Origin of the sequence: Paenibacillus lutrae (assembly GCF_009757775.1) — a bacterium.
In the GTDB taxonomy this organism is placed as follows: Bacteria; Bacillota; Bacilli; order Paenibacillales; family NBRC-103111; genus Paenibacillus_F; species Paenibacillus_F lutrae.
Genome location: NZ_RHLK01000014.1, coordinates 57,672 through 115,342, shown reverse-complemented (window position 1 = coordinate 115,342; position 57,671 = coordinate 57,672). Strand labels below are relative to the sequence as shown.

Annotated in this window: 45 protein-coding genes and 1 riboswitch (2 of these 46 cut by a window edge); of the genes, 11 read left to right on the top strand and 34 right to left on the bottom strand. The window is 53.3% G+C overall.

Annotation, left to right across the window (positions count from 1 at the left end):
• From EDM21_RS19585 to EDM21_RS19490, 20 genes are all read right to left on the bottom strand, one after another.
• Window positions 1-457: the 5' end (the start) of a BMP family ABC transporter substrate-binding protein gene (locus EDM21_RS19585; protein ID WP_157338158.1), read on the bottom strand. Its footprint begins 596 nt before the window's first position; only the first 457 of its 1,053 coding nucleotides appear in the window; its start codon is at window positions 455-457; the stop codon falls past the left edge of the window.
• Between the two features lie 271 nt (window positions 458-728).
• Complete coding sequence (gene ilvA, locus EDM21_RS19580; protein WP_157338129.1) at window positions 729-2,015, bottom strand: threonine ammonia-lyase IlvA; 1,287 nt, start codon at window positions 2,013-2,015, stop codon at window positions 729-731.
• Window positions 2,016-2,121: 106 nt separating this feature from the next.
• Window positions 2,122-2,322 carry a DUF6199 family natural product biosynthesis protein gene (locus EDM21_RS19575; RefSeq protein ID WP_235918280.1) on the bottom strand — a complete coding sequence of 67 codons (201 nt, stop codon included), beginning with the start codon at window positions 2,320-2,322 and terminating at the stop codon, window positions 2,122-2,124.
• Window positions 2,323-2,527: 205 nt separating this feature from the next.
• On the bottom strand, window positions 2,528-5,911 hold the full coding sequence (locus EDM21_RS19570) for an efflux RND transporter permease subunit (protein WP_166542097.1): 3,384 nt from the start codon (window positions 5,909-5,911) through the stop codon (window positions 2,528-2,530).
• 205 nt (window positions 5,912-6,116) lie between these two features.
• Window positions 6,117-8,432, bottom strand: coding sequence for an S-layer homology domain-containing protein (locus EDM21_RS19565; protein WP_157338128.1), 2,316 nt, complete (start codon window positions 8,430-8,432; stop codon window positions 6,117-6,119).
• 211 nt (window positions 8,433-8,643) lie between these two features.
• Window positions 8,644-9,591, bottom strand: a complete 948-nt coding sequence (gene uvsE, locus EDM21_RS19560; protein ID WP_157338127.1) for a UV DNA damage repair endonuclease UvsE — start codon at window positions 9,589-9,591, stop codon at window positions 8,644-8,646.
• Window positions 9,592-9,892: 301 nt separating this feature from the next.
• Complete coding sequence (locus tag EDM21_RS19555) at window positions 9,893-10,201, bottom strand: hypothetical protein (protein ID WP_157338126.1); 309 nt, start codon at window positions 10,199-10,201, stop codon at window positions 9,893-9,895.
• A gap of 277 nt (window positions 10,202-10,478) precedes the next feature.
• Complete coding sequence (locus EDM21_RS19550) at window positions 10,479-12,572, bottom strand: ABC transporter ATP-binding protein (RefSeq protein WP_275938798.1); 2,094 nt, start codon at window positions 12,570-12,572, stop codon at window positions 10,479-10,481.
• Window positions 12,573-12,578: 6 nt separating this feature from the next.
• Window positions 12,579-14,333 carry an ABC transporter ATP-binding protein gene (locus EDM21_RS19545; RefSeq protein WP_157338125.1) on the bottom strand — a complete coding sequence of 585 codons (1,755 nt, stop codon included), beginning with the start codon at window positions 14,331-14,333 and terminating at the stop codon, window positions 12,579-12,581.
• Between the two features lie 607 nt (window positions 14,334-14,940).
• The gene (locus tag EDM21_RS19540; RefSeq protein ID WP_157338124.1) at window positions 14,941-15,972 is read right to left on the bottom strand and encodes a cytochrome d ubiquinol oxidase subunit II; all 1,032 of its coding nucleotides are present in this window, start codon (window positions 15,970-15,972) and stop codon (window positions 14,941-14,943) included.
• Complete coding sequence (locus EDM21_RS19535; RefSeq protein WP_157338123.1) at window positions 15,969-17,342, bottom strand: cytochrome ubiquinol oxidase subunit I; 1,374 nt, start codon at window positions 17,340-17,342, stop codon at window positions 15,969-15,971. Before EDM21_RS19535 ends, EDM21_RS19540 begins: the two co-directional genes overlap by 4 nt.
• Window positions 17,343-17,475: 133 nt before the next feature.
• On the bottom strand, window positions 17,476-18,012 hold the full coding sequence (locus EDM21_RS19530) for a hypothetical protein (RefSeq protein WP_157338122.1): 537 nt from the start codon (window positions 18,010-18,012) through the stop codon (window positions 17,476-17,478).
• A gap of 135 nt (window positions 18,013-18,147) precedes the next feature.
• On the bottom strand, window positions 18,148-18,978 hold the full coding sequence (locus EDM21_RS19525) for an aldo/keto reductase (protein ID WP_157338121.1): 831 nt from the start codon (window positions 18,976-18,978) through the stop codon (window positions 18,148-18,150).
• 181 nt (window positions 18,979-19,159) lie between these two features.
• The gene (locus EDM21_RS19520; protein WP_157338120.1) at window positions 19,160-19,432 is read right to left on the bottom strand and encodes a hypothetical protein; all 273 of its coding nucleotides are present in this window, start codon (window positions 19,430-19,432) and stop codon (window positions 19,160-19,162) included.
• Between the two features lie 114 nt (window positions 19,433-19,546).
• Entirely contained in the window at window positions 19,547-20,896 is a 1,350-nt protein-coding gene (locus EDM21_RS19515) for a sodium-dependent transporter (protein WP_157338119.1), read from the bottom strand.
• A gap of 298 nt (window positions 20,897-21,194) precedes the next feature.
• On the bottom strand, window positions 21,195-22,034 hold the full coding sequence (locus EDM21_RS19510; protein ID WP_157338118.1) for an ABC transporter ATP-binding protein: 840 nt from the start codon (window positions 22,032-22,034) through the stop codon (window positions 21,195-21,197).
• Window positions 22,035-22,158: 124 nt separating this feature from the next.
• Window positions 22,159-23,214: a FecCD family ABC transporter permease gene (locus EDM21_RS19505; protein WP_157338117.1), complete on the bottom strand. Its 1,056-nt coding sequence runs from the start codon at window positions 23,212-23,214 to the stop codon at window positions 22,159-22,161.
• The gene (locus EDM21_RS19500) at window positions 23,211-24,218 is read right to left on the bottom strand and encodes a FecCD family ABC transporter permease (protein ID WP_157338116.1); all 1,008 of its coding nucleotides are present in this window, start codon (window positions 24,216-24,218) and stop codon (window positions 23,211-23,213) included. Before EDM21_RS19500 ends, EDM21_RS19505 begins: the two co-directional genes overlap by 4 nt.
• Before the next feature lie 213 nt (window positions 24,219-24,431).
• Window positions 24,432-25,319: an ROK family protein gene (locus EDM21_RS19495; protein ID WP_157338115.1), complete on the bottom strand. Its 888-nt coding sequence runs from the start codon at window positions 25,317-25,319 to the stop codon at window positions 24,432-24,434.
• Between the two features lie 143 nt (window positions 25,320-25,462).
• Window positions 25,463-27,952 (bottom strand): S1C family serine protease, encoded by a 2,490-nt coding sequence (locus EDM21_RS19490; RefSeq protein WP_157338114.1) that lies wholly within the window; start codon window positions 27,950-27,952, stop codon window positions 25,463-25,465.
• A 201-nt stretch (window positions 27,953-28,153) separates the two neighbouring features.
• Between EDM21_RS19490 and EDM21_RS19485 the strand changes: the two genes are divergently transcribed.
• Window positions 28,154-28,519 carry a LysM peptidoglycan-binding domain-containing protein gene (locus tag EDM21_RS19485; RefSeq protein ID WP_157338113.1) on the top strand — a complete coding sequence of 122 codons (366 nt, stop codon included), beginning with the start codon at window positions 28,154-28,156 and terminating at the stop codon, window positions 28,517-28,519.
• Window positions 28,520-28,626: 107 nt separating this feature from the next.
• On the opposite strand, the gene EDM21_RS25095 is transcribed toward EDM21_RS19485, so the two are convergent.
• The 7 genes from EDM21_RS25095 to EDM21_RS19455 form a co-directional block, all read right to left on the bottom strand.
• Window positions 28,627-28,806 (bottom strand): N-acetyltransferase, encoded by a 180-nt coding sequence (locus EDM21_RS25095; RefSeq protein WP_235918279.1) that lies wholly within the window; start codon window positions 28,804-28,806, stop codon window positions 28,627-28,629.
• An 8-nt stretch (window positions 28,807-28,814) separates the two neighbouring features.
• Entirely contained in the window at window positions 28,815-29,015 is a 201-nt protein-coding gene (locus EDM21_RS25090; protein WP_235918278.1) for a GNAT family N-acetyltransferase, read from the bottom strand.
• Between the two features lie 312 nt (window positions 29,016-29,327).
• Window positions 29,328-30,182, bottom strand: coding sequence for a DUF72 domain-containing protein (locus EDM21_RS19475; RefSeq protein WP_157338112.1), 855 nt, complete (start codon window positions 30,180-30,182; stop codon window positions 29,328-29,330).
• A 195-nt stretch (window positions 30,183-30,377) separates the two neighbouring features.
• Window positions 30,378-30,596, bottom strand: coding sequence for a hypothetical protein (locus EDM21_RS19470; protein ID WP_157338111.1), 219 nt, complete (start codon window positions 30,594-30,596; stop codon window positions 30,378-30,380).
• A gap of 137 nt (window positions 30,597-30,733) precedes the next feature.
• The gene (locus EDM21_RS19465; RefSeq protein ID WP_157338110.1) at window positions 30,734-32,008 is read right to left on the bottom strand and encodes a DUF445 domain-containing protein; all 1,275 of its coding nucleotides are present in this window, start codon (window positions 32,006-32,008) and stop codon (window positions 30,734-30,736) included.
• 204 nt (window positions 32,009-32,212) lie between these two features.
• On the bottom strand, window positions 32,213-32,899 hold the full coding sequence (locus tag EDM21_RS19460) for a metal-dependent hydrolase (RefSeq protein ID WP_157338109.1): 687 nt from the start codon (window positions 32,897-32,899) through the stop codon (window positions 32,213-32,215).
• Window positions 32,900-33,572: 673 nt separating this feature from the next.
• Window positions 33,573-34,859: a YeiH family protein gene (locus EDM21_RS19455; protein ID WP_235918277.1), complete on the bottom strand. Its 1,287-nt coding sequence runs from the start codon at window positions 34,857-34,859 to the stop codon at window positions 33,573-33,575.
• Between the two features lie 222 nt (window positions 34,860-35,081).
• Here EDM21_RS19455 and EDM21_RS19450 point away from each other — a divergent pair, with 222 nt between their 5' ends.
• The 3 genes from EDM21_RS19450 (at window position 35,082) to EDM21_RS19440 (ending at window position 39,002) form a co-directional block, all read left to right on the top strand.
• Window positions 35,082-35,981, top strand: a complete 900-nt coding sequence (locus tag EDM21_RS19450) for a LysR family transcriptional regulator (protein WP_157338108.1) — start codon at window positions 35,082-35,084, stop codon at window positions 35,979-35,981.
• Between the two features lie 220 nt (window positions 35,982-36,201).
• On the top strand, window positions 36,202-37,761 hold the full coding sequence (locus tag EDM21_RS19445; RefSeq protein ID WP_157338107.1) for a phospholipase D family protein: 1,560 nt from the start codon (window positions 36,202-36,204) through the stop codon (window positions 37,759-37,761).
• A gap of 182 nt (window positions 37,762-37,943) precedes the next feature.
• Complete coding sequence (locus tag EDM21_RS19440) at window positions 37,944-39,002, top strand: permease (protein ID WP_166542095.1); 1,059 nt, start codon at window positions 37,944-37,946, stop codon at window positions 39,000-39,002.
• Between the two features lie 134 nt (window positions 39,003-39,136).
• On the opposite strand, the gene EDM21_RS19435 is transcribed toward EDM21_RS19440, so the two are convergent.
• From EDM21_RS19435 to EDM21_RS19425, 3 genes are all read right to left on the bottom strand, one after another.
• Window positions 39,137-40,798 carry a glutamine--tRNA ligase/YqeY domain fusion protein gene (locus EDM21_RS19435; protein ID WP_157338106.1) on the bottom strand — a complete coding sequence of 554 codons (1,662 nt, stop codon included), beginning with the start codon at window positions 40,796-40,798 and terminating at the stop codon, window positions 39,137-39,139.
• A gap of 360 nt (window positions 40,799-41,158) precedes the next feature.
• The gene (locus tag EDM21_RS19430) at window positions 41,159-44,377 is read right to left on the bottom strand and encodes a S8 family serine peptidase (RefSeq protein ID WP_157338105.1); all 3,219 of its coding nucleotides are present in this window, start codon (window positions 44,375-44,377) and stop codon (window positions 41,159-41,161) included.
• Between the two features lie 152 nt (window positions 44,378-44,529).
• Window positions 44,530-46,062, bottom strand: coding sequence for an NAD(P)H-hydrate dehydratase (locus EDM21_RS19425; RefSeq protein WP_157338104.1), 1,533 nt, complete (start codon window positions 46,060-46,062; stop codon window positions 44,530-44,532).
• A 419-nt stretch (window positions 46,063-46,481) separates the two neighbouring features.
• On the opposite strand from EDM21_RS19425, the gene EDM21_RS19420 reads away from it, so the two are divergent.
• Complete coding sequence (locus EDM21_RS19420; RefSeq protein WP_157338103.1) at window positions 46,482-47,453, top strand: MerR family transcriptional regulator; 972 nt, start codon at window positions 46,482-46,484, stop codon at window positions 47,451-47,453.
• Between the two features lie 125 nt (window positions 47,454-47,578).
• Complete coding sequence (locus EDM21_RS19415) at window positions 47,579-48,274, top strand: class I SAM-dependent methyltransferase (RefSeq protein WP_157338102.1); 696 nt, start codon at window positions 47,579-47,581, stop codon at window positions 48,272-48,274.
• A 231-nt stretch (window positions 48,275-48,505) separates the two neighbouring features.
• Here EDM21_RS19415 and EDM21_RS19410 read toward each other — a convergent pair whose 3' ends face one another.
• Both EDM21_RS19410 and EDM21_RS19405 read right to left on the bottom strand, forming a co-directional pair.
• Complete coding sequence (locus EDM21_RS19410) at window positions 48,506-49,948, bottom strand: NAD(P)/FAD-dependent oxidoreductase (RefSeq protein WP_157338101.1); 1,443 nt, start codon at window positions 49,946-49,948, stop codon at window positions 48,506-48,508.
• 78 nt (window positions 49,949-50,026) lie between these two features.
• Window positions 50,027-50,126: riboswitch (purine riboswitch) on the bottom strand.
• A gap of 178 nt (window positions 50,127-50,304) precedes the next feature.
• Entirely contained in the window at window positions 50,305-50,499 is a 195-nt protein-coding gene (locus EDM21_RS19405) for a hypothetical protein (protein WP_157338100.1), read from the bottom strand.
• A 212-nt stretch (window positions 50,500-50,711) separates the two neighbouring features.
• Here EDM21_RS19405 and EDM21_RS19400 point away from each other — a divergent pair, with 212 nt between their 5' ends.
• Both EDM21_RS19400 and EDM21_RS19395 read left to right on the top strand, forming a co-directional pair.
• On the top strand, window positions 50,712-52,088 hold the full coding sequence (locus EDM21_RS19400; RefSeq protein ID WP_157338099.1) for a peptide MFS transporter: 1,377 nt from the start codon (window positions 50,712-50,714) through the stop codon (window positions 52,086-52,088).
• Between the two features lie 65 nt (window positions 52,089-52,153).
• Window positions 52,154-52,777 carry a DUF3298 and DUF4163 domain-containing protein gene (locus tag EDM21_RS19395; RefSeq protein WP_157338098.1) on the top strand — a complete coding sequence of 208 codons (624 nt, stop codon included), beginning with the start codon at window positions 52,154-52,156 and terminating at the stop codon, window positions 52,775-52,777.
• Between the two features lie 274 nt (window positions 52,778-53,051).
• On the opposite strand, the gene EDM21_RS19390 is transcribed toward EDM21_RS19395, so the two are convergent.
• Together EDM21_RS19390 and EDM21_RS19385 are read right to left on the bottom strand one after the other, a co-directional pair.
• On the bottom strand, window positions 53,052-53,582 hold the full coding sequence (locus EDM21_RS19390) for a helix-turn-helix transcriptional regulator (protein ID WP_166542094.1): 531 nt from the start codon (window positions 53,580-53,582) through the stop codon (window positions 53,052-53,054).
• A 79-nt stretch (window positions 53,583-53,661) separates the two neighbouring features.
• Entirely contained in the window at window positions 53,662-54,825 is a 1,164-nt protein-coding gene (locus tag EDM21_RS19385; RefSeq protein WP_157338097.1) for a YhgE/Pip domain-containing protein, read from the bottom strand.
• Window positions 54,826-55,122: 297 nt separating this feature from the next.
• Here EDM21_RS19385 and EDM21_RS19380 point away from each other — a divergent pair, with 297 nt between their 5' ends.
• The 3 genes from EDM21_RS19380 to EDM21_RS19370 all read left to right on the top strand — a co-directional run.
• Entirely contained in the window at window positions 55,123-56,460 is a 1,338-nt protein-coding gene (locus EDM21_RS19380; protein WP_157338096.1) for a condensation domain-containing protein, read from the top strand.
• Window positions 56,461-56,792: 332 nt separating this feature from the next.
• Window positions 56,793-57,149 (top strand): group I truncated hemoglobin, encoded by a 357-nt coding sequence (locus EDM21_RS19375; protein WP_157338095.1) that lies wholly within the window; start codon window positions 56,793-56,795, stop codon window positions 57,147-57,149.
• Between the two features lie 136 nt (window positions 57,150-57,285).
• On the top strand, window positions 57,286-57,671 hold the 5' portion of the coding sequence (locus EDM21_RS19370) for a deoxyguanosinetriphosphate triphosphohydrolase family protein (RefSeq protein ID WP_157338094.1). Its footprint extends 931 nt past the window's final position; 386 of the gene's 1,317 nt are visible here — the first part of the coding sequence; the start codon lies at window positions 57,286-57,288; its stop codon lies beyond the right edge, outside the window.

Below are 57,671 nucleotides of genomic sequence, written 5' to 3'. Positions count from 1 at the left end.
CGGCAAAAGTCACGGACTGGACGTTCGGCGCTTCCACCACGTTATCGATAATAGCAAAGTTCGACTTCGGATTCTGGTCGGCAACTTTCTTCATCGCATCCGCAATAACGAATCCGATTCCCCATGTCAGGTCATACTTGCCCTGAACAAACTGGTTGAGGTTCGGAACGTAATCGGAATCCCCTTTACTTTGTAAATATTTCGTCGTAATACCGTTTTCTTTTTTGAGCTTCTCAAGTGCTTCCCAAGCGGATTGGTTAAAAGACTTATCGTTAACGCCGCCTACGTCCGTTACCATTCCGATCTTCGCTTCGGATTTCTTCGTTTCGCCTGTGTTTCCTGCGCTGCCGGCTGGAGTTTGTCCTTGGCCCTCGTTACTAGGCTTATTACCGCAACCCGCCAATACAAGTGAGAAAGCGATCATCATCATTAGTGATAGCTTAAACATTTTCTTCATCATTTGTTACCCCCTATTGAAATTTGTTTGTGGCTTCCTGATCCTGAAATTAGTATGAGGCAAATGACGAATAAAAATGTAAATCCGGACCAGATTTAGCATTGCCGCGTTACGATTATACCTCTTGGCTGGTTCAAAATCTATAATTAATTATACTTAGGTTAATTAATTATTTATTGCGTAAATTAAGTACCTGAAAAGTTTCTCTCATCGCATACACAAAAAGAAAAAGGAGCTGAGCCAACGGATGTTGACTGGGCTCCCTTTTATTTTAGATCAGCAGGTTAAAAAGCTTAGGATCCTCGTTAATTTCGATGTAAGGATAATCTTTCTGAGATAACCTGGCGATTAACCCTTCATAATCATCTTTATTCTTCAATTCAATGCCGACCAGTGCCGGAGCATTGTCCCTGTTATTCTTTTTCATATATTCAAAACGCGTGATATCATCCGTAGGCCCGAGCACCTCCTCAAGAAATTCACGAAGAGCGCCGGCACGCTGCGGAAAGTTCACGATGAAATAATGCTTGAGTCCCTCATAAATAAGCGAGCGTTCTTTAATTTCCTGCATACGGTCAATATCATTATTACCGCCGCTGATAATGCACACCACATTCTTACCTACGATTTGACTGCGGTAAGCATCGAGTGCGGCCACAGACAGCGCCCCTGCCGGCTCGATGACAATGGCATTGTTATTGTAAAGATCCAGAATGGTCGTACATTCTTTGCCTTCCGGCACTAATACAATGTCATCGAGAACGCGTTTGCAGATCTCAAACGTAAGCTCACCGACCTGTTTAACCGCAGCCCCGTCCACGAATCTGTCCACCGTATCCAGCGTGACCACGTGCCCCGCTTCCATCGAGCGCTGCATACCCGCGGCCCCTGCGGGTTCGACACCGATAATAGAAGCTTCGGGAGCCACGCCCTTGATATAGGTGCCGACGCCGGCGGCAAGACCGCCTCCGCCGATAGAGGCAAACACATAATCCGGGGTTACCGGCATCTGATTCAGCACTTCAAGCCCTACCGTTCCTTGCCCTGCGATGGTTCGCAGATCGTCGAACGGATGAATAAATACTTTGCCTTCGCTTTCGCAATATACCTTGGCCTGGGCGGAAGAATCGTCGAAAGTATCGCCGATCAGGACAACCTCCACGAACGGGCCTCCGAACATATTGACCTGCGAGATTTTCTGCCGGGGGGTAGTGGTGGGCATGAAGATCTTGCCGTGAATCCCGAGCAGATTACAGGAGTAAGCGAAACCTTGAGCGTGATTGCCTGCACTGGCGCACACCACTCCTCTGCTCCGCTCTTCAGCCGACAAGCTCTGAATCACGTTGTAAGCTCCTCGAATTTTAAAAGAACGGACGACCTGGAGGTCTTCTCTTTTCAAATAAATATTGCAGTCATACTGTCTGGACAAAAGTTCATTACGCTGGAGCGGCGAAGGCTCAATGACCCGGCTCAGCGCATGGTGCGCGCGGATGATATCTTCAAGGATTCTTACATTCTCAGTACTCACGTCGGCTATCTCCTTTTCTCCTGTGGTCATGCTTATCAGACCATTGTAGCACAACTTCCGTTGAAGAGGAGAACCTTCTCCTCACAAAATAATAGAGGCCCGAAGGCGGTAACGAACCGCTTTTCAAGCCTCCCTCTCACAATAGAATATCAACCAAGAATACGGCAGAGCCTACGAGAGTAAAGATTGCACCTCCTACGCGCGTGTTAAGCATATATAAGTCCGAGGGCTCTGTACCGTCATTGGATTTCCACTTCTCTGTCAGCTCCCATAGCAGCTGCGTCTTAAAAACCATCAATCCCCCCATAAGTACAAGAAACAAACCCATCCATAACATTGTTTATGCCCCCTTCAGACAAATGGAAAAATAGTGCTTATTTGCTAATACGTTCACCGCATCACCTTTGTTTCACTGGGCTGTACTTTGGCCAACTGCCATTCATACGGAGAGCGAAAGTTGAACTTGTTAGTGAATGCCCCCTTATTCGGCCAATGAAAAAAGCCGCTTCTCAGCGGCTTTCTCGTTGATATTCAGTCTTGCATTACTCTTCCGTATCCAGGATCGGACGCTTACGCCGGAACCTCGCCAGGAATTCATACACCAGGGGTACGATAATCAAGGTGAGCAGCGTGGAGCTGATTAAGCCTCCGATAACGGTCACGGCCAGCCCCTTCGAGATTAGGCCGCCGCTCTCAAAACCGAACGCCAGCGGCAGCAAAGCCCCGACTGTAGCCAGTGCAGTCATCAGAATAGGGCGCAGCCGCGTTCCGGCCGCTTCCAGCAAGGACTCCCTTGTTCCAAGCCCTGCCTTCTCGTTATGAATAACACGGTCGAGCAGAACGATAGCGTTGGTCACTACAATTCCGATGAGCATCAGTGCCCCCATCATAGCAGACACGCTCAACGTCTCTCCGGTTACCAGCAGGGCGACAATAGCCCCGATAATCGTGAACGGCAGCGAGAACAGAATGGCAAACGGCGTCAATGCCCCGCCGAAGAACATCACCAGCAGCAGGTACACAATCGCGATAGCCGCAATCATAGCCAGTCCAAGCTGGGAGAAAGTCTCGTTGATCTGCTCGGTTACTCCGCCAAAATCAACACGGACCGTGGAAGGCAGGCTGAGCTGATCAATCTGTTCCTTGAGCTCCGTTGAAGCTGCCCCTACGTCCTTGGCCGTAATATCCGCCGTTACTTCCGCATACAGCTTCATATCGCGGTGCGTGATCGTATTAGGTGACTCGCCTTCCTGCACCTCGGCCACATCTTTGAGCGGCACTTGAATACCAAGCGGCGACTGAATGGTTGTATTCTCAATGGCGGATATATCCGCGAAGGTCTTCTTGTCCGCCTGAACAAACACTTCATAGTCTTTGTCTTCCACACGGACTGTCGTGAGAACAGGACGTTCCCGTTCCTGGCTGAATGCCATTGCCACCTGTCCCGCGGTAAGGCCGAGCTTGCTCAGCTTGGCAGGATCTGCCACAATTTTATACTGCTCATAGGCTTCGGAAAGACTGGAGTCCACTTTATCGAAAGTGGGATTCTTCGTCATCAGCTGCTGAATCTGATCCACTGCGCCGTGAATTTCATCCAGCTTCTCTCCGTATACGAACAAGCTTAATTTGCTTCCGCCGAAACCACCGCCCATATCCAGCGGTTTCCACTCACCCGGGGAAGCCTTGGCAATCCCCTCTACAAGTTTCTCTTTTTCCGCTGCAAAATTTTTAAAAGAAGGGGCGTATTCCACGTAGAACAGCGCGGATTTGGAATTACCGGCTGACATCGGGTTCGAACCGCCTACCGAGTACTGCATATTCTTTACGCCTTCGCGCGCAAGAATGAATTTCTCCGCGTCCTGCGCTTTCTTCTGTACGGCTTCAAGCGTTTCACCCGGGGAAGGCGTATACGTCACCATGACGTAATTCTGCTCTTCCTCCGGAAGGAAGCTGACACCAACCTGAGTCGCCAGCAGCAGACTGCCCACGAACAGCAGCATGGCCACACCGAACGTAATTAATTTATGGTTCAACGTGCTGTTAAGAGCTTTCTTGTACAAGCGTCCCAGGCGCCCGGTTTCATCATGGCCCGCAGAATCATGGGGGGAATCCGTAGATGCACCCGCACCTGCAACTGCAGCAGCATTTTCATCCCCTTCTACCCGGACTAATGGCTGCGAAACCGGCTTACTGCCCATGCGCTCAAGCCGCTTACGGAACATGGTATGTCCAAGCAGCGGTACAATCGTAATCGCCACCAGCAGGGAAGCGAGAAGCGCGAACACCATGGTCAGCGCAAAAGGCAGGAACAGCTGGCCTACAGGTCCGCTGACAAAGCCCAGCGGCAGGAACACCGCGATCGTGACCAAGGTCGAGGACAAGATCGGCATGAACATCTCCCGCGTCGCTTCGCGGATCAAGGTTTTGCCCCGCAGAGGCTCCGAAGGGCTCATCATGCGGCGGTAAATATTCTCGATGACGACAATGGAGTCATCGACGACCCGCCCGATGGCCACAGTCATCGCGCCGAGGGTCATAATGTTCAGCGTAATGTCCATCTGCTGAAGCAGCAGCACGCCGATCAGCAGAGAAAGCGGAATCGACACGATCGAGATCAGGGTCGTCCGCCAGTTGCGAAGGAAGAGCATGATGATGAGAACGGCGAACAAAGCGCCGAACACCGCTTTACTCAGCATCGTGTTGACCGATTCTTCAATTGGCGCACCTTGATCGAGCATCGTTACGATGCCCACTCCGCTGTTTGCCTTCTCGAACTCCGCCGCCTTCTCCTTAACGGCGCTGGCGACATCTACGGTATTCGCTTCGGTGGACTTGACCACCTGAATACCGATGGACTCTTTGCCGTTCGTGCGCGAGATCGAATCGGCATGGTCGGCGAGCTCAATCTTCGCGAGCTCGCTGAGCTTCACGGTCGGCAGTCCCGCTGCCGACGCGGCCGCGCCCGCAGGCGGCGCCGCGTTAACTCCCGGCGCTGCTGCGCCGGTTGCGCCCTGCGCAACGCCTCCTGATGCGCCCGGCACTGCGGCGCCTGACGCGCCCGGAGCCGCAGCGCCGGCTGCGCCTGCATCCGCGGCGCCTGCGGCTCCACTCCCGGCTGGCGCACCCATACCTCCAGCTGCGCCGGAAGACGCCGCACCGGAGCCGGCAGATCCGGCTCCGCCTGGAACCAGCGGAATCTCCAGCGCCTGGAGATCCTCCAGGCTCCGCACGTTGCCGTCCACCACGATCGTCTTCTCCGTGCGGCCGACCTCAAACAGGCCCATCGGCATCTGGATCGCCGCTCCCTGTATGATTCCTTTGACCGTCTCTTCGCTGACTCCATAAGCCTTCAGCTTATCCCGGTCAAAGGTCAGCTGCACTTCCTGCTGTTTTTGTCCCGAAATAGCGACACTCGCCACTCCCGAGATCCCCTCCAGCGAAGGCTTCAAATCACTCTCGACCATCTTCGTCAGTTTATCCAGAGACTGCTTGTCCCCCGAGACACTCAAAGATATGATCGGGAATGCGTTTATGTTAATTCTGGAGACGCTGGCCTCCTGAGCCCCGCGTGGAAGTTTAAAATCCGCTACGGCTTCTTTAACCTCCGCTTCGGCTTTGTCCATATCCTTATTGTAGGAATACTCCATCATAATGGACGAAGCGTTCTCCATAGAGGTAGAACTGACAACATCCACACCTTCGAGGTTCCGCACCCGCTGTTCCAGCGGTTTCGTTACCTGTTCCGCTATCTCCTCCGGAGAAGCACCGGGATAAACTGTGGTTACAGTCAGAATCGGCACTTCCAAATTGGGAAGCGTCTCCTGCTTCATGTTCAAGCCTGCATAAATGCCGGCCGCCGTCACAATAATCGTGAGCAGCCATATGACGAGTTTGTTGTTTAACGAATACCGGATGATGCCCCTCACCATTCCCCACTCCTGTCTGGATCTAGATGTTTGCAAGAAACAAACTCTTCTCTTTATGTTACCTATCCGCATAGGCAAAAATCAAATATTGCCCTCAGCAAGGAATACATAGGTCCAATATTCATCCTTCTCTCTATTTTTACCAAAAAAAAGACTGCCGAACCGGCAGCCCCTTCCATTTACCATCTATTTTCTTCCAATTGTTCTAATACCGCTTTTGCAAAAATCTATAAAATGCCGTTGCCGCTTGAGCGCGGGTAACTTCAGCCTTCGAATTAAACTTGCCGTTCTCTGCGCTCATGATACCCATACCGGTTACAATCGCGGCCGTTCCAATGTTCTTGATATCCGCCGCATCCGTGAAGTTACGGCTAAAAATCGCCTCATACTCCGTCAGCTTCTTGTAATTCAAAGCCCGGACAATAAGTGAGGCCATCTCTTCGCGCGTTATCGGCTGATCTGGATTAAACTCTTCGGAATTGCGGTCAATCCATTTATTGTCAAGCGCCGTCTCGACATAAGAAAAATACTCATTGGATGAGGTTACATCCGCGAACGAGTTGGCACGATCTTTCATGGCCGCTGTCGGATAATAACCGCCGCCACTGTCTGCCAGAACGAGCATTTTGATCAACTCACCCCGTTTGATAGACTTATCGGGATTCACCTTGCCGTCTTTAACTTCCAAAGCCTGATAATCCAGCATCAACTGCAGCTCATTTTGCGCCCAGTGACCGGCAATATCCGACACTTTAATCGGCTCAAGGGAAATAACCTCCCCATTATCCCGGTTGCGCCATTGCCCTGTTACCGCATCCAGGAAATATGCCTGCCGGGTATACTTATCCTCCAATGTATACACCAGGCTGGCATTCTTATTCAGTTGATCGATAGCGCCAATAGCACCGGCAGCAATCATGGCTTTGTATTTCTCAATAGGAATGCCCGCCGGAATCTCACCCACCGACGTCTGGTATATCAGACGCAGCCGGTACTGGGACATCAGCTTGTCTTTCGCCTTCTCAATATCGAGCACTTCCGGTTTCTTGTCAGGGAAAGGAAGCTTATTGATACTCTTATACATGTTCGAGATCATGCCGGTGCCTTTGTCCACGGAAACGGATACCTGATCGTTCGCTACTCGCACCCCGTCAATATACCTGCTAAATTCAAACGAATACTCGCGCGGTATTTCCGTCGCCTTAGGATCAACCTTCGGCTCTGAGGATTGTTCCAGTACAAGCTGATGGGTACTGCCCGGAACGGTTTTCTTAACGAACTCAACAGCTTTCGCTGCAGCCTCTGTATAAGGAACCTTTATATCGCTCGCTTTAAACGGATTACGGCCGGAATGGTTGTATTGACTCAGATAATTCAATTCACCGTTGTTCGCGTTAAGGGCCAAGGAAATGGCACCCGTGTTGTTGCCCTCTTCATCTTGCAGCGACCACCGGAAATTCCATGTCGATTCCGACTCCTTCGTTTCTTCGTTGACGTTCTCGCCATAGGATGCCTCTTCAAGCTTGGCATTGGCCGGAATTTGAATAAGCGCCTGTACTCTCTTGAGCGCCGCTTCTTTGCCTGCAATCGGTCCCGAAGAAGGCTGCGGCTTATCTGTCAGCGCTTGAAGATCAGCAGGTTTAACCGCCTCGCCCTGCTGAACTGGCTTACCGGTCTTTGCATCAATTTGAATAGCAGCCATCGTGTAAGCGATAACCGGCTTTCTCTCTTTCATCTGATAAGGAATGACATACTGAAGCATAGGCTTGGAAGCCTCATTCAGTGCCTTCTCAGCCGCTACTTGGGAAATAATTCCCTCGCCCTTGTCGAATTTGATATCTTCATTCCAATCCACCCGATACTCGGTCAAGCGTCCTTCTCCGTCAATTTGGATTTGAATGCCGTTTTGCGGGAAAGGAACTCCGCCTACCACACGTTCAAACCCGAACGGATAGGCTATCACGCCATTAAGCGGTACTTTGTAGGAAGATTCCCGGAGATCATTGTACTTGACCTGTTTCTGCAAATCCGGGCTTAGCTTGGTTATGTAGTCTGCAGCGATGGATTTGGCAAGATTCAGATCTGTCTTAGGCGGATAGGATGGCTTGCGGTCGGGGTTATTATCGTAGAAATTGTACCCGAGCAGTCTGCCGGAATCGGCATCCAGTGAATAGTTCATGTATCCGAGTGACTCTTTATTTTTTTTCAGCGAATATTCCAGGTTCCACGTCTTCCTCTGCTTCCCGTCAGGCCCATTGTTCACGTGTAAATTAGCACTCTGCAATGTGTAGCCTTCAGGCTGAGGTATGTAACCTTTAGCGAGCTGAACAGCTTTATCCTTCGTAATCTTAGGCTCTGCCTGAGTGAGATCAAGCTGCTCTTTCCCTTGACCTGAGTTTGAGTTGACCGTAGAAGCAGGTGATGTACTGGGCACCGCCTTGTCAGCCATAACGGGTGTAACCGAGCCAAGCAGCAGTGCAGTAGTCATCACCGCCGTGCCTGCTTTGCGAATAATTTTCAACCGGATCTGCCTCCTTAAAAGTATAGGGTTCGAACGGAATTGCCTGGAATTCCAGTTCTCACCATTTGAGACGGACTCATGGGCAGAAAAGTTGCGGATATACCGCCGCTATAGGAAATAAATTCCTCATGCCGCATACACCGCATTTGCGCATGCAAACCCGCCTCATTGCACCAATTCTTGCTCATTAACCTAAGTCCCGGCTAGCGGATTACATGTGCAGAACTCCGCCGTCTATACGCCGGATGCCCCGCACGGCCGCAAGATCTTCTGCCAGCTTCAAGCATGCGTAATCTTTGCGTTTGGCTTCCACCATAACATCTACGCGCTGAAGGCCGTATGCTTTGCATGCTTGGAGAAAGCCGAGCGCCGCTTCAGGTTCTGCATAGTCCGCATGCGCGCGGAAGTCCTTGTCGCTCTTGGGAGACGACACGTGGATTTTGATCGGTCGTTCTCCCCATGTCGCTGCAATCCGGGGCAGAAGTTCCGTTCCTGCCGCAGCGGAGGGATTGCACCAGTCGTGATGCAGGTCGAGGACCATCGGAATGCCGGACTGTTCACAGACGGCTAATGTTTCCTCGGCCGTGTAGGTCTTGTCGTCATTCTCCAGCGTCAGCCGTCTCCGGACCCGCTCCGGAACGCCCGGCAGATTGGCGACAAGCTTGCCTGCGGATGCCGCCTTGTTGCCGTAAGCTCCTCCAACATGAATATTCATGTTGCATTCCGTGCCCATCCCCATGCCATCCAGAATATCGGCATGATACTCCAGGTCGCGGATGGCCGCTTTCACCACAGCATCCGATCCGTTGAGAAGAGTGAACTGATTCGGATGCATGGACACACGGATGTCATGGCCCCGGGCGAATTCTCCGAGTTCGGCAAGTTCCCGCTCGTAGACGGCAGACGGGACGATGCCGACCTCCGGATGTGTAGCCAGCGGAATCAGTGACGAACTGAGGCGGTACAGCCGGATGCCATGGGCGGCATTAAAGTACAGAATGCGGCGGGTAGCCTCCAGATTGCGGCGTCCTACCTCGATAGCTTTAGCAAGCGAGCTCTCATATGTCCCTTCTTTGAACCGTTTATAGGTAAACGTCGAGCTCGGTGTATTCTGAAAGATTGCTAACGATTGAGACACATACCCGATTCTAATTTCCATAGATGACACCCCCTTTATAAGTATTCCCTTATGCGGCCTTTTACCCGCTGTACCCGTTATACCCGTTATAAAGGAATCTATAATCTTTCCTCTCTATCTTCCTGGCTTGAGAAGCCTCCGTTAGGTTAACTGACAGGCCCGATGGCCATAAACGCGGGTATTCAGCCCGCGCCCGCTAAATACCTTGCCAAACGTCCAGTACCCGTCGGGTACCCACAGCAACACAGAAGAAGACCCGCAAATCATCAAGATTCGCGGGTCTTCTATAAGGATCGTAAAGCAGCCAGCCGGCACCGTCAGCTTAGTAGCGCGATGTCCTCCGGGCACGGGTCATGATAAAGAACGAAATCAAGATTCCGACAATACGTGTAACGTAGCCAAGTACCGGGATGTAGCTAAGCAGAGCCATCACGATGTTGGCCAGTGCCGCCAGCAGCGTGCCGTTACTTGTAATCAGACCAATAACAGCACTGACGAATACGAGCGGAACTACCCAGTTGCCTGACCACAAGAACCCGAATGGGATTAAGCCGACGATAAAGCCGATCACGACACCAATTTCAACAATCAGCTGCACAGTGCCCAAAATTCGTTTTGTATCCGAACTCATGTCACCCTCACCTTTCGCTGGATAAGAGAAGCGCAAGTACCCGCGATCTCTTCCTCTATTTTTGCCAAAACCGCCTGGAGTCACACCTGTAAAGGAACAAACCTTACATACACGGATGACAGGCTGGTGAAACAGCCGTGTGTCGTCCGGCAAGCGCTCTCCAAGGTTTCGGCTGGTTATCTTATCATACGCGTGATGATGGATCCCGTTTCACATGCAGCCGCCTGTTTCCTCTATATAATCCTTTTTTCGGAAAAAAAATCTGCCTGCTCTGGTGCTAAGTCACTGCGCTTCCTGTCGTAACGGAACCGCTTCGCAGCGTTGAGCGATCAGCCTGCGCCGGTCCGGAAACAGGAGCGGATGAACCGCCTCCCTGCTGAAGCCGGTACATCTGGGCGTATCGTCCGCCTAGCTCCAGCAGCTCCTCATGCGAACCGCGCTCGACAATCTCGCCCCGGTGCAGCAAGAGAATCAAGTCTGCGCTGCGGATCGTAGACAGCCGGTGCGCGATAATAAACGTCGTGCGCCCTTTCTTCACCACATCGAGCGCCGATTGGATGATCGCTTCCGTCTCGGTGTCGATGTTGGCAGTCGCCTCATCCAAGATGAGGATGGCCGGGTCAAAGGCCAGAGCCCGTGCGAACGAGATCAGCTGGCGCTGTCCGGCAGACAGCGTGCTGCCCTTCTCCAGCACAGGCTCATCGAAGCCCTTCGGCAGATTCGCGAAGATCCGCTGCCCGCCGACGTCCCGCAGAGCCGCATCGACCTGCTCGCGGGAGATCGTATCGTCACCGAGGCTGACGTTGCTCGCGATCGTCCCGGTGAACAGGAACGGATCTTGCAGCACAATCCCCATATGCTGGCGCAGCAGCTGTTTGGGCAGCTTCGTGACATCCTGGCCGTCGACACGGATCGTTCCTTTCTGCGGGTCATAGAACCGGAACAGCAGGTTCATAATCGAGCTTTTGCCGGAACCCGTATGGCCCACCAGCGCCACCGTCTGGCCTTGTTTGGCCTCGAAAGAAATATTCTTGAGCACATAATCTTCTTTGTAAGCAAAGGAGACATGTTCGAAAGCAACATTTCCCTTGTACCGGGGCATCTGGCCCGTCTCGATATCTTCACCCGGTTCATCCATCAGCTCGAATACACGGCCGGCCGATATTACGGATTGATCCAGGGTGGCCAGCTGATTGACGATCCCTACGATCGGCTGGAACAGCCGGTTCAAGTAATCGATGAACGCGTACAGCACCCCGAAGGATATTACGGCGCCAACTCCCGTCACCTGACCGCCAAAGTACCAGAGCAGGACGGCAAAAGTCAGGTTCCGCAGAACCCCTACCAGATTATGGGAAGTAAAAGAGTTCAAGCTTTGCAGCTTCTGCTGATATTTCAGATAATCTTCGTTCAGAGTCTCAAACTCCTCGGATGTTTCCCGCTGCCGGCGGAAAGCACGAATGATGGTCATGCCCTGAATCGATTCATTAATCATTCCGTTAATGTCGCTTAAGCGGGAACGGATGATTTTGTTATAACGGGACGCATATTTCCTGTACACAATGATCCAGACGACCAGGATCGGGACAATGAGCAGACAGATGGCGCCCAGCTTTGGATCGAGCAGGAACAAAGCTACGAAGATTCCCGCCATATAGACGATTCCCGTAAAAAAATTCGCCAATACCGTCACGAACAGATCCCGCACCGCCTCGGTATCATTCGTAACCCGGGAGACCACTTTACCCGCGGGAAGATTATCGAAGTAAGGGATCGGCAGGCGCTGAATCTGTGCATAGACGTCCAGCCTCAGCTTCTGGATAACCCGGTTAGCGGATACTTGCAGAGCGTACCGCTGTCCGAACGTAAAAATCGAAGAAACCACGAGTAGCGCAAAATAAAGGAGGGCCAGTTCGACCAATTTGATCAATTCCGGCTGGTAGAACGCGTACAGCTCCGACGGGCTTAAGACTGCGGCTTCATACGAGGCGGTATCTCCGCCCCTCTTGATTGTCAGCTGCCCGTCCCGGAGGGAACGCTCCCCGTCAAAACGGACAGGGCCTTCCACGAAAACAAATTTCGTGCCTACTTGGAGGAGTCTCGCTTCGTTACCGCGCGTCTCCCCTTCACTGAATCGATCGCCCCGTTTGTATACCTGACCTCCGTATGAGACTGTATCTTCACTTCCTGGCTGTGCTTTGTACCAGGGCTTCTCAATCCCGAGAATGTGTGTATCAATCATCCGCTTCGCAATAAACGGACCGGTTAATTCGGCCGCCACGGCGACCGTAAGCATAATAAGTGCGATAATAAAAAGTTTTTTATGATGAAGTGCATACTGCACCAGTCTTTTTCCTGTACTATTCTGCAAGGTCCATCACCCCGCTTCCGTCAAATTAGATTCAACCTGCTGGCGCTCGTACTGTTCTTTGTACCAGCCGCCGTGCGCCAGCAGCTCTTCGTGCGTCCCCGACTCGACAATCCGGCCCTCGTCGAGTACGAGGATCCGGTCCGCGTGCTCGACTGCGGACAACCGGTGTGTCGAGATGAGCGTGGTTTTGCCGGCGCGCTCACGCCGGATGTTCTCGATGATCCTCGCTTCCGTCCGGGCATCGACCGCGGACATCGCATCATCGAGCAGCAGAATTTCCGGGTCGGCGATCAGTGCCCGCGCCAGCGATACCCGCTGCTTCTGGCCGCCGGACAGCGCCACACCCTTCTCGCCGACCAGCGTATCGAGGCCGTCTGCGAGGGTGTGAATGTCCTGCGCGAATGCAGCCCGCTCGATGGCTCCAAGCACCTCTTCATCACTCGCGCCCGGCTTGCCGAAGCGGATGTTCTCCCGTACGGTTCTGGAGAACAGGATCTGTTCCTGCGGCACGTAACCGATCCAGGACTGCACCCGGTCAAGCGGAATCTGCTGAATCGGCACGCCGCCGATCGTAATCGTCCCGCTGCCGACCGGATACTGCCGCAGCAGCTGCTTCAGCAGCGTCGATTTGCCGCTGCCTGTGCGGCCTACGACGCCAAGGGTCTCGCCCCGGCGGAGTGTCAGGCTGATGCCTTCGAGGTTGCTGACCTCAGACGCAGGATAGCGGAAGCTGGCATTCTCGAAGGCGATGGTGCCGGGCCCTGCATCCGCACGAGTATGCTGCGGATCGTCCTGCACATCGGGCCGGTAGCCGAGTGCCTCGTTTACCCGGTCGAGGGAGGCATTTCCCCGCTGCATGATGTTGATCAGCTCGCCGATAGCGAACATCGGCCAAATCAGCATCCCGAGGTAGATGTTGAAAGAAAGCAGCTGTCCCAGCGTCAGCTCGGTCTGGAACACCAGATAAGCCCCGTAACCCAGACCGATCAGATAACTTGCGCCGACCAGCAGCTTGATGGTGGGATCGAACAGCGCATCGATTCTCGCAACCGAAATATTTTTGCGGTACACATCATCGGTCAGCTCCCGGAAGCGCTCCTGCTCATTGGCTTCCTGAACATAAGCGCGAAGCACTCGCACACCTGCCGTTGCTTCCAGCACCTGATCGTTCATCTGTCCGAAGGCATCTTGGGCGATCGTATACCGCTCATGAATGGTCTTCCCGTAGAACTTCATGGCCAGTGCGATAAAAGGCAGCGGAAGCAGAGCGGCAAATGTCAGCTTCCAGGAAATCGTAAGGCCCATGGTGAACAAGATCGTGAGCATAAAAGCGCTGGAATCGACCAGCGTCAGAATTCCGAATCCGGCTGTTCCGGCAACGGACCGGAGGTCATTGGTCGCGCGGGCCATCAGGTCACCGGTACGGTATTTTTCAAAAAAAGTAGGGGTCATCTTGAGAAGATGCCGCATAAAGCGCGAACGCAGAATGCGTTCCACAAGGAAGGAACCGCCGAACAACTGATACATCCAGACATAAGTAATCAGATAAATACCCACGGTAATAACGAGAGTCCACACGATCATACTTACCAGACGTTCCGCCGTAATAGAGCCCATCTGAATTTCATCGACGGCATAGCCGAGAATTTTGGGAGGAATAATTTCAGCAATGCCCGCCACAATGAGCAGCGTAACGGCTACCGTGTACCGAATCCAATTCTCTTTGAAGAACCAGCCGAGTTTACCTAAAATACTAAACAACCGGGTCACCTTCTTTCTTTTTAAAAGCTTCGTTCATAAGCTCAGGCAAGCTGTTGGACTCAGGGCTTTTTGACCTGACTTTGGTCAGCCCTGCATCTCTACTTCTTTGGTATGGAAAAATGAGTCCCTGCATCCGATCATGAAAAAAGGACGCACCGTTTTCAGAAACAAAACGGTACGTCCTTACAGCACAAGAGAATTCTGCACTGATTTAAACCAGCTTAAAGCATACATTCCGGCAAGTAAGCGGCCGTCTGCCGATTACACGGAATTGTGGTTTAAAGGGGATACCGTATATTTAGCCGTGCCCTTGTGATCTGCGAACAAATGCATAGGTCCGTAAACAGGCAACATTCTAAACATGGATATTCCCCCTTTCATCTCCGGTCATTTTCCTACGCTCTCGCGTTAGCTTGGTGTGATTGTAACACCGCTTGGAAAGGACTGTCAACCGAACAAACCGGAGAAAATCATTATAATTCAACTCACCTGAGGCTCGCCAAATGGGCGGTTTAGCCCTGCTAAGCAGCCAGAAAACGGCTCCACGGCGCAGGTTAAAACTATGGAACATTTTCAAAAACCTGGAATGAACGCCCGCTTCTCCGCTCTAATTTTTTTCCGGCTGCAGGTACCGCTTGTCTTTGAGGAAGAGCCTCCAGAACATATAGAACACCGGAACCAGAATCGCAGAACTCACGATATACCCGATAAAAAGAGAACGGAACATGGCCGGATTCGTTATCCCCTCATCAAAAGTTAAATGCGGATACACCATATAAGGCATGTGTGCCGAGAAATAAGCATAACTCGCAAGCCCGTACTGGATAACAACGGCGATGACTGAGGCGCGGGGATAGCCTCTGCGGCCGTCTTCCCGTTTGATCAGCAGCAGAATATAGGCCGCTATGAAAGCCAGGACCGAGAAACCGAACCAGAGCCCGTTGCGCTTGAAGCCTTCGACGATCCACGGCGCATGTGTAGACAAGGTGCTGACGGTAAGGAGCGCCATAACCAGATTGACCGGCCCCCAGATCATGGCCAGCCGGCGGTAATTCAGGTAAGTCTCCTCATCCCCCGCTTCACGGGAATAGTCGGCAAGGAACAACGCCGACATGAACAGCTCGGTGGACAAACCGAACCCCAGATGCGCATACTCGGTCGTGCTGGTAAACAGCTCCAGCATATGAAGCTCCGGCACACCATCGGTCAGAGTTACGAAGCCGCCTAGCGTAATCGGCAGGACGCTGACGAGCAGGCCGGGGATCAGCAGCCCGGTAATTCCCGAGACTACGTTCAGCAGCCTTCCGTACTTGGCGACCGAGTATGCGTAGACCATGAAGGTGCTGCGGATAAGCAGCAGCAGGAGGACGAGCGAGACGGGCACGAGAAGCGCACCGCCGAGTATGTGGGTCGCGTGCGGGAAGAAACCGACAAGCGCCACGACGAACAGAACGAGGAAAACGTTCGTGACTTCCCAAGTCGGTGACAGGTAGCGGTTCGCCAGCGCCCCCGCTTTGGAGTTATGCTTGCCTCCGTAGAGCATAGACCAGAAGCCTGCACCGAAATCAATGGAGCCGAGAATCGAGTAGGTGAACAGGAAGACCCACAGCACGGCCACCGCCAGTGTGACATCGCTCATGTGCTTGCTCCCTCCCCTTCAGCGGCCGGAGTCCTTGCAGCAGAATCGCTTTTGTCCAGCACATCTCCGATCGGATGCCGCTTGAAATAGACATACATGACGACACTGGTCACCACAAGCAGGAACACATATACGGATATAAACATCAGGAACAAGGTGCCGATGCCGCTTGTTTGGAGCGCCGCCTCACTTGTCTTCTGGACGTGATATACGGTCCACGGCTGTCTGCCGGTGCAGCTGAAAATCCAGCCGAGTTCGATGCCGAGCATTGATAGTGGACCTGCGGCTACAAGCACCGTGAGCAGCCACCTCGGATAAGACTTTTTCAGCCATATCCGGTACAGCAGCGCGAGGAAGGCCAACGCGAGCAGGAACACCCCGATGAACACCATAAGGTTGAACAGAGTGTGTATGTACAGCGGCGGCCAGTTCTCGCGCGGGAAATCGTTCAAGCCTCGCACAACCGTGTCGAACCGGTTGCCTGCCAGCAGACTCAGAAAGCCGGGCAGTTCGATGCCCCCCTCAATCATCTGCGTATCCGGGTTCGCTTTCCCGAAGATCGCAAGCGGCGCATGCGACTGCGTCACGAATAAACCTTCGGCTGCGGCCAGCTTCTCGGGAATGTGATGATGCAGCATCTGGGCAGTGGCATGTCCGTTCAAACCTGTGAACGCGGACATAATTCCGCCGAAGATCAGCGCAAGGAACAAACCCTTGCGGTGATAGGCGGCCTCCCTCGGCGCGCTGCGGGCTTTAAGCAGCCTGTAAGCCGCTACGGAGGCTGCTGCGAAAGCGCCCGTCATGTAGGCTGTCGAGAGGACATGCAGCGCGGTGGACCACAGACTCGGGTTGAACACCGCCACCCATGGCTGCACATCGACGATCTCTCCGCTTGGAGTAAGCTTAAAGCCCTGCGGCGTGTTCATGAACGCATGCGCGTCCGTGATCATTACAGCCGAGGCGCTTGCACCGATTGCGACGAAGATCACGCTGATGACGCGGATCACCGGCGGCAGCCGGTCAGCCGCATACAGGTAGATCGACATGAACAGCGCTTCGAAGAAGAACGCCCACATCTCGATCTGGAACGGCAGCGCAATCACTTGCCCGACGATCTTCATAAAGCCGGGCCAGAGCAGCGACAGCATGACGCCGACGATCGTGCCGGACGGAATGCCGACGCCGAGCAGAATGCCGGAAGCTTTCGTCCACCTTCTTGCGAGATGTACGTAATCGCGGTCTTTTTTGACATGATACATAATCTCAGCGAATACGATCATCATCGGCAGCCCGACACCGAGCGTCGCGAAAATAATATGAAACGCCATCGACGTACCGAATAGTGCCCTGGCCATCATAACGGTATCCATAGAGTCACACTCCTTTTTTAGACGATAGGACCAATTGCTTCCTGTAATATGAGTCAAAAAAGGGGGAACTATGCACTTACGGAAAGTTACGCCGGGCGGGACGAATCTATTCATACGAGAAGAAGGATTTATGTCAGTCGCAGCTCTGATCGAACAGGGAAGCTCGCCAAAGAGCGGGTAGCTGAATACACGAGAAAACGCAGAGAAAGCCTCGGTGTACGATCAGGATAACAAGGTCCGGCTTTGTTTCCGCTGCGATTCTCCTCTCCGTCTCATGTATAGACCCGCCAATCCCTTTCCCTTCAAAAACAATCATTTTTTCTTCTGCCCCTGCTTCGATAAGAAATTCCTTTTCACGGACACCTTGGATCACAACACGTTCCGGCTCACGTTCAATGGACAAGTTTGAACCGCAAGCGTCCCGGACATTAAGGGGATACGAAGTCGCTTTATAGCCTTCAACTCTCACATTATCATTAATGAGCGGATTAAACCCTGGAGCATTCGAACCGGGCAGGACTTGCTGCGGCGGATTATTAACATGACTGGCGCAGCCGATTGTGCTCATAAGAATCAGGATCGCACAAATCATAAGCACTTGAACAAACAAAATATGTTTAGTTAGGTGAATAAAAAACCCCTCTTTTCCGCTTGGTTTCTTTATCAGCAACGTTTGAATCCCTTCTAAGCCAATCCTTTTGCAGCTACCTATATTTTACCTTTTTTGTAAATGAATTTATATCCAAAAAAAGCTGCCTGAGTCACGAAGACTCCAGGCAGCTCTTTGAAGCAAATGCAATTCAACTTAGAAATTAAAGTTGTCCGGGTCCGCGCCTACACGCTGGTCCAGGTTAAGCGCATGAATGCGCTCCATGTCTTCCGAGGATAGCTCGAAGTCAAACACATCGGCATTCTGCGCGATCCGCTCCGGTGTCACGGACTTCGGAATGGTGACGACTTCGTTCTGTAGATCCCAACGCAAAATAATTTGCGCCGGGTTCTTGCCGTGCTTCTCGCCAATCTCGATAAGCAGCGGGTTATTCAGCAGCTGGCCCTGCATAAGCGGACTCCAGGCCTCAAGCTGAATCCGGTTCTTCCGGCAGAAATCATGAAGCGGACGCTGCGACAGACGCGGATGGTACTCAACCTGATTGACGGCCGGCACGATTTCACTGCCCTGCATCAGGTCTTCAAGATGATGCACCTGGAAGTTGCTGACGCCAATGGCGCGGACACTTCCGTCTCTGTAGAGCTTTTCGAGCGCTTTCCAGGTCTCTTTGTACTTGTCTTTGACCGGCCAGTGAATCAAATACAAATCTATGTAATCCAGTCCCAGCTTGTTGCGGCTCTCTTCAAATGCCTGCAGCGTCGTGTCGTACCCTTGATTGCTGTTCCACACTTTGGTGGTCACGAAAAGCTCTTCACGGGCTACGCCGCTATCCTTGATCGCCTGGCCGACACCCGCTTCGTTGCCGTACACGGCAGCCGTATCAATACTTTTATATCCAAGCTCAATAGCGGTACGGACAGCGCGTTCCACTTCACCGCCCTCCGTCGCTTTCCAGACGCCAAGACCGAACCAAGGCATGCGGACGTCGTTATTCAAAATGGTAGAATCGGATAAATGTTTAGGCATATTCATAAACCCTCCCAATAAGTGATGGTTTTGCTGGACGTTTCTTCCTTTAATCATAGCATAAAAGCAGGCGCGATCTAAAATCCCGCCATGGATCACGTTCAAACAAAGCCTGTTTCTATAAAAATCTCCCGTGTTCCTTCCAGCAGAGAAGCTGTGACGAACACGGGAGAACAGACAGTTAGGAACGGGTACCGCTCTGAAGATCATCTTTCTCCTGCTGCAGTCCGGCTTCTATTTCTTCATAAGCCTTCTGATTCAGACTAAGCGAGGCCGTCTCGGCGGCTCTCTCCGCATGTCCGATTGCCGCATGAGCCTGCGCTTCCAACTGCTCGGTCGGATGCGTCAACGCCTGGGAAACAGCGTTGTGCACTTTTTCCAGTGAATTCTGGGCTTGAGAAATCGGATTCTGCGATTGTAAGCTGGAGTCATATTCACGTACTTCGTCTGTCATGATGGGGCCTCCCTCGGGCTGATTTGGTTCTGTTTCCTGGTCAGAGACCCCTATAGGATGAAGCAACATCAACGTCTTTATGCTTGAGAAGGGAGCAGATATTTACATCACCAATCAAATGACACCGATCGAGTACAGGAAGATAAGCACGATCATTGGCGGAATGATGACACGGAGCAGGAAGACCCAAATTTTTAAGAGAGGTCCGTTAAGCCCCGCCTCTTCCATAGCCCGTTTGGATTTGTAACCGATAAACAAGGTCACGACCAGACCGCCGACCGGCAGCAGAACGTTGGAAGTTACAAAGTCCAGAGAGTCGAAAATGTTCTTCTCGAAGATCGTAATCCCGCTTAATACTCCGCCAACGGACAGAGCCGAAGGCACACCGACGATAAAACAGACAGCTGCCGTCCACGCAGTCGCTTTAACCCGTGACCACTTCCAGCGGTCCATAGCAAACGCAACCGGCACTTCGAGCAGAGAAAGAATCGAGGTGAAGGCCGCGATCGCCAGCAGCACGAAGAATAAACCGCCGAAGGCTGCACCTAAAGGCATGGCCGAGAAAGCAGCCGGCAGAACGACGAAGACAAGCCCGGGCCCCTGCGCCGGCTCCAATCCGAACGAGAAGGTGGTTGGGAATACGATCAGACCGGCAATAATCGCATATAGAAGGTTGCCGCCAGTTACAGCGACGGTTGCCCTGCCAAGCGACTGCTCTTTTTGCACATAAGAGCCATAGGTAATCATGACCCCCATACCCACTGACATGGAGAAGAACGCTTGTCCGAGTGCCACCAGTACCGATTCACCCGTGAGCTTGCTAAAATCCGGCATCAGGAAGAAATCGATGCCCTCACCCGCTCCGGGCAGCGTCATCGCACGGCCCATCAGAATGAGCAGCACTACAGCCAGAGCCGGGATGAGCACTTTATTAAATTTCTCAATTCCGCCGGAAACCCCGCGGGCAATGACCCACGCCGACAGACCCAGAATAAGAAACTGCCAGCCGAGCGGGCTGTAGCCTGAGGTGAAGGTCTCAAACTGAACATTATAGTCTGTCCCGTTGTAGAGCTTGCCCGTAAACGAATTTAACGCATAATGCAGCGTCCATCCCGCAATGACCGAGTAGAACGAAGTAATCATAAACGAACCGAACACACCGATGAAGCCAAAAAAGCCCCAGCGTCCGGATGAGGCCAGGTTGCGGAAAGAAGAAGAAGCATTCCCTCTGCCTGCCCGTCCGATCGCCATTTCTGCCAGCAGTACCGGCATGCCTACGATAAGAAGGCAAACGATAAAGATCAGCACAAAGGCTGCGCCTCCGTACAGCCCTGTAATGTAAGGGAACTTCCACAAATTCCCGAGGCCAATCGCACTGCCGATTGCGGACATAATGAACCCGAGGGAAGAGAAACGTTCCCCGCTGCCTTTACCTGCTGCTTTGTCTGAACTCACGTCACTCATATTGTCACCTGCTTATGTTAAGAATGTCCTTATTGGAAACAAGGTTTTATTCTATACGAAAAAGATTCTGCCTGTCCAGTATTATTAACCGAAGGTTGATTAAGTTTTGCAGAGGCTGCTCATTCCGCTTAAGCCCCATCCCCACCCACTTTTAAAAGAGCTGCGGATCCATCTGTATTATATCCTTATCCGGAGCTAAGTAATTGCCTATTCATCCTTATAAGCTGTGCATAAGAACACAAAAAAACCAGCGGTCCTTTAATAGGAAGGCTGGTTGCCGATACTAGTCCTGTGACGGTTATAGTGCCACTTCAATACATGGCTGTTCGCAATTCTCTTCGCAGCCGGGAACTCTGCGGCCTTTGCCGAACGGGACGCAGGTCGGTGTACCGAAAATCGGATCGCGCACAAGGCGGCAGTTCAGCCCGAACACGTTGCGGATCAATTCCTCGGTTACGACTTCCTCCGGTTTGCCCGCGGCATATACCTTCTTGTCGCTCAGCGCTACAATGTGATGAGCGTAACGGCACGCCAGGTTAAGATCGTGAAGAACCATAACGATGGTCGTGTTCTCTCGCTCGTTCAGTTCCCACAGCAGATCCAGAATTTCGATCTGATGGGTCATATCGAGATACGTAGTCGGCTCGTCGAGCAGAATCGTGTTCGTGCCCTGTGCGAGTGTCATTGCGATCCAGGCACGCTGGCGCTGTCCGCCAGACAAGGAATCCACCTGCCGCTCGGCAAGGGAGGCCATGCCTGTCGCTTCCAACGCGCGGGTAACAGCGGCCTCATCCTCTTTGCTCCACTGCTTCAGCCAGTTCTGGTGAGGATAACGGCCCTGTTTGACGAGCTGAAAAACCGTCATGCCTTCGGGAGCCGTCGGGCCTTGCGGCAGAATAGCCATTTGACGGGCTACTTCTTTGGTCGACTGCTTCGCGATTTCCTGTCCGTTGAGAAGCACCGCTCCGTCCTTCGGCTTCATCAGGCGGGCCATGGAGCGGAGCAGGGTCGATTTACCGCAGCCGTTACAGCCGATCAAGACGGTAATTTGACCTTTAGGAATCTCCAGATCGAGATCCTCGATAATATCCGTTTGATTATATGATAGCGTCAGCGACTTGGTTTCGATTCCATACATACGCTCAATCTCCTTTGCCAAGTAAAGATGGGCCTTGCGGACGGTGCGGTCAAGTGATGGCGCCCCCGATTATTGTCTGTAGCGGCAGTGTGTCGTGTGTAGACTTATATGACGGTAACCAGCCTTACATGTTCCGTGATTTGTACAGTAAGTAGATGAAGTAGGGCGCTCCCACGCAGGCGGTAAAAATACCTGCGGGGTAATCATGCGGCGGAAACGCCGTGCGTCCGATATAATCGGACAGCAGCACGACCAGAGCGCCGAACAGCGCCGACGCCGGCAGCAGCGCGCCGTAGGCGCTGCCTACGAGCCGACGCGCCATGTGAGGCGCGATCAGCCCGACGAAGGCGATGCCGCCGCCGAAAGCGACGGCGGAACCCGCAAGCGCCGTGCTGAGCAGAATCAGCACGACGCGCTGCCGGTTCACCCGGCTGCCGACGCCGGTCGCGACCGAATCGCCGAGTGCCTGCACGTTCATGCCCCGCATCATGTAAGCGAGAATCGGCGTCAGGACGGCAATCCATGCAGCCAACGTGCTGACGTGGCTCCAGTTGGAGCCGTACACGCTGCCGACCTTCCATGTGATGGCCTGGGTGGTCAGGACCGGCGGTGCCATCAGGATCAGCATCGTATTCAGTGCGGCCAGTGAAGCCGCAATACCGATGCCGATCAGCACCAGCCTGACGGGCGGCAGCCCGTTCTTCCAGGCCAGCGCCATGATGACCAGCGCCGTCAGCGAAGCGCCGATGAATGCCGCAAGCGGCAGGTATTCGGCCTTCGCCAGGAAGGCGCTGCCCGTTCCGGCCGTCGCCACGATGAAGGCGACGACGAACACGCCGGCACCGTCGGTAATGCCGATGATGTCCGGGGACGCCAGCGGGTTGCGGCTGACGCCCTGCATGATCGCCCCTGACATAGCCAGGGCCGCACCTACCAGGACGGCTACCAGGACCCGGGGCAGCCGGAACGTGTGGATGATGAGTTCATCCTGCGGCGCCCCCATACCCAGCAGAGTCTTCAGGACCTGAAGCGGACTCATCTTGATCTCGCCCGTTCCAGTCGCGACCAGCATCAGCAAGATCAGAATGGCCAGAAGTACGCCCGTAACGAGAAGCGCGCGTTTATCAAGAACAAACGAAATGGGAGGCTTATTCAACCGGATATGTTTATAACGACTCATGAGGAAGCCTTAAACCCCCTCCGTGCGATATAGATGAAGAATGGTGTGCCGATGAATGCAGTCATTACTCCGACCGGCACTTCCTGCGGCATAATAATGAAACGGGCCAGCGTGTCGGCGAGAACCAGAAGCAGTGCTCCGAATACTCCCGCATAGGGAATCACCCATCGGTGATCAACGCCTGCCATGAACCTTACCAAATGCGGCACAATAATGCCGATAAAACCGATCGGACCCGCGACGGCGACAGACCCGCCAGCCAGGAATACGACGACAACTGCGGCAATAAGCTTGATTGCCGCGGTCCGCTGGCCCAAACCTACGGCCACATCATCGCCCATCATCAGCACATTAATCTGGCTGGAGATTAGCAGGGCGACAATCCAGGCCGCTCCCAGATAAGGAAGAACCGGCAGCAGCACATCCAGCTTGCGGCCTTCAATCGAACCTGCCAGCCAGTAGAGCACATCCTGGATGCGTGTTTCATTGGAGAGCAGGACACCCTGCGTCAACGAATTCGCAAGCGCAGCGATTGCGGCACCCGCCAGCGTGAGCTTCATGGGCGTGAGTCCTTCGCGTCCGGCAGAACCGAGCATGAACACGACAGCCGCAGCGAGAGCGGCGCCCAGAAAGGCGATCCAGGCCAGGGAGGTCATGGAGCTGATGGACAAGATGGACATCGCAATCACAATCAGCAGTCCCGCGCCCGCATTAATGCCCAGCAGTCCGGGTGAGGCGAGCGGATTCTTCGTCAGCGCCTGCATAAGCACGCCTGCAATGGCCAGACTGGAGCCGACCGCCGATGCGATTAGCGCTCTGGGCATCCGGGCTTCCCGGATGATCAGATGTTCATTAGAGCCATTGAAGGACTGGTAAGCATCCCATGCGGTCCGCCACGTAGTTCCTGTATATCCGTATACGATGCTGCAGCCCATTGCCAGAATGAGCAGCACGACACCTGCAATAAGTCCTATTGTTCTGGCGGTATTCGTTCTGAGAGGCAAGACGGCAAACCCCTTTGCTGTCACGGCCGTTTCGGATAGACCGATGACCGTCAATTCTACCCTAAGTGTAAGATACGCCCAGACTATTGTCAATGAAGTTGATAATCATTATCACTTTAAGCCGTGACAATATTTAGGACGATTGTACTCATTCTCAAGTAGGATAAAAAAATACCTGTCCCGATTACGGAACAGGCGAGGAACACCCTGCGGCTATCCGATTTTTAATCCGAGCGCCTTGGAAGCAAGCGCCAGAGCGCCGCAAATACCCGCGTTATCCCCCAGCTGCGGGGCTACAATGTAAGTATCAATATCCGCGAGTACCTGCGGCTTCTGGACATAAGCGTTCATCAGCTGCTGGAAGCGGCCGCGGATAAGCGGAAAGAGCTGCTCCTGCTTCATGACTCCGCCGCCCATAATAATTTTCTCCGGCGACAAGACCAGCACGTAGCTCATCAATGCTTTCGCCAAATAATCGGCTTCAATCTCCCACGCCAGATGATCCGCGCCAAGTTCGCTGGCTTTCACACCCCAGCGCGCTTCGATCGCAGGCCCTGCGGCAAGACCTTCCAGGCAGTCGCCGTGGTACGGGCACCCGCCCGCGTAAGGATCCTGCGGATGCCGGCGGAGCAGCAGGTGCCCCATTTCCGGATGTGCCAGACCGTGGATGACCCTGCCGTTTGCGATAGCCCCGGCCCCGATGCCCGTCCCGACCGTAATGTACAGGCAGTTCTGCAGTCCGCGAGCTGCCCCCCAGGTCATCTCGCCAAGCGCAGCGCCGTTTACATCCGTATCGAACTCCATTGGCATATTAAAGCGCCTTCTCAGCTCGCCAAGCATATCGTAATGAGCCCAATGAGGCTTGGGGGTCGTGGTGATATATCCATAGGTCGGGCTCTGTTTATTCGGATCAACCGGTCCGAAAGAGCCTACTCCGATTGCTTCAATCTCCTTGTCCTCAAAAAAATGAATGACGGAGGCCATGGTTGCTTCCGGCGTTGTTGTCGGAAAGCTGATGCGCTCCAGAACCGTACCGTCTTCTCTTCCCACCGCACAAACAAATTTAGTCCCGCCCGCTTCGATAGCTCCGAGTGTATGCATGTCCTTCGTCCCCTCTTCATGCGGATAAATGAAAAAACAGACGGCCGGGAGAACGCGTCTCTCCGCCGTCTGTTCCTGGTAAGCTCATTGTAAAAGAAGGGGATTAGACATGCAATCCCAATCCTTCTATTCGCTTCTACCGTCTACTTCTGAAACTCTAGTGATTGCAGGGCTTTCTCAAGGCGTTCCTTGTTTGCATCCGTCCGTACAGCATCGTTGATCCGGGCTCTGACCAGGTAAACGTATCCGTTCCGGGAGAAAATGTACTCCGTCTCTTCGTAAGCTACTTTGCGGACCGAATAATTCACTGTGAGCTTACGGGCTGTTGTCCCGAACAATTGGATGTCTTTGGATGTGTATTTGTAATCGGAATCGGTTTGCGAACTATCCTCGTGCTCTGCGGAGCGTTCGCCCGCAACCGTCTTCCAATCATCTCCTTCAACCGCATCCACAGCCAGATAACCGCCAATAAAGCTGTACAGGAACGATTCTCCATCCTCCAGGATAGAATCTTCATATTCGGAAGCATATTCCTCAGTCCATGTTTCCGGGAGCTTAACGGAATAGCCGTAGTCCTTGTTTATAACCGTTGTTGTTTTGTCTTTATCCAGCAGCTCATTCTCGTCCTGGATAATTCCAATAGCAGGGTCCATGCTCTTGCCGTCTATACGAATGGAAGCAATCACGGAGCTTTTCAGACGGTCAGCTTCATCCTCTTTCAGGTCTTCGGGATAATAGATCGAAAATTTGTATTTATAGCTGTCCTTGACTACATAAATATGGTGCTCGCTTTCCCACTTATCTCCCATGGTTGAGGAGAAAGTCTGCTCCCTGGAAATCATTCCGTCGATCTTGCCGACTTTGACATCCGAGATCTCCCTGTATGGAGCCGTATAAGTTTCTTCAAAATTCTTCTTGTCCCGAGCCGCCCAAGCCTCCAGCGTATCTCCCTCCGTCAATGAGGTAACATCGATCGAAAGGCTTTGAGTCATCGAGTCGTTATAGAACTGGGCTTGCGGAGAATACGGGAGCTGACGCCATTTGTCCGGTATCGTGAGCACCACTCCAAAATCATTGGTTATGTTCTGCCCGCTGCTGCCGGATGGTCTGGCGATATCCTTAAGCTTCGTGTCTTTGCTGTCAAATGAAGTCTTGAAACTATCGAGCAGATCGTTATACTTAGCGGGCCCTAACTTAGTACCGCTTTCCGGATCCTGATAATAGGTCAACAGCAGCATATACAGCTTGTCCTTATGCTGATGAAGACGGATCTGATAATAGGCGTCTCCGAGCTTACCGACCACTTTGGCGTAAGGCTGGTTTCCGTTCTTGACATACTGCTTCTCCAGCGTTGTGCCAAATTTAGCCTCGGAGGCCATCTTAAGGAGCGCAGCGGCTGACAATTCCCTTCCCTCGAGAGACTCAACTTGGATCGCCAGAGAGAATTCGCCCTTCGCATCGGCAAACTGCACCTTCTCGCCCTCAGCACTCTGAGACTGCTTGCTCAGTCCGGATGGATATTTCATGGACCAGCCTTGAACGCTGTCACCGATCTTAGTTTTCCCGCGGTCCGTATTCAGCCCTGAGTCTTCATTAATGACAGTCTCCTTGGCTGCGCTGTCAGCTTCTTCGCCAAGCGTAACTTCCCGATTTACCGTCGAACCGCCTGATTGTACAGTCAAGCTGACTTTTTGGCCGGGAAGATACTGTTTAAGCAGCTCGTTGTATTGAACGGCCGTCGTCACGGAAGTCCCGCCGAGGGAGATCAGGTTGTCTCCTTCTTTGAAGCCGGCTTTGGCTGCCGGGGAATCCGGCTCGACGTAATCGACGCTCAGGCCGTCATCAGAGGGCAAGCCAACGATTGCTTCCCAGCTTTCTTCCAGCTTGAGCCCCAGGTAAGGGCGTTTCACTTTGCCGTATGCTTCAAAATGTTTGAGTACATAATTGATCGTATCCACCGGTATGGCGAACCCGAGGTTGTCCACCCCGAACTCTGCATATTTAAGGGTGTTAATTCCGACTACTTCGCCTTTTTTATTCACTAACGCGCCCCCGCTGTTGCCGGGATTAATGGCCGCATCCGTCTGGATCAGCTGGTACTGGTTGTTTACCGAGCGATCGATACCGCTGACAATCCCCACGGTGACGGAATTGCGGAGAGCAAAGGAAACGGGCGTGCCGATGGCAACGACGGTTTCTCCGACATGGACGTCTTTCGGATTAGCGAAGGCAGCCGCAGGAAGTCCGGTTGCTTCGATCTTGACCAGCGCAAGATCACTCTGTTCATCCAAGTGTGTCACTTTGCCGTTGTGCGACTTACCGTCGGAGGTGACGATGACCAGATTGGACATACTTTTGACTACGTGAGCATTGGTAATGATAACTCCGCTTGATTTAATAATAACTCCCGTACCGTGCGCTAAGTTATAGCGGTCTTTATCTGTATCCTTATCGGCTTTCCCGCTGCTGGGCTTGCCTATTATGGCAACAACAGAGGGAGATGTACGCGCAATGATTTGCGGCAGCTCATCCGTCTCGGCGGCTAGAACCGGGGATGCAGCCCCCATGCCTATCGTAGATAAGACAAGCAGGAACGCAAGCAGGTACATCTGGAGTGTGTGACGCTTCATCATTTGTGGACCCCATCTTCCATGAAATATTTGGAAATCGATTCTGTCGCTTCAATCTAGCATAAATGCACACAAGTCGGCAACGGAAATTTTGTGCCTCTATTTCTTGCTGAGAATGGGCGCATGCCGGGGGGCCAGATGCCTATAGCCGGCATACAATGCGGGTAGGCATCTCAACAACTCCGTGATGGGGAGGAACGTTACATGATTACTTATGTCGTACAGCCCGGTGACACTTTGTTCAGTATAGCAAACCGCTATAATACAACCGTGGAAGCCATACTCCGTGCCAACAATTTAACGAGCCTGAATATTTATGCGGGACAGCGCCTCCTTATTCCGGTGTACGGGCCGGGCCCGATACCGGGACCTGGGCCCGGGCCTATCCCGCCGCCTCCCGGCCCAGGGCCAGGACCGGGGCCGGGAGGCGGACTGGAACAGCGGGTGTCGCGCCTGGAGCGCGAATTCAACCAGCTGGACCGGGAAGTCAACCGGCTGACCCGCGAGGTGAACCGTCTGGACCAGCGTATTGACCGGCTGGAACAGCGGGTCACCCGTCTGGAGCGGTAAGCGGGTTTACCCGCGCAAAGAAGCCTGTAGATCAAGTTCCGTAAGGAGCCCGATCTACAGGCTTTTGTCACTCTATGGATTAGCCAAACAAATGAGTTCTGATTGTCTTAGAGATTGATTTCCATCTGGATAGCGGCAATTTCATTCCCTTCATAGTCTTGTATGATCTTCCCGTCAAACGGCTTAAAGCCCATTCTGGTGTAGAGCACTAATGCCTTCGTATTGGTGTTGTGACAGGCTAACCTCAAATAAGAAGCGCCCGCCTCTGCTCCAGCCCTTTCCTTCATGGTCTCAATCAGGGAGTCCCGGCTCCCCGGCCCCTGAATGCAGGGCTTACAATCACATTCCCCAGCCAGCAGGCATTCTCCGCGGAATCATAAAGATTCGCGTAACCGGCAATCTCCCCTGAGCAAGTCAGCACGGTAGGGCATTTCCGTCTAAGTGCTTCTTCTTCCAGCTGCTGTGAGGTTAGGGGATAAGTTCCTTTGGGAAACATATGGAAGCATTCCCGTTTATTCTGAGGAAACATGCAGATTGTCTGGAAATCTTTACTTTCTGCCGGGCGTGAACTGAACATACGTAATTACCTGCCTTCTTATTCTTAATCTTCACAATAAAAGTGAATGATGCTTCCTGTAGCGGGATTTCCCCTTCTCTTCCACTGAACTTCAGTGTTTTACCTTTTATTCATACAAACCGTCCTATTGGGGCATGTATGGATAGCGATATATTGCAAGCCTATACAAAAAAGGGCCTGCAAAAGCTGCCCCTTGTCTAAACATGATTTTCGCCACCGACCCTTGTATAGCTATCCCTCAAAAAGATCCAGCTGTCTGGGGGCTAGTCCCTCCGGCTTAATCCCCAGCATAGAAGACAATTCCTTGGCATTCGCCGCCGCATCGCCGCCCGAATTGTTGTTGAAGATCACACAGACTTCCTTGCTGCTGCGCTCCAGCGTCTTGAGCCGGTCCGCCCACTCCTGTAATTCCGTTCTGTTATAACGGTAGAGGTAGCGGACATCGCGCCAGCTTTTCCCCGGAGGAGCCCCTACCCAGCCTCCTGCGTTACGGCCGTGGAAACGGACTAAGGTAATGTCCGGACTGGAAGCCCGCAGTACAATAGGTACGGACCCGCTGCCAACCTGCGGTTCATCGCAGACCGTATGAATCCAGCCTTCTTCCTCCAGGAATCGGAGCGTCTTCTCCTGCATATCCCCGCTGTACCAGCTCTGGTGCCGGAATTCGGCGGCAACGGGAAGATTCTGCATCCGGCTCCTTGCTTCGCGCAGGACCTCCACGTTCTCACGGCTGCAATCAAACCAGGGCGGATACTGGAACAACACCATCTTCAGCTTATCCGCCTGACGCATCGGCTCTACAGACTGCACAAATGCGCGGAACATGTCTTCTTCATTTTCAAATGGATTTTTGCCTCTCAAATGTCCTGTCATGCCCTGATAAGCCTTCACGACAAAGCCGAATCCCGCCGGAGTCTCCTGAACCCATTTGGCTATATTGCGGGCAGGCTGGACGGCATAGAAGGAACTGTCTAACTCCACCACAGGGAAATGCCCCGCATAAGTCTGGAGCTTGTCCCTTTTCTCAGACGGAGTCGTATAGAGATCATCATGGTCTCCCCACCCGGCTAAACCGATCCGTATCATGACGCGTTCCTCCTTGTCTTATTCCGCCGTTAAGCACTCATTTTCCAGTTCCGTTAAAGCCTGCCTCACTAATAGACTAAGCCATTCCGGCCTCTCATGAAACAATCCCCTGTCCTCTTATAAGTAAAAAAATCCACGTCCGCGTAAACACGGAGGCGGATTTCAGCCGGTGCTAAAGAAGCAGACCCGAGATCATTAACGAATAGGAGACGGACAGAACTCATCTCTTACCGTATAACAATAAACGTGCTTGGGAACCGGAACACAGTGGTGACGATTCACGATTTCAACCGGATGAATAACCTCTACGATTTGAGGGTGGTAGAAATCACGATAGACTCTTGTCGGCGGGTCGAATACCTGCTTTTCCGGACAGAGACATTTATTAGGGTGTTGATGATGAGGGTGACTCATATCGAACCTCTCCTTTCGGTTATTTCTGATTTAGCATACGGAAGGAGAGGCATTCATGCCTGTTCTTTTGCCTACACAAGGATGATTTTTTCCACAGGAGTCTTTACGGAAAGTCCACACCCTATAACAGCCGCCTATTAACCGAACAGCATCCGGATTCCTTCGAGCCCCAGCCCGATGACGAAACCGCAGACCGCGCCGTTGACCCGGATCCACTGCAAATCCTTGCCCACCTTGTTCTCGATAAACTCAGTCAGCATAGCGTTGTCCATCTTGTCCACATTCTCGCGCACAAGCGCACCGATCTTGGAGTGATTCCGCTCGACGAACTCGGTAATCTGCATCTTCAGCCATTCCTCCAGCTTATGGATCGTGGCCTCATCGCTGCGAAGCTTGCGGATGCCTTCCTCCAGCAGCGGCATGATGGTGTCATCGAGCAGACGGCCGTCCTGCAGCTCCAGCAGCAGCCTGTCTCGCCAGCCGGAGATCAGCTTCTCCAGCCGCTCCTCCAGCTGGAGCTTGTCCGGAAGCTCCCGGACGAAGGCCGCGATTCCCGCATGCAGGCGCTCATTCTCCTTCATATTCGTCAGCTCCTGACGAATCATACCGAGCAGCGCCTCACGGTTGCGGTGGCCGTTCAGGCGCATAGCCGCCAGGTTATCGAGCAGAGCATTCTGCAGCAGCGCGCCTAGCCGTTCCCCGGACATGAATCCGAGGAAGGCGTTCTTGGCGAACTGCATCAGCCCGTTCATCTCGATTCCCTGGATCACGCCCTCGGCGATTTCGCCGAGCATATGCCGCGTGTCCGCGCGTACAGCCCAGCGCTCGGCCCGGTCGATCAGGAAATCGAACGCAGGCTCCTCATAGCCGTGCGTCAGCACCTGATCGACCACCAGCGCAATGGCCGCTTCCGGGTTAATCTCCCCGGCAGCCCGGCGCACTTGCTGGGCGGCGAAAGCCGCCGTCTTCTCTACCGGCAGCCGCTCCAGCGCGTACCGGCAGGCGTTGCCCACCGCTTCACGGGCCCCCTCCGATTGCAGCGCCTCCTCCGCCTTGGCAAGCATCATCTCGACCAGGCGCATCTGTCCGATGCGCAGGGCGATGCTCTCCTTGCCGAGCAAATTCTCCTCCACCGCGTTCACGACCGCATTGGTAAGCTGCGCCCGGTTGTTCGGAAGCAGCGCGGTGTGCGGGATCGGAATTCCCAGCGGATGACGGAACAGCGCCGTAACGGCGAACCAGTCCGCGAGACCTCCGACAAGCCCCGCTTCAAATCCACTCTGGAGAAAAGCCCCGGCCGTGTGAGGCGCAAATGGAAGAGTGGCCAGGAAGCCCGCTCCCATAACGCCCAGCGAGATTGTCGCAATATGTTTGGTTTCCCTTGGTTTGTTGTCTGCTGATTGTGGTGACATGTATGATTCTCCTCCGAAAGAGCCACCGGCCGCGTCTACCGTGAAATGGCGGATTCTTCCTTTTGTGATCTCTTTAGTTTACCAGTTCTGCGATAAGTTTTCTCTACCCTTATCAAGTACAGAGACAAGGAAGGCTGCCTCTGTACTCTAATGAAGTACAGGGCAGCCCCGGCCTGCACAGCAAGATGCTGGCTCAGGCGATGACTAGACGTCTAATGTTTCCCCCGGCGCGAGGCGTACTCCATCCTGATAAGCCTGTTTCAGCTTTTGAATCCATTCGCTTGCATCCTGTTTGATCACATCGAACGTATTGTAGTGGATAGGAATATACTTCTTGGCACGCAGCCAAGTCGCCGCAAGCACCGCTTCCTCCGGTCCCATCGTAAACACATCGCCGATCGGCAGTGCGGCAACATCAATATTATACATTTCCCCGTAGAGCTTCATATCACCGAACAGCGCGGTATCTCCGGCATGATAGAACGTTTTATCCCCCATCGTCAGCAGGATTCCCGCCGGAGCACCCCCGTTAATAAATTTACCGGGCTCAATCTCGATAGCGGATGTATGGAAAGCAAGCGTATATTTAATGATTCCCCATTCGAATTTAGCACTTCCGCCCACATTCATAGCGAACGTTTTGAGCCCCATAGAGGCAAAATAAGCGGCAATTTCATAATTGGCAATAATGACGCAGTCATTTTTTCTTGCAATATCAGCAGCATCTGCAATGTGATCGTGATGTCCGTGTGTAAGCAGGATCGCGTCCGCTTGAATCTCTTCCGGATTAGCTACAGCCTGCGTATTTTCACTTAGATAAGGGTCAATAAGCAGTCGGTGTCCATCGTTTTCCACCAAAAAGCAAGAATGTCCGTGATAAGTAATTTGCAACCTGAACGCCTCCTTTTAGTATCAACTAGATCTATACCCAGATTAAGGGCATTTGAAACAAGCTTTGATGAAAGATGAATTATTTATAGAAACCCGTATTACAGCTTTCTCTGTCCCATATTACAGCTTACGTTATCCAATGGCTTACGCTATCCAATGAAAGTGTTCCCAACTGTCCGCAGGGATAAACGAAAGGGGCTTGCAAGGATAACAAAGAATCTAGCTGAGTTTAATTCCAAGCAAGCAAAAAGGTATAATATGTAAATTATAGACCATTTCAGCTAACTTGTTAAATAAAAAGGGATAAATAGATAAGACACTTATTCCAGCTTAGTTGCAACCGGTAAAATCCCGTTAAAAAAGAGACGCCCCTTATCCGGTATCCTGACCCGCTCAGAATCCGGCACATGGTCTGCCGCTGATGCTCTGCATGGGGTCTTACCATCAAAGAGAGGTCCCTTATGAAATGAAAAGTGCATGTTCATACTGAATCTGTCATGCTGGACAATCTGCTATTGAAGCTTAACGGCGCTTCGTATAAATCGGAGTTCGTTAGCCTCCATTCAGCGCTAACGATACACCCGGGATCAGCATGCCCGGTAAAACGGCGCCAGATGAGGCGCATGCAGAGACAAGTCGAGCCCTAATCTGTACGTCCTCCCTGCCTGCCCGCCTAGCCGACCATCCGCAGGATGTAAACTTCCGCGATGCCGAGCGCCGACAACAGCACCGAGCCGAGCAGCACAGCACCTGCGGCGCGTACGCCATGGCGGCGGAAGACCGCCAGGTTTACGTTAAGGCCAAGCCCGGCCATCGCCATCGCGATGAGCAGGTATGCGCCCTGAACGGCGGTTGCGGCAGCACCTGCGGGCACGATGCCGAGCGTGTTCAATCCGGCGGCGAGCAGGAAGCCGCCGATGAACCAGGGCACCGGCACGCCCGCTTTGCGCGGTGTGCCGTCCGGCTGCCCGGCGGCGACTGTGCCGCCTGCGCTGCTGCGGCGATCACGCCGGGCCGCCCATACGCCCAGCGCAAGAGCCACCGGCGCCAGCAGGGCAACGCGCGTCAGCTTCGAGACGAGCGCGGCGTCGACCGATGCGCTGCCGCCCGGTGCGGCTGCGGCTACTACATGCGCGATCTCGTGAAGCGTCGCGCCGGAGAACAGCCCGTACTCGGCAGGCGTGAAGCCCAGCAGCGGATACGCGAGGGTATACGCGACCGTAAACAGTGTGCCGAGTAAGGCAATGACCGTGACGCCGACAGCCGTGTCGTCGTCACTGGCCTTGATTTGCGGAGACACGCCGGCTATAGCCGCGGCGCCGCAAATCCCGGTCCCGCAGGCCGCCAGCATGGCCAGCTCCGGCCCGACCTTCATCCGCCGCGCGATGGCGTACACGACCGCGATGGCGAAGACGATGTTGACTGCCGCCGCGGCGAACACAGCGGGACCCGCCTGGACCACATCGGCAAGACTGAGCCTCATGCCGAGCAGGATGATTCCCCAGCGGAGCAGCTTCTTGCTGGCGAATGCCAGACCGGCTGAGGCCGGAGCCGGAACCGGCAGTGCGGCGCGCCAGACGATGCCGAGCAGGAGTGCCAGAACGAGCTGCCCGATCATTCCCGCCCCAGGGAGCTGTGCCAATGCTTTGGCCAAGAGAGCGATGATCAGGGTCATACCGATTCCGGGCAGGAGCTCGCTCATGCGTTTCAGCGGGCTCCGCGGCGAGGAAGCGGAAGCATCCTCCTCAGGGGAACCGGCTGTGACACCTGCTGTCGCATCCGCGGGTTCCGCTTGCTGCGGGCGGATGCCGGGATTTTGTTCCTTGAATGCCGAAACGGACGGTTTGCAGGCATCTCTGTTATCTGGAGGCAAGCTGCCTTCATATTCAACATGCTTAGCGTGCATAATGCCATTTTTTATTTTTAGCCCAAGTGCCCGGACCTGTATCGTTGTTTTCATGATGAATCACTCCATTCTTGTGACTGGCTGCCGGATGTTCTGCGTGTCTTTCATGCCTTAACTATAGAAGCGTTCCTCTGGAATAGGAAATACGAATACACGATCTCAATCATTACATTTACTTATGATACAATATCGTTATGAAGTGCGGCGGCCTCCCTTTTGACAGGAAAGTTCTTCTTAGGGAAAGCTAAGCCCCCTTACGAACGGAGGCAGGAAGGCATGATTGTCGATCATCTGCGCGTATTTGCAGCGGTTGCCGAACACAGGAATTTTTCCAGGGCTGCGGAAGCCCTTAATATTTCACAACCGGGCGTTAGCCAGCATATCCGGAGCCTGGAACAGGAATTCGATTCGAAACTGATTAACCGCTCACCCAAACGCGTCCAGTTAACGGAAGCCGGCGAGCTTCTTTACACGCGTGCCCGTAAGATCCTCCGCCTCTATGATGAGGCACGCCAAGAGATCGATGCGCTCAAGCACGTGGTGACGGGCTCTCTCCGCATTGGCGCGAGTTTTACCATCGGTGAATATATTCTGCCTCGTCTACTCGCGGATTACGCCAAGCAGTACCCACAAGTCGATATCCACTCGACCATCGCCAATACCGTTGAAGTCGTTCATGGAGTCCGGCACGATCAATTTCATATCGGCCTGATTGAAGGCCATACAGATGCAAGTGACCTGTCCGTGGAGCCCTTCATGGAAGATGAGATGATTCTCGTCGCGCCGCACGATCACCCGCTTGCCCATAAGCCCTTTAACCTTCATGCTCTGCAGGATCAGACGTGGGTATGGCGCGAGACGGGCTCGGGCACGCGCAATTTCAGCGACCAGTTAATCGCCGAGTGGAACCTCCGTGTCGGAAGATCCTTCATGTTCAGCAGCAGCCAGAGCATCAAGGAAGCGGTTGCGGCCGGTCTGGGAATCGCCTTTTTGTCCCGCTGGATTGTCCGCAGGGAACTTGAGGCCGGAGAAATTGTCGATATCGGGATCGGGGGCAGCAAACTGACCCGTTCGTTCGCGATTGTCCGTTCTGCATCGTTAGAAGGTTCCAAGGCAGTCGAAGTTTTTGTACAGAAGGTACGCCATGCCGCGGAATCGATTTCATTCCGGAACTAGCACAGTTTCGCAAATTTCCACAACTCCCCTGCTTCAATGTGGCCCCGCTGCGGTAAGTACTCGGTAATATATAGCGCTCAGTCTGCCCTGAACCGAAACCGCAAGTGTTCAACCAGCGAATCACGGGTTTGCATCAATCCGCGCCGGGTAGATGCTTGCCGGTTCAACCGTTTCATTGGGCAGACTCGGCTATCCAAACTGTGACCGGGAGTAAAGACATATGCAGCCTACTAAAATAACGGAGCCTCAATCCGGCAATCCGCCTGTCCCTTCTCAGGATAAGAGCACGAGCTGGCTGGCCTCAAAATGGCTGTGGATCGGTATCGTTGTCCTGATTTTATGTATGTGGGGCGGTATCGTAGCAACGATTCATACCAATAAACCTCTGCCGCCCGGACTTTCATTCGAGGGAGAAGCGTACCAGGCCGACAACGTGGACTTTCTGTATGATTTATCTTTTCAAAAAGAAGGCGGGTATCAGCAGGAACAGATGATCTTCGATAGAGTGGGCCGGGCCATTGCGGAAGCGAAGAAGTTTGTTGTGATCGACATGTTTCTCTTCAACGGGTACTACCATGAGGATCAGTCGTTCCCTCCTTTAAGCGACAAGATGACGGATCAGCTCCTGGAAGCGAAGCAAAAGAACCCGGACCTGCAAATCGCCGTCGTTACGGACGAAGTAAACACGACGTACGGTTCGCACCCGGCTCCGGAAATCGACCGGCTTAAGAAAGCGGGCATTAGTGTAGTCTACACGGATACGGTACCGCTCCGGGACTCCGTGCCTCTTTATTCCGCCTTCTGGCGGATCGGCCTGCAGTGGTTCGGTCAGTCGGGAGAGGGCTGGCTGCCGAATCCGATGGCCGATAATGCGCCCAAGGTAACGCTCCGTTCGTATTTGAAATTGTTCAACGTCAAGGCGAACCACCGGAAAGTTGTCGCAACGGATCAGACGGTTCTCCTGCTCTCGGCCAATCCTCATGATGCCAGCTTTAACAATTCGAACATCGGCTTCGAAATTAAGGGCAGCAGCGGTTTTATTGCCGAGGTACTCGCAACCGAGCAGGCCGCATCCGATATGTCAGGAGGACCTAAACTTCCTGTTCTGGATAAGGTAAGCGGCGGCGGCAATAAATCTGGCAGCGGGGCTTCCAGCAGCCGTGCCGAGGCGGAATCAGGCAATCCGGTTACCGCGCGGTTATTGACCGAAGGCAAAATATACTCCCGGCTTCTCAAAGCCATCGAAGAAGCGCAGCCGGGGGACGAAATCCGCATGGGCATGTTCTATTTGGCGGACCGCCAAGTCATGGACCGGCTGCTTCGCGCCTCCGAGCGCGGAGCCCATGTGCAGCTGCTGCTCGATCCCAATGAGAATGCGTTCGGCCGCAGCAAGATCGGCATTCCGAACCGTCCGGTTGCCGCTGAGCTGCTCCGCAAATCGAAGGGCAAGATCGAAGTGAGGTGGTACAACACGAAGGAAGAACAGTACCACACCAAAATGATGTACATCCGCAGCCAAACCGGATCAGCCGTCATCAACGGCGGTTCCGCCAATTTTACACCGCGGAATCTGGACGATCTGAATCTTGAGACCAACGTGGAGATCACCGCTCCGGCGGGCAGTAAAATCGTCCAGGACCTCGATCAGTACTGGGACCGGATATGGAACAACCGGGATGCGGAGTACTCGCTTGAATATGAAGCCTACGAAGATAAAACGGTGTGGATCAAGCGGGGTCTTTACCGTCTGCAGGATATGTTCGGCTTCACGACTTATTGAAATTAAATAATGCAGCATTAACTAGAGCAAGCCCCCAAGGGATTCCATATCCTTGGGGGCTTGCTGATTACCGGGCGAATTCCCATTATTAAATCCATTCTGCCTCTAGCTGATTCGTTCTTTTCCCGCCGGAATTATGCTATAGTAGCTATCAGGTTTTTCTAGAAAGGTGTGGACGTGACGTGAATACAACTCCTCTACCGGCTTCTCCTGACGGCAAACCGCGCTTTGCCTACTGGAAGCCGTTATTGTTTCTGGCTGTCTTTATAGGCGGCTTATTCTATGTGAAGTGGGAGCCCTATTTCCACAAAGCCATTCTGGCCGCGACGAATCACGACATCGGCGGCTCGATTCTAGCCACGACCCCGGAGCCTTCGCTGGCCGCAGCCTGGGATTACTCGGTTATTTACTTCAAAGCCGTATGGAAGGCGGCCATTCTCGGTATCGTCCTCGGCTCGCTGATCCAGGTACTGCTGCCGCGCGACTGGATGAAGCGTTTCTTCGGCAAGCGTACCTTCGGAAGCACGGTGGCCGGCGGCATCAGCTCCATGCCCGGCATGATGTGCTCCTGCTGCGCTGCTCCGGTTGCAGTCGGAATGCGCAAGCAGTCCGGCTCCGTCGGTGCGGCGCTCGCGTTCTGGATCGGCAATCCGGTACTGAATCCCGCTACGATTATTTTCATGGGCTTCGTGCTCGGATGGAAATTCGCGGTCCTGCGTATTCTTGCGGGGATTGTGCTTGTCTTCGGCGTTTCGCACTGGGCAGGGCGTCTTGTCCATGACGATGACAAAGTAACAGCCGAACTTCCGGAAACCCCGGGGCCTAAACCGTATAGCGGCTCCGTTACCGTCCGCTGGATGAAGACATTGTGGTCGATGTTCTGGACAGTCATTCCCGTGTATTTCATTGCCGTCTTTCTGCTCGGCGCTGTACGCGCGTGGCTGTTCCCCGCCATCGATCCCGCAATCGGCAGCAGCATTCTCGTGCTGATCGGTCTTGCACTGGCAGGTACGCTGTTCGTCATTCCGACAGCGGCCGAGATTCCCATCGCCAAAACGATGATGTCCCTCGGACTCGGCAGCGGACCCGCAGCCGCTCTGATGATGACACTTCCGGCTGTCAGCCTGCCTTCACTCTTCATGGTCCGCAAAGCTTTCCCGGCACGGGCGCTGTGGTTCGTGGCAGGCATGGTCGCGTTAATCGGTATTGTCACCGGATTTATCGCGATGGCCTTCCTATAAGCGGCTCCTGCCGCCGATTCAATCACTTCCCATCATGCAGCAAAAGCCTTGTGTCCGTCTCTGGGGAGCGGAGTCACAAGGCTTTTTTCTATAGCTTTTTCTACAGCAACAGCATATTGGAATTGCACAGTTCCTTAGATAACGAAAGAGCTTTTAAGAGAAACCGTCTGGTTGAAGACCGGCTTCTCTTCCGTTGTGGCTTTAGAATCGACGTTGAAGTAGCCGTGACGGAAAAATTGAAACTTGTCATTCGGAGCAACATCCTTCATATTCGGCTCCACAAAACCTTGCACCACTTCAAGCGAGTTCGGGTTGATCCGGTCAAGGAACGACTGCTCCTCTTCCGCATCTTCCTGTTTGGGGAGAACAAGCGGCTCATAGAGGCGGAATTCGGCCGGCAGCGCCTTCGTCGCTTCAACCCAGTGAATTGTGCCTTTTACTTTACGGCCTGTAAATCCGCTTCCACTCTTCGTCTCGGGATCATAGGTGCAGCGAAGTTCAATCACGCTGCCCGCTTCGTCCTTGATCACTTCCTCGCATTTGATGAAATACGCATGCTTGAGGCGTACTTCATTGCCGGGAAATAACCGGAAATATTTGCTCGGGGGATTTTCCATAAAATCGTCCTGCTCGATATAAATCTCACGGGAGAACGGAATTTGGCGGATGCCCATCTCCGGATTCTCGGAGTTGATCTCCGCATCCAGCATTTCGACTTGACCTTCCGGGTAATTGGTAATAACAACTTTGAGCGGCTTCAGCACGCCCATGGTGCGGGGTGCTTTCAATTTCAGGTCTTCCCGGATAAAATGCTCCAGGTACTTTACGTCCACGGTGCTGTCGCTCTTGGTCACACCAATTTCGCGGCAGAAATTGCGGATAGACTCCGGCGTGAATCCGCGGCGGCGGAGCCCCGAAACCGTCGGCATTCTCGGATCGTCCCATCCGTCCACGACACCTTCATCCACCATCTGCTTGAGGTACCTTTTGCCCATGATGGTATCAGTCAGTTTGAGCTTGGCAAACTCGTATTGATGAGGTACGTGTTCCGTCTCACACTCTTGGATCACCCAGTCGTACAGAGGACGCTGATCTTCGAATTCGAGCGTACAAATCGAGTGAGTGACCCCTTCATGGGCATCTTCGAGCGGGTGAGCGAACGCGTACATCGGGTAAATGCACCAGGTATCCCCGGTATTATGATGGTGTGTATGCGAAATACGGTAAAGGATCGGATCACGCAGGTTAATGTTCGGCGAACTCATGTCGATTTTGGCGCGCAGCACCATTTCACCGTCCTTGAACTCCCCTTTGCGCATCCGGTCGAACAGATCAAGACTCTCTTCCTCCGGACGGTTGCGATAAGGGCTTTCTTTGCCGGGCTGAGTCAGCGTGCCGCGGCTCTCGCGAATTTCATCCGCATTCAGCTGGCACACGTAAGCTTTCCCTTTACGAATCAGAAGCCGGGCTTTCTCATACATAAAATCAAAATAATCCGATGCAAAAAACAGGCCGTCCCACTCGAAACCGAGCCACTCGACGTCCTCCTTGATGGACCTTACGAACTCTGCGTCTTCCTTAATCGGATTGGTATCGTCAAATCGCAGATTCGTCTTACCGCCCAACTCATCCGCCAGCTCGAAATTCAGGCAGATCGATTTGGCATGACCGATATGCAGGTAACCGTTAGGCTCCGGAGGAAACCGGGTCACAACGCTGTTAACACGGCCTTCCTTGAGATCATCGGTCACGATGCTTTTAATAAAATTCGTGTTGATATTCGTCTTGTTCTCCATACGGATCAACCTTTCTGTATTAGCCGGGAATCGTTGTCGTGTTCCATTTTGGTATTTGTATTCCATCATACCCATAACAAACGGAGAGTTCAACCTGCAAAGAAGTTTCCCGTCCTCCTTTTTAGCAGCGTTTTCTGCGGCTTATGCACACACTTAGGGCACTTATTCCGCGCAATTCTTCTTCCGTTCTTCAAAAGAATCCCTTGTATCCGTTTCCTCCATGCTCAGCCCTCTCTCCTTTTATCCGTAAGCACAGCTCTTGCGTTAAGTTCGGGATGTAACTACATTCCTTATTGGTAAAAAAGAAAAAAGCCCGCCTCCCGTTTCAGGAGAAAGGCTTTGACCACATAGATTCCTCATCTAATCCGGGCGGCTGTCGAGCCTGTAAATGACACTTGCCGATTCGGCACGCGTAGCGCCCCCGAGCGGACGGAACGTGCCATTCTCGTAGCCGTCAATCAGTCCCAGCATGTGAGCTTGACGCAGAAACGGCACGGCCCAGCCGCCGGCGGACTGCTCATCCGCAAAGACCGCGTGCGGCGGTACGCCGATTGCAGCCGGATCCATCCCGCTGCGGTACGCATAGGCCCGCACCAGCATCGCGGCCATCTGCTCCCGGGTAATCGGGTCGTTCGGCGCAAACCGGTCATCGGTCACGCCGGAGACGAGTCCGGCCTTATAGGCCCGGGCGACGGCATCCGCGAACCAGTCCCGCTGCGCAACGTCCCGGAAAGCCTGGTTACTCTGTACCGGCGCTTCCGGGAGCTGGAGCATCCGTGCCAGCATGGCCGCAAACTGCGCCCGCGTCACTCCCGACTGAGGGACGAAACGGTTCTCGTCCATCCCGTCGACGATCTGCTTGGCAGCGAGCACTTCAACGGCTCTTCTGGCCCAGTGGCCGCTCATATCGAGGAATGTGCGGTTAACGGCAAAGACCGCTGCGTAGGTCAGTTCACTGACCGTAAAGGTGCTACGGTTGTCTGCATCATAGCCGGCTGTATAAGACCATTTCTGTTCGTCCGCCGAATACAGGAAGGTTCCCATCTTCTCCGGATCTGTCCCGGCGTCGGCAGGCTGATGAGCCATCGTGACGGTCATCGGCTTCTGAAGCTTGGCTATCTGGCGTTGACCCGCCGTAATCCCAATCTGCAGAAGAGGAGATTTCGGCGAACCTCCGACCGGATATGCCGTTGTCAGACTCTCGTTAGCGTGGGCCCGGACCAGGGATACGGTCACAGTCTCGTCCGAATCAACCCTCAGAGAGTCCGGTTCCAGACGGACAGACGCTTCATCGGTGATGATCACGACCGGCTTAGTCTGGCCGGCAGCGAACAACGCGGAAGGAAGTTGAACTTTAGTGCCCAGTTGAACGCCATCCTTAGCCGAAAGTGCCCGTATGCCGATTTCTTTAACCGCCGCATCCGTCAGCAGCGGCTGAATTTCACTGTCCGCGACTTTCAGTATAAGAATGGGATACCCGTTCTCCTGAACCAGTTCCGCATTGGCATTCACGAATCGCTCCGTACCCGCAGGCAGGGGCTGCAGGGTACTGCCGCCTTCGTTTGGAGCTGAACCGCTGCCACTGCCGCTTCCGCCCGTACCGGCCGTAATCTCATACCGGTAGGTCCTGACCTCGCTAACTGCGCCGCCCACAGCTGTCACGACACTGAGCGCCCGGCTTTGTGAGAGAACAAGCGGACCCGTGTACAAAGCCGACTGTTCCGTCGGAGCCGCGCCGCTTAACGTGTAATAAATCTTGGCTCCCGGCTCGGGTGAGGACAGGGAGACGGTCAGAGGACCGCTGTATGTCCCACCTTGTATGCTTGCGGCCGGAGCTGCGGGAGGCTTGGTAAAGATTGATTCCCCGCTTACCCACAGCGGAGTTAATTCATCATTATAAGCAGCGAGCAAGTATTTCCCGGATTTCTCAGGTTTATACGTAAAGCTGGCTTTACCCCCGCTCACCCTGAAAGATAACGTCCGCACAAATTGCGGCTGTCCGTTCCCGGACGAATAGGCAAACACATCTATTTTGCCAGAACCTGTTACGCTTGAGGCCAGAGTACCGTCCTTATTGACCAGACGGATATCTGCCGCCAGTTCACCTGCGGCATTGGCCATCGAGTTATTACGGGGCTCCAAGATCAGCCGCGGGGTCTCCATAGCTTTCTTCACATCGATAAGTCCCGATCCGAAAGTAGAGTCAAACCCGGGAGCACCGAGATCAGCCGCTGTTTCTGCGATAATCCTCGAAATCCGCTCACTTTTCTCCCCGGCCGGCAGCTTGCGCAGTCCGGGATCGGCTGCCAGAATAAGGGCGGCTAATCCGGAAACCATGGGGGCGGCCAATGAGGTCCCATTTTTATGCGTATACGCGTTTCCTTTGTCCGTGCTATTGATGTCTACACCTGGAGCGACAACGCTTAAGGCGTTGCCCGTGTTGGAGAAATCGGCCGCAATGAATTCGGTGTGCGGGTACCAGTCAACCGCTCCAACCGCCAGAACTCCCGGCAGACGGGCCGGAAAAGCAACATCCTTAACGAAACTGTGCGCCAGCGGATCGTCACTGCCTTTGATATGGTCGAGTTCGCCTGTATCGTTGCCGATCCAGTGGTTACTGTCGTTACCGGATGCGGACACCACGACAACGCCCTTCTGCAAGGCATACTGGATCGCTTCTTCCATGGCACGCGAACTGCTTGAAGAGGTTAAGCTCAGATTGAGCACGTCCGCTCCGTGATCCACAGCCCAGTAAATGCCCTCCGTTATAATATCGCTTCTGCCGAAACCTTCGCTGTCCAGCACCTTAACGGGCATAATCTTAGCACCGCTGGCAACACCGGCAATACCGATCTTGTTGTTCTTGAGAGCAGCCGCTATACCTGCTACATTCGTGCCGTGCCCATTATCGTCGCGGGTATCGGTGTTGTTACTGATGAGATTGTACCCCTCCATGCGGCTTTCTTTCAAATCATCATGAAAGGTATCTACACCCGTGTCAATCACGGCAATCACGGTACCTGCCATAGCTTCGTCAGTTGCAGGCGTACCCGCCAAATCCGCCTGAATAGCCCGGTACCACCACTGCTGTTCAATTAACGGATCACTCAGGTAGGTAGCGGCTTTGACAGGAACATCCACGGCTGCGGAATCCGTAGAAGCCCTGTTCGGGGCACCGGTTCCAGGTGTGATGCCTGCCGCATATACGGGATACACGGGTTCGACGTAATCTACATTAGGATCCTGACTTAGCTCTTGAAGGACGTCCGATACAGGTTCGCTTTGAGGAAACTCCATCGTTACAAGCCCTTTCGGACCTACGCGCTGTATGTATTTAGAATCGTGAGAGGCAGGTGCGCTTTTTTCAGCCAGACCCCGAATTCCCATGGAGTCAGCTGGCCGGCCGTCCTTGTATTTAACAAGCACTTGTCCGGGTATAGCCCCATCGGTTACGGCTTTTCGCTGATAGGTTAGGGGGGCTCCTTCTTTTTTGAGAGTAGGTGTTTCTGCTCCGTATGCGGATAATGGAAAAATACCAACTATCAGACAGACAACGATCATCAGACAACATTTACGCATGAAAAAACCTCCAAACCTCACATCACTAATCTCTAGTTTCATTCGCCCCTCCCCCGCAATATCCTGCTTTTCCCTCCACTTCTGTAAATTTCCGGAATAGTTCAAATTGAGAGAAAGATTAATAGAATATTAAATAGAGTAGAAAAAGGGCTTTAAGTTTCGGCCAGAATTTCTCGAAGAACGGCAGGAATGCCCTCAATCACATCGGATGCCAGCACATCCAGCAGCGAATGACTCCCGGCCGTCAGCAATTCAGCACTCCGGCCATGCACGAACACGGCGTTGCTGATCGCCTCCATGGGACTTGCGTGCTGCATCAGAAAAGCCGTGATGATACCGGTAAGCACATCACCGGAACCTCCCTTGGCGAGGGCGGCGTTGCCTGACGTGTTCACGTGCTGGGTACCGTCCGGGGCCGTCACGATCGTGTAGGGTCCCTTCAGCACGATATAGGCGCCGGTGTCCGCCGCCAGCCGTGCAGAGACGCCGAAACGGTCGAGCTCCACTTCCTCGGTCGTGCGGCCTGTCAACCGGGCCATCTCGCCCGGATGGGGAGTCAGCACCAACGGCCGGCTCCGCTGCCGGAGAAGCGGCAGCAGATCCGCCGCGTGGAACAGCGCATCGGCGTCCAGGACGACTACAGTCTCCTGGCGCAGCACCTGCTCTACGACAGTCCGGGCCCCCCTCGTCCTGCCGAGTCCCGGGCCGACTGCAATGGCATTGAAGTCACCGGCCGCTTCAAGCGGCAGCTCGTCCCGAAAGAAGCCGTCTTCCGAAGATGGCGATGGCATATACATCGCTTCGGGGTACTGCCCGGCCGCGATGGCGTGGACCGCATCCGGCAGCGCCGTCGTGACGAGGCCCGCTCCGCTGCGCAGGGCTGCTCTCGATGCGAGCACCACCGCGCCCGGCATCGTCCGGGAGCCGCCTGCCACCAGGGCGCGGCCATGCGTGCCTTTGTGCGAAGCGTCTGTCCGGCGGGGCAGCGTTCGCCGCACATCCGCCAGGCTCCATGTGCTTCGGCGGCTTGTAAGCCCGGCGGCGGCAGCCGGCGGAATGCCAATATCGGCGATAATTCTCTCGCCGTAATACGAAGCAGCCGGGTGCGTGAACGCCCCCAGCTTGGGGTACTGGATCGTGACGGTCGCATCCGCCCGCACGACCTTCTCCACAGCGCCGCCGTCCGCCGGTACGCCGCTTGGCAGATCAACCGCGTACACGGCTGCGCGCCGGGCATCGAGTCTGGTGATCAGCGTGCGGTACGGTTCGCGCAGATCGCCTTGGGCGCCGATCCCCAGCAGCGCATCGACGATGACCGATGCCTGCTCCAGCTCCCGGTCCAGCAGAGCTTCCTCCTCACCGTAATCGCGGAAATCATATCCTGACTTCTCATATACGTTCAGGGCAGCTGCGGCGGCCCCTCTCAGCTTGTTCTTGGGCGGCACAAGCCACAGCTCGGCGCTGCGCCCATGACTCTTCAGCACGCGCGCGATGACGATGCCGTCTCCTCCGTTATTTCCCGCTCCCGCCAGCACGACAATCCTCGCCTCAGCCGGAAACCGGTCCATAAGCACACGGGCCACCGCTTGCCCGGCACTTTCCATCAGCGTGTCCTCACCGATTCCGATCTCATGAACGGCTCTACGGTCAATCTCATACATCTCTTCAGCGGTTACAATTCGCATCTGATTGCATCCCCTTTCACCTTTCAGGCAAAGAAGCCGTCTTTTTATGGCGCCCGATCATAACGTTGTGAAATCTTACTTCGTTCTGCTTTTCTGTTCTGCTTTTCTGTTCAGCCTATCACTTGTTACTACCATAAATCCCGTATCGTGAATGAATTCTTCCTGCCAGCCCGCTATCTTACTGCAAGAAAATCAAAGGAGAAAATTATTTATCCGCTCGCAGCGTTGTCAGAAGTCCGTAAGAATCTCCGCGCCCCTATTGTACTGCGAAATCCCCGGTTTCGCCTGCATCTTTTTCCTATGAGTCTAGTGATGAGCATATGAGCCTGGTAGATCCCCTTCTTGTTGTCGTCACAAAAATACTTTACCTTTACGTAACGGAAAGGTTTACGATAAACAAAAAAACAAGGAGCATATCCATGCAAATTAAGGATGCCGCCCAGCGTCTGGGAATTTCTACGCGTACGATCCGTTTTTATGAAGAAAAGGGGCTGATTTCACCTGCCAAGTGCGGCCACAACGGCTACCGGACTTTTACGGAAAGGGAATTGTGGCGGCTTCAGACGATCGTTGCCCTGCGGGAATCCGGTATGACGCTCAGCGACATTCAAGGAGCTCTGGATAAGATCGAGTGCGGCGATCATGACGAGTTGCTTCATTATCTGGAACTTCAGCGGGCCGTACTGTTCGGGCAGTGGCTCGATACGCGGCACACACTGGACACGACGGATCATATGATTCATCTGCTGCAGCAGAACCGTTCAATGCCTCTTGATGATTTCTACCGGCTTGCGGCCAACTCCAAATCTCAGAGAGAATTGCGGCTGAATTGGCGGGATGCCTGGAACTTCGACCAGCTTGCTTCCACCCATGATGAGCGTGTGTACGGCGGGGACACCGAGTACCCCCACTACAGCCAAGCTTTGCAAGAACTGGTTAAGGAAATAAATCCGAAACCTGGCGAACACGGGCTTGATCTGGGCACCGGTACGGGCAATCTGGCAGGGCTGCTGCAGAATACGGGCGCTGTCGTTGCCGGGGTCGATCAATCCAGGGAAATGCTCCGCATCTGCAGAGCCAAGTACCCCCGCATGACTACCAAAATCGGCAACTTTCTCGCGGTCCCCTATACGGACGGGCAGTTCGATTTTGTTGCGTCGAGCTTTTCTTTTCATCATTTGTCCGATAAGCAGCAATTGCTTGCCCTGGCGGAAATGGACAGGGTTCTCAAACCGCAGGGCCGGATCGGTTTAGTCGATCGGACGTCTGTCATCCGCGGAGCGGAAACGGCGCTGCCCGGTTATCTCGGCTGGTTCGGTCCCCATGGATTCGATTATCGCTGCCGTGAACTAACGCCGGGACTGGTCCTGGTTGTTTCCCGGAGGCTTTAGTAACATTGTCCGGCCCATTACAAACCATCTTGAGATCAAACGTAAATAACTATTGACCTTCACGCTGCGTAAACCTCTATCGTAGAGCTATCTTCTTCTCTACTATACAAGCGAGGGTGGGTCTCATGCCAAATCATACCGAAATTTACAAGAATGGTGCTTTACAATACGACCTGATGATCTCTAAGCAGCAAAGTCTCGCAGACATCATTGCGCATATCCGGCCCTATGCCGGCCTGGATATCGTAGATCTGGGCGCCGGGACCGGCAGATTAACAAGCATACTTGCCCCTGCAGCCCGTTCCATCCTGGCGCTGGATGCTTCTGCCGCTATGCTGGATATTACCTCCCGCAAGCTGGAAGGTGCAGGGCTTGCTAACTGGAAGTGCGCCGTCTGTGATCTCCGGCAGCTACCCCTCAGCACCTCCTCCGCCGATCTGGTAGTAGCCGGCTGGAGCATGTGCTACCTCACGCATTCGGGCGTGCAGGACTGGCAGGACAACTTGCGCCGGATCATAGGCGAGATCATCCGAGTACTGCGTCCCGGCGGGACCGCTATCGTGTTTGAGACAATGGGCACGGGTGCCAGGACGCCTGATCCGCCCGAATCACTGAAACCGTACTACGCCATGCTTAGCGAAGAATTCGGGCTGTGCCATGACACGTTCCGGCTCGATTATCACTTCGACAGCCTGGAGCAGGCCGAAGAGCTGACCTCTTTCTTCTTCGGGGACGAACTTGCGGCTCGTGTACGGCGGGAAGGGCTCTCTCAGCTGCCGGAGTGCGCCGGAGTCTGGTGGCTGCATGTCCCGCTTGCCTGATTCAGCATTCCGTACCATCGGCCGATGGGGCTTGGAAGCTATCTTTAAGAGACTAGGCGCCCATTAGCCTTTCCTGGTGATTCGTTTATGTATTAGACGCTTCATCCTTCATTTTTGTCTCATTCAAAAGCAAAAAAAGACCCTGACAACCGGAATGGCTCCGGTTTGTCAGGGTCCTCTTTTGCACCATGTAAAGACTGCGGAACATACGAATCGCGGGACCGCCGTATATTACCGGCTGACGATACGGTCGGTAATGGCTCTGGCAATCCAGACACCGGCTGCGCCGGCTTGGGCCAGACCGCGTGTTACGCCGGCACCGTCGCCGCCGCAGAATAAGCCTTCAATCTCTGTTTCCAGCTGCTCTGTCAGCTTGGGACGGGCTGAGTAGAATTTTGCCTCCACGCCATAGAACAGCGTGTGCTCGGAAGCGATACCCGGCGTTACTTTTTCCAGTGCCTCCACCATCTCCACCAGGCTTTTCATCGTGTTGTAAGGCAGCACAAGCCCGAGATCTCCCGGCACGGCTTCCTTCAAAGTCGGCTCCAGGAATCCCTCTTTGATCCGGGCTTCCGTGGATCTGCGTCCGCGTACGATATCCCCGTACTTCTGAACGATGATGCCACCGTTGGACAAATCGTTCGCGCGCTGGCAAATTTCACGGGCATACTCGTTCGGCTTGTCGAACGGCTCCGTGAACTGGTGGGAGACGAGCAGCGCGAAGTTCGTGTTCTGCGACCCGAGTGCGGGATCTTTGTAAGCATGGCCGTTTGCAGCCATAACGCCGCTGTGATTCTCTACCACGACATGGCCCGAAGGATTGCTGCAGAATGTACGCACCCGTGTGCCGACGGATGTATTATAGATGAATTTACCCTCGTATAAGTGCTTGTTGATCTCCTGCATGACTACATCGGATGTCTCGACCCGTACGCCGACGTCCACCTGATTGTTGTACATTTTCAGCTTCCGCTTGCGCAAAATGGTGGTCAGCCAGGCCGAACCGTCCCGTCCCGGAGCGACAACGACCGAATCCGCTTCGATTTCTTCGCCGTTGTTCAGAACGATCCCGCTCACTTTGTAGCCGTCCGGGCTCTTGGTTGTGAGGATATCGGCCACTTCGGTCTTGAACCGCATATCAATCTTCGTCTTCAGATACGTGTTGATGTCACGCATAATCTCCAGATTCTGCTCGGTACCCAAGTGGCGTACCTGCGCCCTCAGCAGCTTAAGTCCGGCTGCATACGCCCGGCTTTCGATACCGGCCACCACATCTGTGAGGGGATCTGTCAGTGTCTGCTGAGCCCCATGCTGCAGGTTAATGTCGTCGACGTACTTGATTAGCTCCAGCACCCGCGAAGGTGCCAGATAATCGGTCAGCCATCCGCCGAATTCAGTGGTAATGTTGAATTTGCCGTCGCTGTAAGCACCTGCTCCGCCGAACCCGGCTGTGATCGAACACGCCGGGATGCAGCCCGCGAATTCTTTGCGGCCTGCCGCAGGCGGACAAAGTTTGATTTTCTCCTCCAGAATCGGGCAGCTTCTGCGGTTGATGTCATGGCCCTTGTCTACAAGCAGCACCTTCAGATGCGGCGCTTTCAATGAGAATTCATAAGCAGCGAAAATCCCAGCGGGTCCAGCTCCAACAATAATCACGTCGTATCGGTTATTCATTATTTTATCCCCCAGTGAGTGCGAATGATTGCTAGTTCCGGGCCATTTACGCGCAAAAAAACCCGGCCTGCGAATGGTACGGAAAATCCGTCCATTCGTAGCCAGGAATTATCGGTTCCTTGTAGAGACCTCCGGCCCTTATTGCCGAAGATATACGAATAGGTGTCTTATAAAGTTCAGTTATACGTTGTAGGTTCTCAATAGCATAGTGTTGGGCAGGGCAAGGAATATCCCCTTAGGTAGATTATCGAATTTAGGCTCCATTGTCAAGAAAAGCTTCTTTAAATATTCGGTTTTTTTTATTTATTGATGCCAATTTTATAGAATACACAAAAAATACCCCCAAAAACCGAACATTAAATACCGGACAAGATATAGAAAGCCGATCCCCACATGACTATGGCGGGGACTTTGTTCAGCCAGATAATGAGTCTGCCCGAGCCTCCAATTCTGCCCGTCAAGCCCCCCAGCAACAGGTTAGGAGTGCGGCTCATGACCGATATAGACTGGATGCGGCAGCCATCTCCGAATTTCCTATGCGTTTGCTTCACTCGATGAATTACATACGGGACTGCGTACGCTTGCTTCACTGATCCGGGATGGCTAAATAGGGCGCAGACGATTTGGATAATAATTGAATCCCAGCATGCAATTGACTGATTAAAAACGTGCACAAAGGGGTTAAACTATCGGGTGGCGACTTTGCTCATTTCTTCGGAATAAGTTGTCCGCAAGATCAGAGATTCTAAGGGGGAGCAGCAGGATGGCAACTACACATGAGGCAGCGGGACAAACTAAAAAACATCCTCCGGGTTTGTATTTGCTTTTTCTGACCGAAATGTGGGAACGCTTCAGCTACTACGGCATGCGTGCCCTGCTCGTACTTTATTTAACGGCTTCCTTGGTCAGCGGGGGCCTCGGCTTCGAGGAGCAGACCGCTTATATGGTTTACGGTATCTATACGGGTGCTTGTTATTTCACCCCCACTATAGGCGGCTATCTATCCGACCGCTTCCTCGGGAGACGTATGGCCATTACGATCGGCGGCGTAATCATGGCCATCGGTAACTTCCTGCTCTTTGCGGAGCAGAGCCAGTGGGGACTGTATACGGGTCTGGCTCTGCTTATTATCGGAAACGGCTTCTTTAAGCCGAATATTTCGACGCTGGTGGGAGAGTTGTACAGCGAGAACGACAAAAGGCGGGATTCCGCTTTTACAATTTTTTATATGGGGATTAACCTGGGGGCGCTCTTTGCTCCGCTTCTTACCGGATATCTGGCGGAAGACCTCTTTAAGACCACGGTAGACGGAACCATTCACTACGGCTATCGCTACGGTTTCCTTGCCGCATCTCTGGGCATGGTGTTGGGACAGGTGATTTTCACCTTGTTCAGCCCCCGTTACCTCGGGAATATCGGCAAAGAACCTGTCGGAAAAGCGGCTTCGGCCGACGGCAGCAGCCAGACGTCCAAGACCCCGCTCACCCCTCTGGAGAAGCGGCGTACGGCCGTAATCGTGATTCTGGCCAGTTTCGTCGTCTTTTTCTGGGCCGGTTTCGAACAAGCGGGCAGCTCGCTGACGATTTATACGAACCGGTTTGTGGACCGGGAAGTATTCGGAATGGAAATTCCGACCTCCTGGTTCCAGTCCGTCAATCCGTTCTTCATTATTCTGCTGGCTCCGCTGGTGTCCATGCTGTGGACAAGACTGGCGCGTTCCAAACGCGGCGATCTGAGCGTGCCGGTCAAAATGGCAATCGGGATGATCATGCTCGGACTCGGCTATATGGTTCTCCTCACTGCCGTCTCTCAGACGGGTGAAGATCCCGAATCCGTGCAGCGACGGGCCAATCTGCTGTTCATCGTCTTCACCTACTTGTTTCACACGCTAGGGGAATTGTTCTTATCCCCGGTCGGACTATCCATGGTCAGCCGTATTGCACCGGCCAAGCTTGCTTCGCTTCTTATGGGTGTCTGGCTCGCGAGCACAGGAGTAGCGAATATTCTGGGAGGACAGCTTGCTTCCTTCACAAAAACACTCGGGTACTTCGAAGTGTTTGCCCTCATCGGAACCATGGCGATTGTACTCGGAAGTATCCTTCTCGTGTTTAGCCGCAAGATTACGAGACTCATGGATTAGTCTTCTAAATTCCATCCGGCTGCAATAGGCTGTAGCAATACGGCAACCGGAAAGGAAGAAGGCTAATGGCTCTTTTCGAGCTTCCCGTGCACATACAGAGCGAATCCGTGTCCTCTCCCGGCGTTACGATTTACTATCCCCGCGTTACCGGCCTTAAACCTGTACGCGTGCAGAACCAGATCAACCAGAAGATCACCGGGATAGTGACATCGCTGGCTCAGGAACAAAAGAAGTACCAGACCGGTACATTCAAGGAAATGATCGGTCACTACGAGTTGAAAAACAATCAGAGAGGACTGCTCAGCTTCATAGCTAGCAACTATGCTTATTCCTCTCCGATGGCTCACGGTTACACGGTGGCAGATTCTCTGTCACTGGATGTGATTACCGGCAAGGAGTACAGCCTCGCCGATTTATTTAAGCCCGGAAGCGACTATGTAGAAGTTTTGTCTAAACATGTAGCTGAACAGATCAGGCAAAGGCAAATCCCCCTGCTTGATAAGTTCGATTCGATCTGGCCTGATCAGTCCTACTATCTGGCGGACAAATCGCTCGTGTTGTACTTCCGGTTGTACGAAATCACTCCCTATTATGTCGGTTTCCCGATGTTCCCTATCTCGGTCTACGACCTGCAGAACATCGCAGCGCCAGACGGACCGCTTGAGAAACTGGCAGCGGATTTGGCTTAAATCATCCGGCTGTTCCGCCGGTGAATCCTCAGGCCACGATGAGACCCGGCTCAGATTGGGGACATCGGCCCAGTAACAGGCGATTTCTCGCAGACAGGTCCCACTCCCAGCGAGCGTGCAGACATAACAAAAAGGCAGTCTGAATGTACATTCAGACTGCCTTTTTTGACCCCTTGTTCCCACCGGATGGAGGAACATCACGCATCACATAGGCCGTCCCTGCAGCGCTATCCTCGCGATATTCTTCCCGAAGCCGAATGCGGACCGCCCCGTCCTACTGTTTCGCATTCTTCACATGTACAAGCAGCTTCTCCAGCCAGTCCAGCTCAAGCTTGATCCGGCTGAGCGTGTGCTCCTGGATCAGATGAATGATCGGGGGCGATTCGTCCCGGATGGTTACCCAGATCTCGTCATGATGCTGAATTTTCCCCTGCAGTTTCTCAATGCCTTCTTCAATAAGAAAAGCCAGCTTGTTCGGGTCTGCATGTTTAATGAACAGGGCAGCCGAATACAAAGATTCAACATCGGTAAAATTTTTAAACTTCGTATAAATTTCCTGCTCCAGCGCTTGACGCCCCGCATCCGTAATGCCATACGTGGTTTTCTGCGGCCGGTTCTCGTCCCGCGTAACCTCGATTTTCTCAATGTACCCTTTTTTCAGCAGCGCATCAAAATTGTAGTACAAGGTTCCATCGTTTATCTTCTGGATTTCGTCGATATTTTTCCGTTTAAACATTTTTTTGATGTCATACGGATGATGGTTGCCTGCGCATAGGACTCCCAGAATAAACACTTGAAGTGACACTTAAAGTCCCTCCTGTAGAAGCATATCGAGAGAGCCGGTCACAACACGGACTCCCTACCCTAGTGTACATCAAAATGCCTCAGGAAGCAGTATCCGTAACGACTGCGGGCTTGCGGAGAGCTTTGGCGTTCTTCAGCGTATAAATACCGGTTCCGACCAAAAGCGAAATAACGGCCATAAGAGCGAGTCCCAGCAAATGGACACCCGCCTGTCCCCCTCCGAACAGAATGCTGAAGCTGGTCTGAACACTGTAGAACATCACGGAGACATAGCTCAGTGCTTTGAAAAGCCCCGGCATCATATCCTGCGTCATTACGGCACCGCTGCTGATCGTTTGCATAAGCAAGAGCGTGATGTTGACGAAAATCGCTTTGTCGCCGAGCAGCAAACAGAAAATCGACATAAACTCAATAGCGGCAAACATTTCTAGTGCTTGAAGCATCCAAGCTTTCATAAATATTTCCCCGCCGAAGCCGCCCTGCACCAGGAAATAAATCGTTAATCCGACTACCGGAACTACCAGCGACACCAGGGCATTGATGCCTTGCGCCGACCAGAATGCCTGCCAAGTGCCGAGTTCCTTCCTGCGCGCAAGAGTCGCCCCGACTACCAGCATAGAGAAAATCATCGCACCTACATAGCTGACCATCGATAAGAAGAATGGAGCCATCTGGTTATGCATGCCCGCGGGCACTTCGTTGCTGTTGATTACATTGGCGGCCAGCTTGGCCGGAACCTGTTCCGAGAGCTGTTTGGCCTGTTCTTCCGGCACGTTCATTCCCTGTAGAATTCCCTGCACACCTTGGACAGCGAACTGTTGGTTAAGGCTCCCCGTAATTTGCGAAACCACCTGCTGCATGGTGCTGGTCACCATCGCGGGGTTGGACTGGTTAATCAGGAAATCCATCTTAACCTGCTCTCCCTGCTTCGAGAGCTGCTCCGTGAAATTTGCCGGGATGTGGACAATCATATGAGTCTTGCGGTCATTCAGTTCTTCTTTGGCCTCAGCAAGAGAAGAATCACTAGTTATTTGAAATGGAAGCTGCTTCTGCAGCTGTTCTGCAATGTCTTTGCCGGCCTTTGTATCTTCATTCACAATCGAAACGGACAATTGATCTATATTCTTGGGTACCGCGCTGTATCCATACATAAACACGCTGATGAACACAATTTGGTAGAACAGCGCCATAACAATGCCGCCAATCACACTCTTATCTTTTAGCAGGGTAACAAAACTTTTCATATACGGTCCACCTCTATACGGATTTTATAATACAATTTAATTACTCTAAACAAAGTAATCTGATTAGAAATATTACTCTCTTTCAGATCCTCTTGTCAACTCTTTCTCATGAACTCGTATTTCGTTTCCTATTACTGCCAGCCAAAAAAATTCTAACGATATATTCTCCTGACTGCCCAATTACAAACAAATCAGCATTTCGTTTAATTTTAATTGACTATTTTATAAACTATTTAATATAATGTTTGGTATATAATAAACATAAATAATTTTTGTTTATAAAAAGGAGTTTTTCCCATGTCGCTTACCATTAATGATTGTGATAAGAATTCTTTGCCTTCACGTTATCCCGCAACTCCTTCCGATCTATTTAATTACATAGCGAGCTATCACGTTTCAGACCAGGTAATCGGATACGTGCTGCACTTTAAGCAGCGGATTAATCTGCTTACTCTGGAAAAAGCGATGAAAATCACCGTTCAACTGGAACCGGTTCTCGGCTGCCGGTTCGTTGAAGACCCGCTCCAGCCCTATTGGCAGGTCCGTGATGATGCCGAAGATTTGCGGCTTTGTACACTTCTGGAGCTTGCAGCCGGTGAAAGCAGCCAGTCAGCCGTCTGCGCTTATTTCACCGAAACGTTCGACCGCCAGCACAGCCCCCTCGTCCAAGCCCGGCTCATCCGCGGTAAGGAAGATACGCTTTGCGTGAAGATTTTCCACGCCTGTTCGGACGGTGCCGGCCTGAAAGCATACATCGCCCTGCTCGCGGAAGTCTACTCCGGCCTTGCCGCAGAACAGTCCGGCACTGAACCGCGGCTGGCAGAAGCGCGCGGCAAATGCCGTGATCACGGGCCGCTGTTCAGCACACTCGGCATCCGGGACATCCATGCGGCTTTCGATCCCGGACAGATGAAACAAGCCGCTTGGATGTTTCCTTCGCTGCCGGGAGAGCTCGCCCGGCCTCGTGTAGCCATACGCCAACTCGAGGGTGAGCGGCTGGAGCGCATCTATGCCTATGCCAAGAGGCACGGGGCCACAGTCAACGACCTGCTGTCCGCAGCGCTGTTCCGCGGACTGCTGCGGACAGCCGATTATGACCGCAGCCTCCCGCAGACGGCAAGCGTCACCGTTGATCTGCGCCGGTTCCTTCCCTCCGGGACAATGGCTGCGGTCAGCAATCTGTCCGGGATGGGCTACCTGACCCTGGAACATTGCGAATCGGAGCCATTCGCAGACACACTGCTGCGCGTTTCGGGCCAGCTCACGCAGTGGAAGCAGAACCTGCCGGGTATCCAGACCGCGATCTCCATGGAGTTGATCGCCCAGGCCGGGTACGCAGGGGCTCTGCAGTGGCTCGGCGAGCAGGCACGGCAGGGAGCAAGCTCGGGCAGAGCGATTCCCGGCCTCACTAATTTCGGCAGACTCTCCGCGTCTGCGGTCTCCTTCGGATCGGCGGAAGCCTACCGGGCCTATATGCTCTCGCCTGTCCAATACGCGCCTAACTTTGCGCTCGGGGCCAGCACGTACCGGGATGTTCTTACTCTGACCATCGGATACTATGAATCCGCGACAAGCACCCGGGCGGTGGAGAGCTTCCTCGACGATATGACAGAAGAACTTGCCGCGCTTCGTTAATCCGCCGAATTCCTGAGAGATTACATGGCTTTAGGCTTCTCTCCTTGCGTGGTTCCCACGTAAGAAGGAGAAGCTTTTTTGATGCGAAGTTAAGATTTTCTTTTCAATAATGTACGCGCTTGGTTTCTATGGCCGGGTTGCGGGTAAATTTGTGAGGATGAACTTGTACAGAGTTACGGGACGGAACACACCCGCAGCCGGGTTAGTCCGATTTGTATCCGCGGTAAGATTGGATTGTCGGAGAGTTGCATTATTTTGCAGACAGCGGATCATGAGGAGTAAGATTAAGAATAGTCCATACTATAAAAAACTGAATAAAGGAGGAATTGATTATGAAAGATTCTTTGTACCAAAAGCTTGGAGGTAAGGAAGCGATAGCGCAGGTGGTGGAGGATTTTTATAAAAGGGTGTTGGCAGATGAAGCGGTGAATTCTTATTTCCTGCACACGGATATGGACAAGCAGCGCCGCCATCAGACCGCTTTTATTTCTTATGCGCTAGGGGGGGCTGTTTACAGCGGAAAATCTATGGCGGAAGCCCACAAAGGAATGAACCTGCAGCCGCAGCATTTTGGCGCAATTGTAACTCATTTGAAAGCGTCCTTGAAACATTTGGGGGTCGGTCAAGAGGATATCGAACAGGTCGTAAGTACCGTCGCGACGCTCCAAGACGATATTCTATACAAGTAAGAAGAAGCCAAGAACAATTAGGGGTTATTCGCTGCTGTTTCTGGGCACTATCCCCTTTTCGTGTCAAAAAAGAATGTGCTACAATTTGGGGAACGTATCATGTCAGATTACGTTACATATAAGAGGGGGTCATGATATGGATTTGCGAAAATACCGGCTGGACGAACCTGTACTCGGCACGTTCAGTGAAGAGAGGGATGAATACGAGCGGGATTACGCCCGGCTCATCCAGTCTCCCGTGTTCCGCAGGCTGCAGGGCAAATCACAAGTGTTCGGCGCCGGAACAGGCGATTATTACCGGACCCGCCTCACCCACTCGCTGGAAGTATCGCAAATCGCCCGGGAAGTCGCGCGGCGGATGCGTAAACAGTACGCGTTCTGCTCTTCGGGCGAACATCCCGGGCTGATCGTGGACCCTGCGGTTGTAGAGTGCGCATCTTTGGCGCATGACCTGGGCCATCCGCCCTTTGGACACAAGGGCGAGGAAGTGCTGGACCGCCTGCTGGCGGAGGAGCACGGCCT

Coding starts and splice junctions, on each gene's coding strand:
- EDM21_RS19445 (WP_157338107.1), top strand. CDS start 36,202: ATGCAGCCTACTAAAATAACGGAGCCTCAATCCGGCAATCCGCCTGTC.
- EDM21_RS19540 (WP_157338124.1), bottom strand. CDS start 15,972: ATGAGCGATGTCACACTGGCGGTGGCCGTGCTGTGGGTCTTCCTGTTC.
- EDM21_RS19380 (WP_157338096.1), top strand. CDS start 55,123: ATGTCGCTTACCATTAATGATTGTGATAAGAATTCTTTGCCTTCACGT.
- EDM21_RS19420 (WP_157338103.1), top strand. CDS start 46,482: ATGCAAATTAAGGATGCCGCCCAGCGTCTGGGAATTTCTACGCGTACG.
- EDM21_RS19385 (WP_157338097.1), bottom strand. CDS start 54,825: ATGAAAAGTTTTGTTACCCTGCTAAAAGATAAGAGTGTGATTGGCGGC.
- EDM21_RS19400 (WP_157338099.1), top strand. CDS start 50,712: ATGGCAACTACACATGAGGCAGCGGGACAAACTAAAAAACATCCTCCG.
- EDM21_RS19435 (WP_157338106.1), bottom strand. CDS start 40,798: ATGGAGAACAAGACGAATATCAACACGAATTTTATTAAAAGCATCGTG.
- EDM21_RS19415 (WP_157338102.1), top strand. CDS start 47,579: ATGCCAAATCATACCGAAATTTACAAGAATGGTGCTTTACAATACGAC.
- EDM21_RS19525 (WP_157338121.1), bottom strand. CDS start 18,978: ATGCCTAAACATTTATCCGATTCTACCATTTTGAATAACGACGTCCGC.
- EDM21_RS25090 (WP_235918278.1), bottom strand. CDS start 29,015: ATGTTTCCCAAAGGAACTTATCCCCTAACCTCACAGCAGCTGGAAGAA.
- ilvA (WP_157338129.1), bottom strand. CDS start 2,015: ATGACCACAGGAGAAAAGGAGATAGCCGACGTGAGTACTGAGAATGTA.
- EDM21_RS19510 (WP_157338118.1), bottom strand. CDS start 22,034: ATGTATGGAATCGAAACCAAGTCGCTGACGCTATCATATAATCAAACG.
- EDM21_RS19375 (WP_157338095.1), top strand. CDS start 56,793: ATGAAAGATTCTTTGTACCAAAAGCTTGGAGGTAAGGAAGCGATAGCG.
- EDM21_RS19430 (WP_157338105.1), bottom strand. CDS start 44,377: ATGCGTAAATGTTGTCTGATGATCGTTGTCTGTCTGATAGTTGGTATT.
- EDM21_RS25095 (WP_235918279.1), bottom strand. CDS start 28,806: ATGAAGGAAAGGGCTGGAGCAGAGGCGGGCGCTTCTTATTTGAGGTTA.
- EDM21_RS19490 (WP_157338114.1), bottom strand. CDS start 27,952: ATGATGAAGCGTCACACACTCCAGATGTACCTGCTTGCGTTCCTGCTT.
- EDM21_RS19555 (WP_157338126.1), bottom strand. CDS start 10,201: ATGAGTTCGGATACAAAACGAATTTTGGGCACTGTGCAGCTGATTGTT.
- EDM21_RS19520 (WP_157338120.1), bottom strand. CDS start 19,432: ATGACAGACGAAGTACGTGAATATGACTCCAGCTTACAATCGCAGAAT.
- uvsE (WP_157338127.1), bottom strand. CDS start 9,591: ATGGAAATTAGAATCGGGTATGTGTCTCAATCGTTAGCAATCTTTCAG.
- EDM21_RS19425 (WP_157338104.1), bottom strand. CDS start 46,062: ATGCGAATTGTAACCGCTGAAGAGATGTATGAGATTGACCGTAGAGCC.
- EDM21_RS19395 (WP_157338098.1), top strand. CDS start 52,154: ATGGCTCTTTTCGAGCTTCCCGTGCACATACAGAGCGAATCCGTGTCC.
- EDM21_RS19575 (WP_235918280.1), bottom strand. CDS start 2,322: ATGTTATGGATGGGTTTGTTTCTTGTACTTATGGGGGGATTGATGGTT.
- EDM21_RS19455 (WP_235918277.1), bottom strand. CDS start 34,859: ATGAAAACAACGATACAGGTCCGGGCACTTGGGCTAAAAATAAAAAAT.
- EDM21_RS19515 (WP_157338119.1), bottom strand. CDS start 20,896: ATGAGTGACGTGAGTTCAGACAAAGCAGCAGGTAAAGGCAGCGGGGAA.
- EDM21_RS19450 (WP_157338108.1), top strand. CDS start 35,082: ATGATTGTCGATCATCTGCGCGTATTTGCAGCGGTTGCCGAACACAGG.
- EDM21_RS19475 (WP_157338112.1), bottom strand. CDS start 30,182: ATGATACGGATCGGTTTAGCCGGGTGGGGAGACCATGATGATCTCTAT.
- EDM21_RS19470 (WP_157338111.1), bottom strand. CDS start 30,596: ATGAGTCACCCTCATCATCAACACCCTAATAAATGTCTCTGTCCGGAA.
- EDM21_RS19485 (WP_157338113.1), top strand. CDS start 28,154: ATGATTACTTATGTCGTACAGCCCGGTGACACTTTGTTCAGTATAGCA.
- EDM21_RS19410 (WP_157338101.1), bottom strand. CDS start 49,948: ATGAATAACCGATACGACGTGATTATTGTTGGAGCTGGACCCGCTGGG.
- EDM21_RS19495 (WP_157338115.1), bottom strand. CDS start 25,319: ATGCATACACTCGGAGCTATCGAAGCGGGCGGGACTAAATTTGTTTGT.
- EDM21_RS19465 (WP_157338110.1), bottom strand. CDS start 32,008: ATGTCACCACAATCAGCAGACAACAAACCAAGGGAAACCAAACATATT.
- EDM21_RS19535 (WP_157338123.1), bottom strand. CDS start 17,342: ATGGATACCGTTATGATGGCCAGGGCACTATTCGGTACGTCGATGGCG.
- EDM21_RS19505 (WP_157338117.1), bottom strand. CDS start 23,214: ATGAGTCGTTATAAACATATCCGGTTGAATAAGCCTCCCATTTCGTTT.